The organism is Kitasatospora sp. NPDC001547 (genome assembly GCF_042894165.1).
Taxonomy (GTDB): Bacteria; Actinomycetota; Actinomycetes; order Streptomycetales; family Streptomycetaceae; genus Kitasatospora.
Genome location: NZ_JBIAVL010000019.1, coordinates 1 through 57671 on the forward strand (window position 1 = coordinate 1; position 57671 = coordinate 57671).

The 57671-nt window shown below is 72.9% G+C and carries 35 protein-coding genes and 1 pseudogene (1 of these 36 running past the window's edge); 19 read left to right on the forward strand and 17 right to left on the reverse strand.

Going from position 1 to position 57671, the window contains the following annotated elements; genetic code table 11:
- The first annotated feature begins 273 nt into the window (after nt 1-273).
- Nucleotides 274-1896, forward strand: coding sequence for a S8 family peptidase (locus ACFY0X_RS28305; protein WP_387758715.1), 1623 nt, complete (start codon nt 274-276; stop codon nt 1894-1896).
- A gap of 144 nt (nt 1897-2040) precedes the next feature.
- A complete protein-coding gene (locus tag ACFY0X_RS28310; protein ID WP_387758717.1) occupies nt 2041-3408 on the forward strand; it encodes a hypothetical protein in 1368 nt (455 codons plus the stop codon).
- Nucleotides 3409-3530: 122 nt separating this feature from the next.
- Here the strand turns inward: ACFY0X_RS28310 and ACFY0X_RS28315 are convergent, their stop codons facing one another.
- The gene (locus ACFY0X_RS28315; RefSeq protein WP_387758718.1) at nt 3531-4829 is read right to left on the reverse strand and encodes a M20 family metallopeptidase; all 1299 of its coding nucleotides are present in this window, start codon (nt 4827-4829) and stop codon (nt 3531-3533) included.
- A gap of 274 nt (nt 4830-5103) precedes the next feature.
- On the opposite strand from ACFY0X_RS28315, the pseudogene ACFY0X_RS28320 reads away from it, so the two are divergent.
- Nucleotides 5104-5718, forward strand: a pseudogene (locus ACFY0X_RS28320) (carbohydrate binding domain-containing protein); the annotation flags it as partial.
- Between the two features lie 42 nt (nt 5719-5760).
- Entirely contained in the window at nt 5761-6861 is a 1101-nt protein-coding gene (locus tag ACFY0X_RS28325; protein ID WP_387758821.1) for a chitinase, read from the forward strand.
- 88 nt (nt 6862-6949) lie between these two features.
- Here the strand turns inward: ACFY0X_RS28325 and ACFY0X_RS28330 are convergent, their stop codons facing one another.
- The gene (locus tag ACFY0X_RS28330) at nt 6950-7399 is read right to left on the reverse strand and encodes an Lrp/AsnC family transcriptional regulator (RefSeq protein ID WP_387758720.1); all 450 of its coding nucleotides are present in this window, start codon (nt 7397-7399) and stop codon (nt 6950-6952) included.
- Nucleotides 7400-7474: 75 nt separating this feature from the next.
- Between ACFY0X_RS28330 and ACFY0X_RS28335 the strand changes: the two genes are divergently transcribed.
- Complete coding sequence (locus tag ACFY0X_RS28335) at nt 7475-8392, forward strand: SMP-30/gluconolactonase/LRE family protein (RefSeq protein ID WP_387758722.1); 918 nt, start codon at nt 7475-7477, stop codon at nt 8390-8392.
- A 144-nt stretch (nt 8393-8536) separates the two neighbouring features.
- Nucleotides 8537-10882 (forward strand): zinc-binding dehydrogenase, encoded by a 2346-nt coding sequence (locus ACFY0X_RS28340; protein WP_387758723.1) that lies wholly within the window; start codon nt 8537-8539, stop codon nt 10880-10882.
- Between the two features lie 89 nt (nt 10883-10971).
- On the opposite strand, the gene ACFY0X_RS28345 is transcribed toward ACFY0X_RS28340, so the two are convergent.
- Genes ACFY0X_RS28345 through ACFY0X_RS28355 form a run of 3 tightly spaced genes read right to left on the reverse strand, consistent with a single transcriptional unit; the run spans nt 10972 to nt 13685 of the window.
- Complete coding sequence (locus ACFY0X_RS28345) at nt 10972-11502, reverse strand: MaoC family dehydratase (RefSeq protein WP_387758725.1); 531 nt, start codon at nt 11500-11502, stop codon at nt 10972-10974.
- Nucleotides 11503-11520: 18 nt separating this feature from the next.
- Nucleotides 11521-12756, reverse strand: coding sequence for an aminotransferase class I/II-fold pyridoxal phosphate-dependent enzyme (locus ACFY0X_RS28350; RefSeq protein ID WP_387758726.1), 1236 nt, complete (start codon nt 12754-12756; stop codon nt 11521-11523).
- Between the two features lie 2 nt (nt 12757-12758).
- Nucleotides 12759-13685 carry an HpcH/HpaI aldolase/citrate lyase family protein gene (locus ACFY0X_RS28355; protein ID WP_387758727.1) on the reverse strand — a complete coding sequence of 309 codons (927 nt, stop codon included), beginning with the start codon at nt 13683-13685 and terminating at the stop codon, nt 12759-12761.
- A 257-nt stretch (nt 13686-13942) separates the two neighbouring features.
- Between ACFY0X_RS28355 and ACFY0X_RS28360 the strand changes: the two genes are divergently transcribed.
- Nucleotides 13943-15739, forward strand: coding sequence for a hypothetical protein (locus tag ACFY0X_RS28360; RefSeq protein ID WP_387758729.1), 1797 nt, complete (start codon nt 13943-13945; stop codon nt 15737-15739).
- Nucleotides 15740-16079: 340 nt separating this feature from the next.
- Nucleotides 16080-17159 (forward strand): inosamine-phosphate amidinotransferase 1, encoded by a 1080-nt coding sequence (locus ACFY0X_RS28365; protein ID WP_387758730.1) that lies wholly within the window; start codon nt 16080-16082, stop codon nt 17157-17159.
- A gap of 105 nt (nt 17160-17264) precedes the next feature.
- Here ACFY0X_RS28365 and ACFY0X_RS28370 read toward each other — a convergent pair whose 3' ends face one another.
- From ACFY0X_RS28370 to ACFY0X_RS28425, 12 genes are all read right to left on the reverse strand, one after another.
- On the reverse strand, nt 17265-17861 hold the full coding sequence (locus ACFY0X_RS28370) for a hypothetical protein (RefSeq protein ID WP_387758731.1): 597 nt from the start codon (nt 17859-17861) through the stop codon (nt 17265-17267).
- 288 nt (nt 17862-18149) lie between these two features.
- On the reverse strand, nt 18150-20831 hold the full coding sequence (locus tag ACFY0X_RS28375; RefSeq protein WP_387758732.1) for a condensation domain-containing protein: 2682 nt from the start codon (nt 20829-20831) through the stop codon (nt 18150-18152).
- Nucleotides 20828-22039: a hypothetical protein gene (locus tag ACFY0X_RS28380; protein WP_387758734.1), complete on the reverse strand. Its 1212-nt coding sequence runs from the start codon at nt 22037-22039 to the stop codon at nt 20828-20830. The genes ACFY0X_RS28375 and ACFY0X_RS28380 overlap by 4 nt, the downstream gene beginning before the upstream one ends.
- 100 nt (nt 22040-22139) lie before the next feature.
- Complete coding sequence (locus tag ACFY0X_RS28385; RefSeq protein WP_387694289.1) at nt 22140-22391, reverse strand: acyl carrier protein; 252 nt, start codon at nt 22389-22391, stop codon at nt 22140-22142.
- A gap of 29 nt (nt 22392-22420) precedes the next feature.
- Nucleotides 22421-23272, reverse strand: a complete 852-nt coding sequence (locus tag ACFY0X_RS28390) for a 3-hydroxyacyl-CoA dehydrogenase family protein (RefSeq protein WP_387758735.1) — start codon at nt 23270-23272, stop codon at nt 22421-22423.
- Nucleotides 23273-23316: 44 nt separating this feature from the next.
- On the reverse strand, nt 23317-28716 hold the full coding sequence (locus ACFY0X_RS28395; RefSeq protein ID WP_387758737.1) for an SDR family NAD(P)-dependent oxidoreductase: 5400 nt from the start codon (nt 28714-28716) through the stop codon (nt 23317-23319).
- On the reverse strand, nt 28716-33266 hold the full coding sequence (locus ACFY0X_RS28400; RefSeq protein WP_387758739.1) for an SDR family NAD(P)-dependent oxidoreductase: 4551 nt from the start codon (nt 33264-33266) through the stop codon (nt 28716-28718). The genes ACFY0X_RS28395 and ACFY0X_RS28400 overlap by 1 nt, the downstream gene beginning before the upstream one ends.
- Nucleotides 33263-37879 (reverse strand): SDR family NAD(P)-dependent oxidoreductase, encoded by a 4617-nt coding sequence (locus tag ACFY0X_RS28405; protein WP_387758740.1) that lies wholly within the window; start codon nt 37877-37879, stop codon nt 33263-33265. The genes ACFY0X_RS28400 and ACFY0X_RS28405 overlap by 4 nt, the downstream gene beginning before the upstream one ends.
- Nucleotides 37872-40412 carry an amino acid adenylation domain-containing protein gene (locus tag ACFY0X_RS28410; RefSeq protein ID WP_387758742.1) on the reverse strand — a complete coding sequence of 847 codons (2541 nt, stop codon included), beginning with the start codon at nt 40410-40412 and terminating at the stop codon, nt 37872-37874. Before ACFY0X_RS28410 ends, ACFY0X_RS28405 begins: the two co-directional genes overlap by 8 nt.
- A 65-nt stretch (nt 40413-40477) precedes the next feature.
- Entirely contained in the window at nt 40478-41086 is a 609-nt protein-coding gene (locus tag ACFY0X_RS28415; RefSeq protein ID WP_387758744.1) for a class I SAM-dependent methyltransferase, read from the reverse strand.
- A gap of 159 nt (nt 41087-41245) precedes the next feature.
- On the reverse strand, nt 41246-43237 hold the full coding sequence (locus tag ACFY0X_RS28420; protein WP_387758745.1) for a carbamoyltransferase C-terminal domain-containing protein: 1992 nt from the start codon (nt 43235-43237) through the stop codon (nt 41246-41248).
- 329 nt (nt 43238-43566) lie between these two features.
- Complete coding sequence (locus ACFY0X_RS28425) at nt 43567-43806, reverse strand: acyl carrier protein (protein ID WP_380419433.1); 240 nt, start codon at nt 43804-43806, stop codon at nt 43567-43569.
- 276 nt (nt 43807-44082) lie between these two features.
- On the opposite strand from ACFY0X_RS28425, the gene ACFY0X_RS28430 reads away from it, so the two are divergent.
- The 11 genes from ACFY0X_RS28430 to ACFY0X_RS28480 form a co-directional block, all read left to right on the forward strand.
- Nucleotides 44083-45015 carry a TauD/TfdA dioxygenase family protein gene (locus ACFY0X_RS28430; RefSeq protein ID WP_387758747.1) on the forward strand — a complete coding sequence of 311 codons (933 nt, stop codon included), beginning with the start codon at nt 44083-44085 and terminating at the stop codon, nt 45013-45015.
- A 240-nt stretch (nt 45016-45255) separates the two neighbouring features.
- Complete coding sequence (locus ACFY0X_RS28435) at nt 45256-46329, forward strand: pyridoxal-phosphate dependent enzyme (RefSeq protein WP_387758749.1); 1074 nt, start codon at nt 45256-45258, stop codon at nt 46327-46329.
- A gap of 74 nt (nt 46330-46403) precedes the next feature.
- Nucleotides 46404-47546, forward strand: a complete 1143-nt coding sequence (locus ACFY0X_RS28440) for an acyl-CoA dehydrogenase family protein (protein ID WP_387758751.1) — start codon at nt 46404-46406, stop codon at nt 47544-47546.
- Nucleotides 47543-48832: a condensation domain-containing protein gene (locus ACFY0X_RS28445; protein ID WP_387758752.1), complete on the forward strand. Its 1290-nt coding sequence runs from the start codon at nt 47543-47545 to the stop codon at nt 48830-48832. Before ACFY0X_RS28440 ends, ACFY0X_RS28445 begins: the two co-directional genes overlap by 4 nt.
- A gap of 210 nt (nt 48833-49042) precedes the next feature.
- Nucleotides 49043-50779: an ABC transporter transmembrane domain-containing protein gene (locus ACFY0X_RS28450; protein ID WP_387758754.1), complete on the forward strand. Its 1737-nt coding sequence runs from the start codon at nt 49043-49045 to the stop codon at nt 50777-50779.
- A complete protein-coding gene (locus tag ACFY0X_RS28455) occupies nt 50776-52533 on the forward strand; it encodes an ABC transporter ATP-binding protein (RefSeq protein ID WP_387758756.1) in 1758 nt (585 codons plus the stop codon). The genes ACFY0X_RS28450 and ACFY0X_RS28455 overlap by 4 nt, the downstream gene beginning before the upstream one ends.
- A gap of 43 nt (nt 52534-52576) precedes the next feature.
- The gene (locus tag ACFY0X_RS28460) at nt 52577-53350 is read left to right on the forward strand and encodes a thioesterase II family protein (protein ID WP_387758757.1); all 774 of its coding nucleotides are present in this window, start codon (nt 52577-52579) and stop codon (nt 53348-53350) included.
- A 32-nt stretch (nt 53351-53382) separates the two neighbouring features.
- Nucleotides 53383-55050: a non-ribosomal peptide synthetase gene (locus tag ACFY0X_RS28465; RefSeq protein ID WP_387758759.1), complete on the forward strand. Its 1668-nt coding sequence runs from the start codon at nt 53383-53385 to the stop codon at nt 55048-55050.
- Nucleotides 55047-55742: a thioesterase II family protein gene (locus ACFY0X_RS28470; RefSeq protein WP_387758760.1), complete on the forward strand. Its 696-nt coding sequence runs from the start codon at nt 55047-55049 to the stop codon at nt 55740-55742. The genes ACFY0X_RS28465 and ACFY0X_RS28470 overlap by 4 nt, the downstream gene beginning before the upstream one ends.
- A 49-nt stretch (nt 55743-55791) precedes the next feature.
- On the forward strand, nt 55792-56988 hold the full coding sequence (locus ACFY0X_RS28475) for a cytochrome P450 (RefSeq protein WP_387758761.1): 1197 nt from the start codon (nt 55792-55794) through the stop codon (nt 56986-56988).
- Between the two features lie 34 nt (nt 56989-57022).
- Nucleotides 57023-57671, forward strand: partial view of an amino acid adenylation domain-containing protein gene (locus ACFY0X_RS28480; RefSeq protein WP_387758762.1) — the start only. 1082 nt of this gene lie beyond the right edge of the window; only the first 649 of its 1731 coding nucleotides appear in the window; the start codon lies at nt 57023-57025; its stop codon lies beyond the right edge, outside the window.

Consider the following 57671-nt stretch of genomic DNA (forward strand, 5'->3'; position numbering starts at 1 on the left):
CCGCAACGCCGTCGTCATCACCCGCACCGACGGCCCCACCGGCCCCACCCTCGTCGCCTACGTCACCCCCCCCCCCCCCCCCCACCCCCCCCCCCCCCCCCCCCCGCGCCCCCCCCCCCCCCCCCCCCCCCCCCCCCCCCCCCGCCCCCCCCCCCCCGGCCCCGTCCGCGGCGAGTTGCAGCGGGTGGGGGAGCGGCCGACACTCGCAGGTGGGAGCGGTCGTGCCGACCGGGGGTCGGCCCCCGCCCGCCGCCGGGGGAGATGGGAACGGTCATGGCGTACGAGCCCGAGAGCCCCTTCCGGTCGCCGATCGTGGGCGACCTCAACCTGGCCCCGCCCGGGATCGCGTTCCGGGCGGCGGGGCAGGACGACGCGGAGCAGCAGGTGCCGATGCTGATCGAGCTGAACCTGCGCTACCCCGGCGGGCTGCAGGTGGTCCGGGACGAGTTCTACGCGCTCTGGGGGCACTACGCGGGACGGTCCCACGGGTGGTGGCCCGAGGAGGTCAGCTCGGGGAGCCATGTGCAGCCCGAGGTGCCGCAGGGGCTCGCCCTGGTCGCACCGAAGCTGTACCAGACGGTCCTCTCCCGTGCGGACCTCGGCGAGCTGGTGGAGGACGACCGGCAGACCGCGATCCTGACCGGGCGGCCGCCGGTCATCTTCCGGGTCTGGCCGGACTACCCGCTGTATCCGCAGATCGACCGCTCGGCGCCCACCGTGAAGGCCAACGCCGCCTGGCGCGCCTACGACGCGCGCGGCAGCGGGATCGTGTGGGCGGTCATCGACAGCGGCATCGACGCGACCCACCCGCACTTCTCCCGGCTGGAGCTCGCGGCCGAGGGGCGGGGCGAGGACCTGCCGCACGGGCGGACCAGTCGGCTGCACCGCGACTTCAGCTTCCTGGTGAACCCGGACGACCCCGCGGCGCGGCCGGCCGGCGGGGCGGCGGACGACGACCCGGCGTCGCCGCGCAACCCCGCGTCGCCGCTGGTGGACGACAGCGGGCACGGCACCCACGTCGCCGGGATCATCGCGGGCTGCACCCCGGACGGCATGACGCCGCGGGTGGCCACGCCGGACGAGCCCCGGGACAGCGGATACGTGGCGCGGGCCGGCGCGGACCGGCTGTCCGGGATGGCGCCGGCCTGTGAACTGGTCAGCATCAAGGTGATGAGGCGCAGCCGCCAGGGCACCTTCGTCACCTCCTCCAGCGCGGTCATCCGCGCGCTGACCTACCTTCGGACCGAGGTCAACGTGGACCCGGCGGTGCTGCGCGTGCACGGCGTCAACATGAGCCTCGGCTGCGAGTGGCGGCCGGACCAGTACGCCGCGGGCCAGTCCCCGCTGTGCCAGGCCCTGGGCCAGGTGGTCGCCTCCGGCGTGGTCGTGGTGGTCTCCACCGGCAACTACGGTGCCCGGCGGGAGGCCGCCAACACCTCGGCGGTGATGGGGTCGATCACCGAGCCGGCCCACGCCGAGGACTGCATCGCGGTCGGCTCCACCCACCGGGAGGCGCCGCACGCGTTCGGCGTCACCTGGACCTCGGGCAAGGGGCCGACGCTCGACGGGCGGATGAAACCCGATGTCGTGGCGCCCGGCGAGTGGATCGCCTCGGCCGCCACCGGCGACGTCCGGGCCACCGCCGGGCTGACCCCTGCGCCGGCGGACCCGGTTCCGGAGAGCCTGCTGACGTACGCCGAGCAGTCGGGCACCTCGATGGCGGCGCCGCACGTCTCCGGGGTGATCGCGGCCTTCCTGTCCGCCCGCCCGGAGTTCATCGGCCGGCCGCGGCAGGTCAAGGGCCTGCTCACCGCCTCCGCCACCGACCTCGGCCGGGAGCGGTACGCCCAGGGGGCGGGCCTGGTGGACCTGATGCGGATGCTGGCGAACGTCTGACGACCGGACGTCCGAGCAGGCGGGCAGATGAGCGGACCAATCGACAGGCGGACGAACGGAAGGACGGACGAACGGAAGGACGGACGAACGGAAGGACGGACGGATGAACGGCCACCCGGAAAGCCATCCGAAAGGTCACGATCGATGAGGCGACTGCCGACCGACGAGCCCGTGTGGGACCTCACCTTCGACGAGAAGGGGAAGCTGACCGCACCGGCGGCGGGCGACTTCCTCGACGAGGTGACGGCCGAGGGGCTGACGGACCTGTTCGTGTTCAGCCACGGGTGGGGCAACTCCGCCCAGCAGGCCCGCGAGCTCTACGACACGATGTTCCCGCTGATCCGGGAGGCCGGAAGCGGCGCCGCGAGCCTCGGCACGGTGGGGTTCGCGGGCGTCTACTGGCCCTCGCTCTGGTTCCCGCCCACCCCGGCGACCCCGCCGACGGCGGTCGCCGCGCCCCAGGCCGGGGGCGGCGCCGTGGCGGGCCCCGACGCCGGAACGGCCGCCGTCTCCGGGACGGACATCGCGCTGTCGCTGGCCGAGGGCTTCGCCGACCCGGAGCAGCGGCGGACGGTGGCGGAGATCGGCCGGCTCATCGACGAGGGGGAGGCGGCGGCCGGTACCGGGGAGAGCGACCCGGCCAAGGAGCAACGCCTGGCGCGGATCCACGAGTTGGTCCGGTCCCTGGTGCCGCCGCCCGCGCCGCACGGCGAGTTCGAGGACTCGGGCGAGACCGCGCTGCTGCTGGACGCCGATCCGAGGACGGCGTACCAGGCCGCCGCCGAGGCCTTCGGCAGCGCGCCGCCCGGCTCCTCCACCCAGGGCGTCGGCGACTGGTTCCGCAACGCCGTGAACGGGGCGAAGGACGCGCTGCGGGTGCTCTCGTACTCGATCATGAAGGCCCGGGCCGGGGACATCGGCCGGGGCGGCCTCGGGCCGCTGCTCGCCGGCCTGCACGGCCGTTCGCCCGGCCTGCGGGTGCACCTGGTCGGCCACAGCTTCGGCGCCCGGCTGGTCTCCTTCGCCCTGGCCGGCGTCGGCGCGGCCGCCGACAGCCCGGTGGCCTCGCTGCTGCTGATCCAGGGCGCGTTCTCGCACTGGTCCTTCGCCCGCGCCCAGGACAACCCCTTCGGCAGCGCGGGCGCCCTGAACACCGTCGCGGACCGGGTGCACGGCCCGCTCGTCGCCACCCACACCGTCCACGACTGGGCGGTCGGCGTCTGGTACCCGAAGGCCTCCTTCCTCGCCCGTCAGGACTCCGAGGCCGACGTCGCCGGGCGCTGGGGCGGCATGGGCGCGGACGGGTACCAGGCCGTGGCGCCGGCCGAGGACCGGCTGATGCCGGCCGACGGCGGCGGCGACTACGGCTTCGCGCCCGGGACCTTCTACCGGGTGAACGCCGCCGCCGTCATCAACGACGTGAAGGGCCAGCCGTTCGCGGGGGCGCACTCCGACATCTGCAAGCCCCAGGTGGCCGCGCTCGCGGTGGCCGCCGCGACGGCGGGCGGGTAGCAGGGGCCGTGGCGGCGGGGGAGCGAGGCGGCGGGGGGTGAGGCGCGGCTACCCGCCGAGGGCGCGCCGTCGCAGGTAGCCGAGGATCGTCCGGGTCACTGATCGGGGCCGGCCGGGCCGGTTCAGCCGGATGCGGGGGCGAGGGCGCCGGTGAGGTGGTCCAGGGCGACGTGGGCGTGCAGCCGGACGCCGGTGACCAGGGTGTCGTCGTCGGCGTAGAAGCCGGGGTTGTGGTTGAAGGCCGTGCCGCGGCCGCCGGGGGTGGGCCGGAGCCCGCCGTCGGCGGTGAACTCCAGGTCCTGGACGCCGAGGAGGACGTAGAGGCCGCCGTAGGCGTTGACGAACTCGGAGACGTCGTCGTAGCCGAGCGTGGGAGGGGTCGGTACGACGCGGTCCGGGCCGACGACGCGGCGGAAGGTGGGCAGCGCGGCGTCGAGCCACTCCTTGCGGTTGTGCACGGCGGGCACCTCCTGGAGGTAGTCGGCGGTGGCGGTGCAGTGGTAGGCGGCGGCGGTGTTCTCGGCGAGGGTCGTCAGCCGCTTCTGCAGATCGGCCATGTCGGCCTCGACCGAGCAGCGGATGGTGCCCCACAGGGTGACGGTCTCGCCGATGATGTTGAAGCGGCCGACGTCCTCGACATGGCCGATGGTGACGGTGACCGGGTCGACGGCCGGGACCTGCCGGTAGAGCTGGCCGATGCCGGTGAGCACCGCGCCCGCGGCCGGCATCGGGTCGACGCCCTCCCACGGGGTGGAACCGTGGACCTGTCGGCCGCTGATGACGATCCTGAGGAGGCAGGAGGCGCCGAACTGGTTGCCCTCCCGGTAGCCCACGTAGCCCTTGGGCAGCGGGACGACGTGTAGGCCGAAGACCATGGTGGGAGCCGGGTCGGCGAACACGCCCTGGCGCAGCATCTCCCGTGCCCCGCCCGGCTCGTCCACCGGCGGCCCCTCCTCGGCGGGCTGGAAGACGAACAGCACCGTGCCCGGCAGCTGTGCGCGGACCCCGGCCAGTACGGTGGCGGCGCCGAGCAGCATCGCCGTGTGGGCGTCGTGGCCGCAGGCGTGCGAGACCGGGAACGGGCCGCCGGGGTAGTCCGCGTCCACCAGGGCGGAGGCGAAGGGCTCCCCGCAGAGGTCCTGGACCGGCAGCGCGTCGGTGTCGGCGCGCAGCGCCACGACGCGCTCCCCGGGCGCTCCGCCGCGCAGGACGCCGACGACGCCGTGACCGGCGATGCCGGTGCGCACCTCGTCCAGGTCCAGGGAGCGCAGGTGCTCGGCGACGAGGTCGGCGGTGCGGCTCTCACGGTTGGAGAGCTCCGGGTGCTGGTGCAGGTGCCGCCGCCAGGCCACCACCTGGGCGGCTCCCCGGGCGGCGCGGCGGTCGAGCTCGGCGTGGACGGCGTGGATCGGGGCGGGCATCTGCGGCCTCCGGCGAGGGGTGGGCGGTCGACTCGACGCTAACCGAGGCCGGCGCCCCCGGCACCGCTGAACGCGGCTCGGCGCGCGGGGGCGCGGGGCACCCTCCGGATTGGTCCAGACCTCAAATGGTCCAGACCTATTGACGCGCCTTGCCGCCCCTCCTACGATCCGGACCGGCACAGCCCCACCTGTTTCCCCCACTTCACCCAGAGCCGGGCGTCACGCCCCCACGCGTCAGTCATGTCCATGACGCTCGGCGGAAAGGGAGCACAGCATGTTCCGTCGGAGGTCGCGCACTCCACGCCCGTCGGGCGGGTTCCGCCCCAGCCCGGACCCCGGCTGCCTCGACGGCGACCGGGCCGGCGGCGGGCCGCTCCCGGCCCCCGGCCTGCGGCGGGCGGCCGTGCGGCGCACAGCGCCGGTGAACCGGACAGGTCCCGCTGCGCCCGGACCGGCCGTCCTGCGGCGCTTCCTCGCCGGGGTGAGCGCCGCCGCTGTCGTCGGGGCCGGCATCGCCGTGGCCGGGACCGTCACGGCCGGGGCCGCCACCCCCAACCTGGTGGCCAACCCGGGCTTCGAGAACGGGCTCTCCGGCTGGAGCTGCACCGGTGGCTCCGGCGCGGTCGTCGGCAGCCCGGTCCACTCCGGGGCCTCGGCGCTCAAGGCCACGCCGACCGGCCAGGACACCGCCCAGTGCACCCAGACCGTCAGCGTGCAGCCCAACTCCCAGTACACGCTGAGCGCCTACGTCCAGGGCAGCTACGTCTACCTGGGCGCCACCGGTACCGGTGTCACCAACGCCTCGACCTGGACGGCGAGTAGCGCGTCGTACGGCCAGCTCAGCGTCGGCTTCACCACCGGGGCGAACACCACCTCGGTGACGGTCTACCTGCACGGCTGGTACGGGCAGCCCGCGTTCTTCGCCGACGACGTGTCGCTCGCCGGCCCCGGTGGCAGCAGCCCCTCGCCGACCGCCACGGCGACGCCGACCACCACCGCCACGCCGACCACCACGGCGACGCCGACGACGACCGCCACGCCGACCACGACGCCGACCACGACGACGCCGCCGAACGAGACCTGCCCCACGAAGCCCAAGCCGTCGGGCAAGGTCCTGCAGGGCTACTGGGAGAACTGGGACGGCGCCCTGAACGGCGTCCACCCCGGCATGGGCTGGGTCCCCATCACGGACAGCCGGATGGCCGCGCACGGCTACAACGTCATCAACGCCGCCTTCCCGGTGATCCTCTCGGACGGCACGGTCCTGTGGCAGGACGGCATGGACACCAACGTCAAGGTCTCGACCCCCGCCGAGATGTGCCAGGCCAAGGCGGCTGGGGCGACGATCCTGATGTCGATCGGCGGCGCCGCCGCGGGCATCGACCTGAGCTCCAGCACCGTCGCCGACCGGTTCGTGGCGACCGTCGTCCCGATCCTCAAGAAGTACAACTTCGACGGGATCGACATCGACATCGAGACCGGCCTGTCCGGAAGCGGCAACATCAACACGCTCTCCGCCTCCCAGGCCAACCTGATCCGCATCATCGACGGCGTGCTCGCCCAGATGCCCGCGGGCTTCGGCCTGACGATGGCCCCCGAGACCGCGTACGTCACCGGCGGCAGCGTCAACTACGGCTCGATCTGGGGCGCCTACCTGCCGATCGTCAAGAAGTACGCCGACAACGGGCAGCTGTGGTGGCTGAACATGCAGTACTACAACGGCAGCATGTACGGCTGCTCCGGCGACTCCTACCAGGCGGGCACCGTCCAGGGCTTCACCGCGCAGACCACCTGCCTGAACAACGGCCTGACCATCCAGGGCACCACGATCAGGGTGCCCTACGACAAGCAGGTGCCCGGCCTGCCGGCCCAGCCCGGCGCGGGCGGCGGCTACATGGACCCGGGCCTGGTCGGCCAGTCGTGGAACGCCTTCAGCGGCTCGCTGAAGGGGCTCATGACCTGGTCGATCAACTGGGACGGCTCGAAGGGCTGGAGCTTCGGCGACAACGTCAGGCGCCTCCAGGGCCGTTGAGGTCCCGCGGGCCGTACCCCGCCCGACCGCCGAGCCACCGCTGACACGCCTCCCGCGCCCCGGCCGCAGCCGGGGCGCGGGTTCGTGTTCAGGGCGCGGGCGGGCGCTCGAAGAAGGTCTCCAGGACGACGGTCGCCTGGGTGCCGCTCACGCCGTCGATCGCGTAGAGCCGCCGCAGGACGTCCTGGAGCTGTTCGGTGGTCGCCGTCCGCACCTTGACCAGCACCGAGGCGCTGCCCGCGATGATGTGGGCCTCCTCGATCTCGGGTATCGCGGTGAACGCCTGCGCCGATTCGCCCATCCAGGCCGTGGAATCCACCATCACGAAGGAGAGCACCCCGAGCCCGAGGCTCTTCGGGTCGACCTCCACCGTGGTGCGGCGGACCACCCCGCGCTCGCGCAGCTTGCGCACCCGCTCGTGCGCCGCCGCCGTGGAGAGCCCCACGGCCCTGCCCAGCGCCGCGTACGGCTGCCCGGCGTCGTCCTGCAGCAGGGCGAGCAACGCGCGGTCGGTGTCGTCGAGGTGATCGGAAGTCATGGTGGGACCCTACCGCGTTCTGTCATACTCCGACTGGCCGGAAGGCATCCGGCACAAGTCGATACGGGGTGAACGATGTCTGGCTCCATCGAGTTCGAGCTGTACGAGGTACTGGACGACCGGTTCCGCCGCTGCGCCAACGGCGACATCCGGCTGGAGAAGCTGTACGGCGACTGCCGGTGGGCCGAGGGCCCGGTCTACCTGCCCGCCTGGCGCCAGGTGGTCTGGAGCGACATCCCCAACGACCGGCTGCTGCGCTGGGACGAGGCCACCGGCACGGTCGGCGTCTTCCGCTCACCGGCCGGGCACCCCAACGGCAACACCCTCGACCGCGAGGGCCGGCTGATCAGCTGCGAGCAGGGCAACCGCCGGGTCACCCGCACCGAGCACGACGGCCGGATCACCGTCCTCGCCGAGCGCTACCGGGGCAAGCGGCTCAACTCGCCCAACGACGCGGTGGTCCGCTCGGACGGCGCGATCTGGTTCTCCGACCCGGACTTCGGCATCACCTCCGACTACGAGGGCCACCAGGCCGAGTCCGAGATCGGCGCCCGCAACCTCTACCGGATCGACCCGCAGAGCGGCGAGGTCCAGCTCGCCGCCGACGGCTTCGACGGCCCCAACGGGCTGGTCCTCTCGCTCGACGAGCGGCGGCTCTACGTCAACGACAGCCGGGCCGGGCACATCCGGCTCTTCGACATCGAGGAGGACGGCACCCTCACCGGCGACCGGATCTTCGTCAAGGGCGTCGGCTGCCGCTTCGACAACATCCGCTTCGACCGCGACGGGCGGCTCTGGGCGGCGGCCTTCGGCGACGGCGTCCACTGCTACGCCCCGGACGGCACCCTCATCGGCCGCCTCCTCGTCCCCGAGCCCGTCTCCAACCTCACCTTCGGCGGTCCGAAGAACAACCGGCTGTTCATCACCGCCACCACCTCGCTCTACTCCCTGGTGGTGTCCGTGACGGGTACCCACCGGGTCTCGTTTCGCTAGGCCTGTCCGGTGCCGGGGCCCTCGGTTGTTCGGCGTTTTGTTCAATGACCGAGGGCCGAACCAGAACAACCCCGGTGCGCTACACCAGTAGCGCGCGCCACACCCGTGTCGCGCGTCGGACACCGGCCGTGGGGATTTCACCAGATGACGACGCTCTGCATCGCGAACAACCGCACCGAGGAGATGGTCGGGGACCTCACCGGGATGACGCCGTCGGAGCAGCTGCTCGCCGGATGCGGGGCGCAGCGGATGCTCTGGTGGGCCCGGGACGGCGACGTCCTGGTGCTGCCCGGGAGCCCCGACCCGGAGTACCTGGCGTACGTCACCGGGCTGACCGGCGCGCGGGCCGACAGCCTGACCTTCGTGGTGCCGCCGCCGGGCGAGCGGGGCGACCAGGTGCTCACCGCCGACCGCCTGGCCGACCCGGGCTTCCGCGCGGAGCTGCGCCGCGTCCTGGCGGGGCGCTCCGTCGCCGAGGTGCTGGCCATCTCGCCGAACGCCGCGGTGGCCGAACTCGCGGCCGCCCTCGGCCTGGCGCACGCCATGCCCGGCCTGCCCTTCGCGGCGCAGGGCGGCAACGCCCTGGTGAACAGCAAGGCCGGGTTCCGGGCGCTGGCCGCCGGTGCCGGGGTGCCGATCCCGCCCGGTACGGTGGCCGGCTCGCCCGCCGAGGTCGAGGCCGCCGTCGAACACCTGCTGGCGCAGGGGCACAGCGTGATGGTGAAGGTCGAGTACCAGGCCGGCGGCCTGGGCAACGAGATCCTGGCCCGGGACGAGCGGGTGGAGGCGGTCGGCGCCGAGCGGGTGGTGCCGCTGCCGGACCGGGCCGCGGTGGCCGCGTACGTGGCCGAGCGGTGGACCTGGCTCACCGGCGGGCGCGGCCAACGGGTCGTGGTGGAGCGGTACTTCGCCGACTCCGCGCCGCTGTACGCCCAGTTCCTCCTGGACGACGCGGCCGTGGTGCCGGCCGGCTGCGGGGAGATGCTCATGCGGCCGGTGGTGGCCGGGGAGATCACCCCGCCGGTCACCCCGGACGCCGACGTCACGGCCGAACTCGTCCGGCAGGGCGCCCGGTTGTGCGAGGCGCTGCGGGCGATCGGCTACCGGGGCACGGTCAGCGCGGACGCCGTGCTCACCCCCAAGGGCGAGATCTACTTCCACGAGACCAACGCCCGGCTCACCGGCTCCAGCCATCTGCACGACGTCTACCTCGGGCGCCTGCTGCGCGAGGAGCACCGCGGCTCGCGCTTCCTGCTGGAGCTCGGCGGCCTCCGGGTGCCCTCCTTCGCCGAGGCCCTGGCGGCGGTCGGCGCGGCCGGGCTGGCCTTCGACCCGCGGACCGGCACCGGCGTGCTGTTCAGCAGCGACTTCGGGCCCGCCGACGGCTCGGTGATGTACTGCGCGGTCGCCGAGAGCCCGGAGGCCGCCCGGGCCCTGGAGGCCGCGCTGCTCGCGCTGTTCGCCGGGACGGAACCGGAGGCGGACGAGGCGGCGGACGAGGCAGTGGACGAGGGGGCCGCCGCGGCCGCCGGGAGCCGGATGCGCGCCCTGGTGATCCACCGCTACGGCGGGCCGGAGGAGCTGCGCATCGCGACGGTGCCCCAGCCGGTGGCCGCCCCGGGCCGGGTGCTGGTCGACGTCACCCTGGCCGGGCTCAACTACGCCGACCTGGAGATCCGCGCCGGCGAGTACCTGCAGCTCCCGCTGCCGGCGGTGCTCGGCGTCGACGTGGTGGGGCGCCGCCGCGCGGACGGGAAGCGGGTCGTCGCGCTGCTGCGCACCGGCGGCGGGTACGCCGAGGTGGCCGCGCCCGAGGCGGCGCACACGGTGGAGGTGCCGGACGGGGTGGACGACGCGCAGGCGCTCGCGCTGCTGGAGCAGGGGGCGACGGCCTACGGCGCGCTGACCCTGGCGGGGCGGCTGCGGGCGGGCGAGACCGTCGCGGTGACCGCTGCGGCGGGCGGGGTCGGCCACCTGGCGGTGCAGTTGGCCAGGGCGCTGGGCGCGGGCCGGGTGGTCGCCCTGGCCTCCACCCCGGAGAAGCGGGAGTTCCTCCGCTCGCTCGGCGCCGACCTCGTGCTCGACCCCGAGGACCCCGAGCTGGCCGGGCGGCTCGCGGAGTCGGGCGGGGTGGACCTGTTCCTCGACTCGGTCGGCGGCCCGGTGCTGCGCGCCGGGCTGGCCGGGCTGGCCCCGTTCGGGCGGCTGGTGTCGGTCGGGGCGCGGGAGGGCGTGGTGGACACCTTCACGATGACCGAGCTGACCGAGGGCTCGGCGGGGGCGCAGGGCTTCTGGCTCAAGCACGTCCTGACCGACCGGGCACTGTTCGAGGGCATCGCGGACCACCTGTTCCGGCTGGCCGTCGAGGGCCGGGTGGTGGCGCGGATCGACCGGACCGTACCGCTGTCCGGGGTGGCCGCGGCGCACCGGGCGATGGCCGCCCGGCAGACCGTGGGCAAGGTGCTGGTGGACGTCCACCGGGAGGCGTGAGCGACGCCTGAGGGAGGGCGGCCGACCGGCCGCCCTCCCTCAGGCGCGCGCCGGGCCCGACGGCGCAGACCGTCGGGCCCGGCGGTGCGTCAGTACCCGGCGACCTCGTCCAGGCCGTGCCCGCGCAGCGGCACCAGGAAGCTGCGCTCGAACACCACCACGGCCTCGCCGGTGGACTTCGTCCCGGTGGTGCGGCAGCGCACGATGCCCTGCCCGGGGCGGCTCCCGGACAGCCGCTTGGCGAGGGTCTCGGTCTCCGCGTAGAGGGTGTCGCCGGCGAAGACCGGGTGGGTCATCCGGATGTTCTCCCAGCCCAGGTTGGCGATGGTGCGCCCGCTCGTCGAGCGGGCGGTCATCCCGCCGACGATGCTGAGCGTCACCAGGCTGGAGACGATCGGCTTGCCCCAGGGGGTGTGCGCGCTGTAGGCGGCGTCGATGTGCAGGGGGGCGTCGTTCATGCTCAGCATGCTCATCAGCACGTTGTCGAGCTCGGTGACGGTCCGTCCGGGGCGGTGCTCGACCACCTCGCCGACCTCGAACTCCTCGTAGTAGCGCCCGACCACCTCGCGGTAGCGGCGCTCGCCGATCCGCCGGTAGCCGGCGGGTTCGGTGGTGTCCATCGCGGCTGCTCCCAGGTCCTAGAGGTCGGCGGTGAGTTCCTTGACGTGGCCGGCGAACTCGCGGATCAGCCGTTCGTCCATGTCGGCGCGAAGCATCAGCCGGAGCCCGGCCTCGCCCTTGGGCACGATCGGGAAGAACACCGCGGAGCTGTAGAAGCCGCGCTCGAAGAGCTGGGCGGACAGCTTGACCGCCCGCTCGCCCTCCCCGACGTCGACCCGGCGCACCGGCAGGCCGTTGCCCGCGAAGGTGGTCGGCAGCAGCTCGTCGAAGAGCTCGATGTTGCGGGCCAGCTTCGCCTGCAGCTCGCCCAGTTCGGGGGAGCGGTGGATGGCGGCGCTGGCCAGCGAGGCGCCGACCATCGGCAGCGGGATGTTCTGCGACCAGCCGATCGGGCCGGCGTGCCGGTGCAGGAACTCGAACTGCTCGCGGTTGCCGAGCATCGCGACGCCGCCGCTGGTGCCGAAGGCCTTGCCGAGGCTCGCGGTGATCACCGTCAGCGGGTTCATCTCCAGCCGGGAGCGGACGTAGCCCTCGCCGCGCTCGCCCGCGATGGACAGCGAGTGGGAGTCGTCGATGTAGAGGAACAGCCCGTAGCGGTCCTGGAGTTCGAGCAGTCCGTCGAGGGCCGCGGTGCCGCCCATCGAGTAGGCGCCGTCGGCGACGTAGGCGACCCGCGGGTACTTGCGGCAGACGTCCTCCAGGTAGTTCAGGTCGTTGTGCGGACAGGTCAGCACCAGCGACTCGTCCCCGCAGACCGGCTTCATGTACGCCATGCAGAAGTGGCAGAAGCGGTCGAAGACCATCACCCGGGGGCCGCCGCCGCCCTGACAGGTGCCGTCCAGGTGGCCGGAGGCGATCAGCGGCAGGATGCCGGCGGTGAGCGTGGTACAGGACGCCCCCGGCAGGATGTGGGCGCCGAACAGCTCGCCGAGCTCCTCCTCCAGCCGCACCAGCAGGCTGTGCCGGATCCGGGTGGTGGAGAGGACCAGCGAGGTGCCGCGGGCCTCGGTCAGCGCCTCCACCGCGCCGGCCAGGACCGCGGGGTGGTTGTTCAGGCCCAGGTACGAGCAGGAGACCATGTTGGCGAACTCGTGGCCGGTCTCGCGGACGGTCAGCCGGTTGTTGGACTCCGAGTCCGCCGTGATGCCGATCAGGCCGTGGGCGGCGGCGGCCTGCCAGACCGGGTCGGCGGCGGCCAGCATGGCCTCGGCGTTGCGGTACCGGCGCGGGCCGAGGACGGTTTCTTCGGTCATCGTCACTTCTCCGTCATGGTCGGGATGTCGGTGGGCGAGTCGCCCTGGGGGTGGTGCGAACCGAGGGGCCGGGCCGGGACGTCGGGCCGGGGCGGGTCGAACTGCTCGATCAGCCGCTGCGAGGCCTCGAAGAACGGCATGCCGACCATCACCCCGTCCACCACGGTGACCGAGCGGCCGGTCTCCAGGCCCGCCGCGACCACCCGGCGGGCGCGCTCCAGCAGGGCCTCGTCGGGGCTGAACATCTCGTTGATCAACGGCAGTTGGCGCGGGTGGACGGCGATCTTGCCGCTGAACCCGAAGTCCCGGGCGAGCCCGGCCTCCCGGCGCAGCCCGGTGAGGTCGGTGACCTCGAAGAACGGTGCGTCCATCGCCTCCACCCCCGCGGCGCGGGCGCTGTTGACCACCCGGGCGCGGGCGTGGGCCAGGGCCTCCCAGGAGAGCCGGGCGCCGACCGCGAAGGCGTAGTCCGCCGAGCCGAAGACCAGCCCGCGCAGCCGGTGCCCGGCGGCCGCGATGGCGGGCGCGTGCTCGATGCCCAGCGGGGTCTCCACGACGGCCAGGAACTCCGTCTCCGGGCAGTCGGCGGCGAGCGCGCCGGCGGCGATTTCGACGTCCCGGGGGGACTCCGCCATCGGGATCAGCACCAGGTCCGGCTTGACCCGGTACCGGGCGATGGCGATCAGGTCGCGCAGACCGTCCGGCCCGGACAGGGTGTTGATGCGCACCGCGCTGCGCGCGAGCTTGGTGGACGGGAGGGCGAAGAACTCCTCGGCGAGCCGACGGGCCTCCTCCTTCCGGGTGGGTGGGACCGAATCCTCCAGATCGACCATGGCGATGTCGGCCCCGGACTGGTGGCTCTTGGTGTACCGCTCCACCGCCATCGCGGGTGTGGACAGGAGGGAACGGCAGTACCGCGTGAACCTCATGGATATCTCCGAAGTCAGCGAGGGCTGCGGGTTCCGGTTCTATCCCACCGGCTTTGTTCGGCGCCGTGCGGCTGGACATTGAACATCAACTCGGAACAACCGACCCGCACGCACCATTGTTTGACGCCAATGGTGCTGTGCATGATGAATCAACGGGGGGGATCGACACGGGGCACGCGCGGCGCGTGTGACGTGCGGGAACCCCACGGGTTCGAGAACGGTGATTCAGAACGTCGATTCAACAGAGGGGGGCCGTCGTGCCGCGTCGGGAGAGTCCGCTGGATCCCGGGGACGGGCCGCTGCTGCGCTTCGCGGGTGATCTACGGGCCCTGCGGGCGCGCGCGGGAAGTCCGCCGTACCGTCAACTCGCCCTCCGGGCGCATTGTTCAGCGGCCAGCCTGTCGGTCGCCGCGGGCGGCCGGCGGCTGCCCAGCCTCGCCGTCACCCTGGGCTACGTGCAGGCCTGCGGCGGGGACGTGCGGGAGTGGCGGCACCGGTGGCAGCTGCTCGCCGCCGAACTGGCCGCCGACACCGCCGCCCGCCGGCGCGCCCAGGACGTCGGACGGGCTCCCTATCCGGGGGCGGCGGCGTTCGAGGCGGTCGACGCCGAGCGCTTCTTCGGCCGCGAGGTGCTGCTGGAGCGGCTGGTCGCCCTGCTGGCCGAGCGGCGGCTGGTGGTCCTCTCCGGGCCGTCCGGGGCGGGCAAGTCCTCGCTGGTCAGGGCCGGTCTGCTGGCGCGGCTCGGCGGTGCTCCGGCCGGCCGGGCCGGAGCCGGAGCCGGTGTCCCGGTGGCGCTGCTGACCCCCGGCGAGCGGCCGATGGAGGCGTACGCGCTCGCGCTGGCCCGGCTCGGGCAGCGGACCGGCGACGCGGCGCGCGGCGCGTCCGGCGCGGCGGCTGGCGACCCGGTGCTGGTGGTGGACCAGGGCGAGCAGCTGCGCACCCGCTGCCGGGACGCCGCCGAGCGGGCGCGGTTCCTGGACGCCCTGGTGGCGACGGCCGAGGGCGGTCCGGAGGAGGTGCTCACCGGGCTGCCGGTGGCGGCGCCGCCCCGCTGCCGGGTGGTGCTGGTGCTCCGCTCGGACCAGTGCGGGCCGCTGTTCGCCGAGCACCCCGGGCTGGCCGAGGCCGGCCGGCACGGGGTGCTGGCGGTGGGGCGCCCGGCGCCGGACGAGTTACGGCGGGCGATCACCGAGCCGGCGTTACGGTCCGGCTGTACCGTCGAGGGCGCCCTGCTGGCCGTGCTGATCTCGGCCGCCGCTCAGCAGCCGGGCGCGCTGCCGCTGGTGTCCACGGCCCTGCTGGAGACCTGGCGCAGGCGCAACGGCAACGCGCTGACGCTGGCCGGGTTCCAGGCCACCGGGGGCTTCGAGGGCGCGTTGGCCCGGACGGCGGAGTCGCTGTACAACGGGCTGGAGCCGTCCGACCAGGCCCGGGCGCGGGCGGTGTTCCTACGGCTGGGCGGGGAGTTGCTCGCCGCCGGTGAGGAGGCCGCCGGTGCGGTGGGCCTGGGCGACGGGCTGATGCCGGGAGCTGGACCGCTGCCGGCCCTCGACCTGCTGCCGGGCGGTGACGAGGGCTCCCGCAGGCCGGTCCGCCGGGCCGAGTTCGACGAACCCGGCGTGCCCGAGGTGCTGGAACGGCTGGTCCGGGCCCGGCTGGTGGTGGTGGACCGGGACACCGTCGAGCTGTCCCACCACGGGCTGCCGCAGGCCTGGCCCAGGCTGCGCGGATGGCTGGCGGAGGGCGGCGAGGCACTGGGGGAGCAGCGCCGGCTCAGCTCGGCCGCCCGTGGCTGGGCGGACGCCGACCAGGATCCGGAACTGCTCTACCGGGGCGTCCGGTTGGAGCAGCTGATGCGGCGGGTGGCGGCGGGCGAGCTGGCCGCGGCCGGGGTCGAGCGGGCCTTCCTGGCCGCGTCGGCCCGGGCGGCCGTCGCCGACCGGCGCCGGGCGCAGCGCCAGAACCTGGCGGTGGCCGGGGTCGCCGCGGCGGGCGGGGCGCTGCTGGCGCTGGCGGGCGGGAGCCGGATCCGTCGGGCCTGGCGCTGGTGAGCACGCGGCCCGGGTCGTCCCTCCGGCCGCCTGCCGGATCGCCTCCCGGGCGTTGATCGACCTCGTGGGCCAGGGAGTTGAACAACGCCCGAATCGTCCGGCGGCTCGTCGCGGGGGCCTGTTCGGCGTCGAACGCTGTCCTTGCGCGGCCGTCGGTCGTCCGGGTAGCTTGACCGTCGATCCCGGCCCTCGAAAGGCGAATTCGGCTGCCCCGCCGGTGATTTACCGTACGCGTGGTCGGCCCGAGCCGGCCGGCGACGAATTCCTGCGGTGCGGTTCGAGCCGTCGTGTGCCGCAGTGCTGTCTCCGTTTTTCCCTGAACTCTTGTCAAGGGAGAGTCATGTCCGATTCAGCCCGTCCGGTCCACAGCTGGGACGAATTCACCACCCTGCGCGAGATCGTGGTCGGGACCGCCGTCGGCGCCCGGCTGCCCGAGCAGACCGAGCCGTCCGCCTGGCTGTCCTGCTTCCCGAAGACCGGCGCCGCCGACCTCGCCTCGATCGAGGCCGGCCCGTACTCACGGCAGGTCGTGGAGGAGACCGAGGAGGACCTGGACGCGCTGGTCGCCACCCTGCGCGGCCTCGGCGTCACCGTCCACCGGCCCGAACCCGTCGACCACACGGCGGAGTTCGCCTCCCCGCTGTGGAAGGCCGACGGCGGCTTCCACACCTACTGCCCGCGGGACCTGACCCTGGTGGTCGGCGAGACGCTGATCGAGGTGGCGAGCCCGATGCGGCAGCGCTACTTCGAGGTCTTCGGACTGCGCGACCTCTTCCAGGACTACCTGCTCCGCGGCGCGCGCTGGCTGGCCGCACCCCGGCCGCAACTGGCCGACGAGCTCTTCGAGTCCGATGCGGACGGGCTCCCGCTGCTGGGCGAGGCCGAGCCGGTCTTCGACGCCGCCAACGTGCTGCGGCTCGGCCGGGACGTGTTCTACCAGGTCTCCCGCAGTGGGAACGAGCTCGGCCTGCGCTGGCTGGAGTCGACCCTCGGCCTGCTCGGCGACGGCGGCCTGCGGCTGCACCCGCTGCGCGACGTCTACGGCTACACCCACATCGACAGCACCATCGCGCTGCTGCGGCCGGGCCTGGTGCTGCTCAACCCGGACCGGATCAGCCCGGAGACCGTCCCGGAGCCGCTGCGGGGCTGGGACGTCCTGTGGTGCCCGCCGGCCGAGCCCTCGGGCGACGCTCCGGAGCACGCGCTCAGCGAGAGCTGGATCAGCATGAACCTGCTGATGGTCTCGCCGGACACGGCGATCGTCGAGGCCGGCCAGGAGGGCCTGATCAAGGTGCTGGAGCACGCCGGGATCACCGTCCTGCCGCACCGGCTGCGGCACTCCCGGGTGCTCGGCGGCGGCTTCCACTGCGTCACCCTGGACATCCGGCGCGACGGCGGGCTGGAGGACTACCTGTCCTGAGCGCGGCGCGCCGGTGGCACGGCCGGCGGACCGCGTCGCCGCGACGCACGGACGGGAGCAGGAAGTCGGCCGGACCGACTTCCTGCTCCCCTTGCTGCGGACCGCTCAGCCGAGCAGGAGGAACTTGGTGGCCGTGGCGCCCTGGTAGGTGCTGCAGTCGGTGTTCCGGGTGGTCTGGCTGTACGTGAAGCCCCTGGGGACGCTACAGGCCCACAGGCCGCTGACCGGCTTGCGGAGGTGGAACTGGTTGGACTGGCCGCTGCCCGTGGTGATGTTGCAGGCGGTGCCCCAGCTGATGTAGTCGTAGGTGAACTCCGGGGTGCCGACGCAGGCGGTGAGGCCGTCGACCGGCGTGCGCAGGTGGAACTGGTTGGCCTGCACGCCGCTCATCTCGCTGCAGGCGCTGCCCCAGGTGATGGCGTCGTAGACGAAGCCGGGCGCGCTCTTGCAGGCCGTCAGGCCGTCGTACGGGGTCCGCAGGTGGAACTGCGGCGAGTTCCAACTGGCGCCGCCGCTGCAGGCGGTGTTCATCGCCACCTGGTCGTAGACGTACCCGGCCGGGACGTCGCAGGCCCAGGCGCCGTCGAGGCCGGTGGTGGTGGCGCTCGCGGGAGTCGCGGCGGCCGCGCCCGAGAGCAGCAGGGCGAGGGCGGACAGTGCGGCGAGGAGCAGGCGGACGGGACGGGTGCGGGCGATGGGCATGGCTCTCCCCGGGGGTGGTGGTCGGAAGGGCGTGGCACGGAAGCGCTTCGGAACGGGCGCCGGGCGGTCGGCAACGGTGGTTGCGACCGGCCCCGAAGTTTCTAGCACGGGGTGATCGCGGCGGGCTCGTGAACCGGTCGGGTCGGGCCGCCCGCCGACATCCGTCCAGCCGCGCGACCGCGAGGGCTACGCCCGGACCGCCGGCCACCGCCCCGGGCCCCTGCCGCGACTGGCGTACGCCCCCCGGAGGCCCGGGCGGCGGCGCCGGACGGGCTCGCGCCCACCGGTCTACGGCGAGCGGGTCCGCCGGCCCGGGAAGTCCGCCTTCAGGCCGAGCTGTTCGAGGGCGTCGAGCAGCTCGATGAGGCCCGTCCGGTCGTCCGGGCCGCGGCGCATGGTGGTCAGGACGGTCGCGGCGGTGCCGGACTCCTCGACGCTCTGCCGCAGTGCCGGAGCGAGCACCGGGTGAGCGCTGATCTCGACCAGTACGTCATGGCCCGTCAGCAACTCGGCGGTGGAGTCGGCCAGCAGGACGGGCTGCCGCAGGTTCCGGGCGAAGTAGCCCGCGGTGGCCTGCCGCCAGTCCAGCGCTCGCCCCGTGACCGAGGAGATCATCGGGATCCGGCCGGGCCTGGGGGTGAGCTCACCGATGGCCCGTTCGAGGTCCGCCAGGATCGGATCGATCGCCGGGCTGTGGGCCGGCAGGTCGACCCGGACCATCGCGCACAGCACGTCCGCGGCCTGGAGCCCGGCGACGACGGCCTCCAACGCGGACCGGTCGCCGGCCAGCACCGTGGTCCGCGGGCCGTTCCGCGCGGCGACGGACACGCTCCCCTCAAGCCCTCGCAGGTGCTGTGCGAGGTCGACGGCCGAGAGCTCCACCACGGCCATGCCGCTGTGCGGGCCGGCCACGCGGCGTTGCTGGTCGCTGTAGTGGTGGACGAGCCGGACCGCGTCCGGCAGGTCGAGGATGCCGGCGATGACGCCGGCGGCGATCTCGCCGACGCTGTGGCCCGTGACCGCGGCCGGCCGGACGCCCGCCTCCTCCAGCCAGCGGGCGATGCCCACTTGGACGGCGAAGACGACGGGTTGCATGACGCCGACGTCGTCCGTCCTGGCTTCGGGTTCGTCGAGGAAGAGCTCGTGGACGAGGGACCAGCCGGTGTGCCGGGCCAGCTCGCCGTCGCACTCCTCCAGGGCCGAGCGGAAGGCGGGTTCGGTGCGGAACAGAGTCCGCCCCATGCCCACCCACTGCTGGCCGTAGGGGGAGCAGACGAAGGCGATCCGGGTGCCGTCCGCGGCGGCGGGCTCCGGCCCGGCGGACGGGCCGCCGGTCGGCTCGTGGACGGCCGCCCCGCCGAGTTCGCTCAGCCGCAGACCCGGAGCGGCGGCCACGGCGTCGAGCAGCTCGGTGAACTCCCGGACCAGCCGCTCGGCCTGCGCGGGGACGAACAGGTCGAGGGCGTAGGTGAGGCTGCCGTCGATGCCGTCCGGCCTCCGCTGTTCGGCGAAGCCCTCGAACAGCTCGAAGCGGAGGTCGAAGCGGGTGATCCCCTCCGTCACCGGCTCGGTCCGGACCTCCAGGCCGGGAAGGCGGAGCTCGGCGCTCGCGTTGTTCTGGAAGGCGAGCATCACCTGGATGAGCGGGTGCCACGCGGGCGAGCGCGGCGGGTTGACGGCCTGGACCACGTGGTCGAACGGCACCTCCTGGTGGGCGAAGGCCGCCAGGTCCGTGCTGCGCACCCGGACCAGCAGCTCCCGGAAGGTCGGGTCGCCGTCGGTCCTGGTGCGCAGCACCAGCGTGTTGACGAAGAACCCGATCAGGTCGTCGAGGCCCTCGTCGGTGCGCCCGGCGGTGGGGATGCCGATGGCGATGTCGGTGCCGGCTCCGCGCCTGGTGAGCAGGGCCGCGAGGGCGGCCTGCACGACCATGAAGACGCTGGTGCCGGTCTCCCGCGCCAGCTGGTGCAGTGCCCGGTGGGTCCCCCGCGTGACGTGGAAGGGGACCCGACCGCCCCGGTGCGAGGGGGTGTCCGGACGCGGGGCCGCCGCATCGATCCGTAGGCGGTCCGGCATTCCCGCCAACTCCCCTTTCCAGAAGGAGAGCTGGCGGTTGACCAGACTGTCGGGGTCCTCCGGGGCGCCCAGGAGGTCGTCCTGCCAGAGCGTGTAGTCGACGTACTGGACCGGCAGTTCGGGCCGGACCGGCTCCTGCCCGAGGCGGCGCGCGGCGTAGGCGAGTGCCAGATCGCGGTTCAGGGGGAGCAGCGACCACCCGTCGCAAGCGATGTGATGGACGGTCAGGAGCAGGACGTGTTCGTCCGCGGAGAGCCGGAACAGCCGGGCCCGTAGTGCCGTCTCGGCGGTGAGGTCGAAGGCGTAACCGGCCGCGGCGCTCAGCGCTTCGGGCAGGCCTGCCTCGGTGACGTCGTCGACCGGCAGCTCGACCGGAGCCTCGTCCGGGTCCAGGACGACCTGCTGGGGCCGGCCGTCCCAGTCGGGGTAGGCGGTGCGCAGGCTCTCGTGCCAGGTGACCAGGTCGTCGAGGGCGAGTCGCAGGGCGGACAGGTCGAGGTCGCCGCGCAGCCGGTAGGCCATCGGCATGTTGTAGTGCCCGGCCGCGCCGTGCAGGCGGTTCAGGAACCAGAGGCGCCGCTGGGTCTGCGAGAGCGGGATCTCCGCCGGACGGCTCCGGGGGCGCAGAGCAGGGCGCCGGCTCCCGGAGCCCTGCTCCAGGTGCTCGGCGAGGCGGGCGACGGTCGGGGCCTCGAAGATCGTCCGGACCGGGACCTCCACGTCCAGGGCGGCCCGGATGCGGCCGGCGAGCCGGGTGGCCAGCAGGGAGTGGCCGCCCAGCTCGAAGAAGGAGTCGTCGATGGTGACCCGGTCGAGGCCGAGCACCTGGGCGAACACCGCGCAGAGGATCTCCTCCCGCTGGCCTCGTGGGGCGCGGCCCGTCCTCGTGCTCATGGTCGGCTCCCGTTGACGGCGGTGCGGACCCGGGCCGGCCACGCCGCGGTGTCGAGGCCGTACTGGCAGAGGAAGGCGTAGACGAGCCGCTCCAGGCCGAATCCGACGCAGCCGCTGCGGGTCGGCCCGTTCGCACCGTGGTCGATGCCGAAGGCCTTGCCGAACAGGTCGTCGTGGAAGTTGAAGGAGCCGACGGCGATCGTCCGCCCGGGCGCGACGTGGAGCCGCAGCTCGTACTTGAGCTCCATCAGCCGCTGGGACCAGATCCGCTCGGAGGTGTCCGTGCCGCAGAAGAACGGGTCGTTGCCCACCTCGCAGAAGCCGCTCAGGCCGAGCTCCTCGACGAAGGCGAAGACCTTCCGCATGAAGCGCTCCCGGGAGTCCAGCACGTCCTCCCGGGAGCCCATGAAGACCATCTCCCGGATGGTGAAGTCCCAGAGCCGCTCCAGGCTGGTCGCGTACGCCGCCTCGAAGCGGAACGACTTGCCGCGCGAGGTGACCACGTGGAGCCGGCCCGCCTCCAGGGTGCGCCCGCCGTACTGGCTGAAGGTGTGGTAGCACATCGTGGGCGGCAGGCAGTAGTCGACGTTGCCGCAGGAGTCCAGCACCGCGGAGTCGATGCCGGTGACGGCCTGCCGCTCCTGGAAGGCGCGGTAGACGTCCAGGTCGTTGCGCAGCCTGGTGACGAACATCAGGTGCTGCGGGAAGGCCTTGAAGTAGCCCGCCGTCTCCAGCGCCTTCGTTCTGATCAGCGTCGGGTAACGGTACTCCCGGACTTCGTGGTCCTCGGCCAGGAGGTCGCAGACGGCCCGGTCGAAGTAGCCGAGGAGGGAGAGCAGCGGCTCGCCGACGGCGACCTGACCCTCACCGACCTCCGTCACCGCACCGGCCTGGGAGAGGAGTCCGAAGACGTCCTGGTGCGGGGTGCGCTGGTGCGGCGAGGTCCAGACGGCCTTGGCGGGCGTCACCCATTGCCTCCGGACGTCGTTGTCCACCAGGGAGTTGACCTTCTCGGTCAGGGCGTCGTGCGGGAGCGGTCGCTCGGAGCGGAGTGTCACGGAGCGCACTTCGTCGCCCTCCACGGGCACCTCGAAGCCGGTGATCTCGGGCGACACGAAGAAGAGCCGGCGCTCGATCTCGGCGGCCAGCGCTCCGGGGATAGGGCTGCGAAGGTCGATCCGGGTGAGGACCTCGTCGGGGTGCGTCATCGTGGTTCTTTCCTCGCCGATGGGAGAACGGTCGAACGGACCGGCGCGCGGCGGCCTGGCCGCCGCGCGTCCGCGGGTGGGGCTGGGGCGCCGTGGCCGTCTAGGCCGCCGTAGCCGTCCGCGAGGTGACCAGGCGGACAAGACCGTCGACCGTGCGGAAGTTGTCGAAGTCCATGTCCGCCGGGCCGAGGGTCAGGGCGAACTCCTTCTCCACGAAGAGCGCGAGCTGCATCGCGAAGAGGGAGTTGACGTAGCCGAGGGCGAAGAAGTCGTCGTTGTCGGCGAGCGGCTGGCCGGCCAGGTGCGGGGCGAGGAACTCGCGGACCCGGGCGCGCACGTCGTCGTTCGTCATGTCAGGTTGCTCCTTGGGTGGTTCGAGGATCAGTAGGTGTAGAAGCCCTGGCCGGTCTTGCGGCCCAGGAGCCCTGCGTCGACCATCTTCTGGAGCAGGGGGGCAGGGCGGTACTTGCTGTCCTTGTAGCTCTCGTACATGACCGTGATCGAGTTCAGGATCGTGTCGAGGCCGATCAGGTCGCCGGTCTCCAGGGGCCCCATCTTGTGGCCGAAGCAGCCGCGGAACATCTTGTCGACGTCCTCGGCCGAGGCGACCTGGTCCTGGACGCAGAAGATCGCCTCGTTGATGGTCACCATGAGGACCCGGTTGGTGACGAAGCCGGGGGCGTCCTGGACGACGATGCCCTCCTTGCCCATGCCCGACAGCAGCCCGAGCGCGGTGTTCAGCGTCTCCTCGCTGGTGAAGTGGCCGCTGACCACCTCGACGGTGTCCATCATCGGGACGGGGTTCATGAAGTGCAGCCCGAGGATCTCGGCCGGGCGCCCGGTGACCGAGCCCACCCGGGTGATCGGCACGGCCGAGGTGTTCACGCCGAAGATCACGCCGGGGCGGCAGATGGCGTCGATCCGCTCGTACACCGCCCGCTTGACGTCCCAGTTCTCGGTGACGTTCTCGACCACGAAGTCCGCGTCGGCCAGTGCGGTGAGCTCGGTGCCGGTGGTGATCCGGGCGAGGACGGTCCCGGCGTCCTCCTTCAGCGGCTTGCCGAGCAGCATCGGCTGGACGAGCAGGTCACGGCGGATCTGGGCCACCGCGCTGTCGAGTTGGGCCTGCGAGATGTCCACCAGGACCACCTCGAACCCGGACTCCGCGAAGGACTGGGCGACGCCGCGGCCGATCGTGCCGGCGCCGATCACGCCTACGGTGCGGATGCTCACGGGGATACCACCTTTGTGGGATAGAAGGGGAGTTGGGGGCCCGGTCAGCCCTGGGCGGCCCTGGTGTCCAGGTGTTCGGCGAGGTCCGCGATCGTGACGTAGCGGAACAGGTCGACCATGGAGACCCGGAGGTCCGTGATCTTCTGGATGCTCTGGGCGATCCGGAGGGCGGCCAGCGAGTCCACCCCGAGCGCGAACGAGGTGTCGTGCACGTTGAGTTCGGTGAGGCCGAGCTCGCGGGCCCAGATCCGGGCGAGTGCGCGCTCGGTGTCGGTGAACGCGCCGCTCTCCCTGCCGAAGAGCTTCGGCTCGCCGTCGCACGGCGCCTCCTCCGCCGTCGCGGCGGATCCGTCGGCGCTGCCGCGGGCGGCGTCGACGGCCTGCCGGATCGGGGTGGCCAGCACCAGCGGTGCGCGCCGCAACAGTTCCGCGAGCCTGCCGGAGGCGCTCAGCCTCGGGTAGTTGATCTCGCCGACGATCACCGGGGTGCAGGCCGAGGCGAGGATCTCCTCGAAGCTGTCGAGACCGTCCTCGACCGACACCGAACGGAAGAAGCCCTGATCCTGCTGGACGCCGTGGTCGAAGGCCATGCCGGTTTCCAGCCAGTCGCTCCAGTCGACCGACACCGTCCACCGGCCGCGTGCGGAGCGCTGCTCGGCGAAGTGGTCCAGGTAGCTGTTGGCGGCAGTGTAGTCGCCCTGCCCGGCCGCACCGAAGACCGCCACCGTGGAACCGAAGTTGACCATGCACTCCGGCGGGTCGTCCTGGGTGACGAGGTCCAGCACGGTGGCGCCGAGCACCTTCGGGTTCAGGGTACGGCGGAAGGTCTCCGCCTCCTTGCGGAAGAGGAAGCCGTCCCCGGCGACACCGGCCGCGTGGACGACGCAGCCGATCCCGCCGAGATCGGCGCGGATCTTCGCGACGACTCCCGCCATGACCGTCAGGTCGGTGACGTCACCGGAGTAGCCGCGGACCTCGGCGCCGTTGCGCTCCAGTTCACGCAGTGCCTCGATCTGCCCGCGCACCTTGGCGTCGGTGACCTCGTCCCACCGCTCGCGCGGCGGCAGCTCGGTGCGGTTGACCAGGGCGAGCCGCGCACCCGGCACCGATCGGCTCAGCCGGCGGGCGACCGCGAGTCCGAGCCCGCCCAGACCGCCGGTGATGAGGTACACCCCGTCCGGGCGCACCGGCGCGGACCTCGGCTGCTCCCGCAGCTGCACCGGTGCGAGCTCCGCGACGTAGCGGTGCCCGTCGCGCAGCGCGACGGTGGCGGGTGTCCGGGCTCCGAGCAGTTCGGCGCGGACGGCCTCGGCGCCGGTGTCGTGGGCGATGTCGAGGCAGAACACGTCGGTGTCCTCGTACTCCTGGCCGATCACCTTCGCCAGGCCGAAGAGCGTCGCGTGGACCGGGGCCGTCTCCGGCTCGGTGCCGGTGACCCGGGCCACCGAGGGGGCGACCACGCTGAGCCTGGCCGGGCCGACGCCGCGCTCGGAGAGGCTGCGGGACAGGTGGAACAGGCTGTGGACGCCGTGGTCGAGCCTGCTCTCCAGGAGTGACGGATCCTGCTGGACGTCGCCGTCGGCAGGGGCCGCGACGTGCACGACCTCGTCCGGGAGCTCCGCACCGAGTGCGTCCAGCAGCCGGCCGAAACCCTCCTGGGTGGGCGGCACTTCGTACCGGTCCGGAGCGGACCGGTGCCATCGGTCCGCGAGGGCCGCCTCCGTGACGTTGATGCCGTGCGCGCGGAGTGCGGCGCTCAACTCGGATCCGACGCTGCCCTGTTCTCCGATCACCAGGACCCGGGCGGGTGCGGCCCGGGACTCCTCGGCTGCCGGCGCCGGGACCCAGCGGAGGGTGTGGTGGCGGTTGTGCGGTCGCAGTCGGGCGACCGTGCGCTCGGCGTCGGTGACCCGCTTGACGGTGAAGCCGCGGATCTCGGCCGCGGTAACCCCCGACTCGTCGCAGATCACCACGTCGACCTTGCGGAACTCGGCGTTGTCCACGTAGCCCGGGTGCGGCTGGACGAAACTCAGGCCCCGAGCGGGCAGCGGGCCGTGCAGGAGCAGCGAGTCGTAGCCGACCGGGAGGAAGAAGTCCCGGTCACCGAGGGCGAGTCGGCGGTCCTCGGCGGTCTCCAGGAGGGCGAATCCGCTGAAGCCGGTGGCCTGGTCGAGCAGGACTGGGTGCAGGGGGTGGTCCTGGCACTCGGCCCGGTACTGCTCGGGCAGGTCGAGCACGCCGAGGGCGGTGCGGATGCCGACGTGCACGGTCGGGAGGCTGCTGCGCCAGCGGTCGCCGAACTCCATCACCTTGTGCTCGGACTGCCGCCGGGAGATGTCCACGCTCTCCAGCGAGCAGAGCGCCCGCAGCGCGGCCGGATCCTGCTTGGGCGCCGGGGCGGTGTGCGGCTTGACGCCGACCGTGCCCTGGACGTGCACCGTCCAGCGGTCGCTTGCCGGGTCGTGGCTGGCGACGGTGAACTCGGCCTGGAGGTCGTCGAGTTCGCGGACGGTCGTGTGCGCGGTGCGCGGGATTCCCTCCTGCACCAGCAGCGGCACGAGGAAGGTCACGTCGCGGAGCTCGGTGACCGGTCGGCCGAAGTGCAGCGAGGCGGCGGCGCGGGCCATCTCCAGATAGGTGGTTCCGGGGACGATCGCCTCTGAGAGCAGCTTGTGTTCGGAGAGCACCCAGTGCCGTTCCAGCGAGAACTCGGTGAGGAAGACGGACTGGCCCATCGTCCGGAGCAGGACCTGGTCCAGCAACGGGTGTGGTCCGGGGGTGTGCCGGACCGCGGCCTGCGGGACCTGGGGCTCCAGCCAGTAGCGCTTGCGCTGGAAGGGGTAGGTGGGGAGGGGAATCCGGCGGCGTTGCTGCTGGGCGAAGTAGGCGGTCCAGCCGGGCCGGGCGCCGGCGAGCCAGAGGCTGCCGAGGGTGCGCTGGATGATCTCGGTGGCGGTACGGCGGTCGCGCTTGTGGGGGAGCGAGGCGAGCGCCGTGGCCTGGATGCCCGCACTGGTGAGGATGCGCCGGGTGAGGCTGCTGAGGGTCTGGCCGGGGCCGACTTCGAGCAGGGTGACGTGCGGCTCGGTGGTGGCGGTCCGGACGCCGGTGGCGTATTCGACGGTGGCGCGGACGTGGTGGCCCCAGTAGGCCGGGTCCGTGGCCTGCTCGTCGGTGATCCAGGTGCCGGTGGTGTTCGAGACGAAGGGGACCTGCGGAGCCTGGCGGTCGACGGCGGCGACGGCGGCGACGAACTTCTCGACCATCGGTTCCATCAGGCTGGAGTGGAAGGCGTGGGAGGTGGCGACGGGTTGCGTGGCCCAGCCGCGCTCCTCGGCAAGGGCCGTGAAGGCCTGGATGACGTGGTGGGGGCCGGAGACGACGCAGTCGCGGGGGCCGTTGTGGGCGGCGAGGGAGAGGCCGTCGGGCAGCGCCGCCTCGACCTCTGGCCGTGCGGCCATGATGTTGAGCATGGCGCCGGGGGTCTGGGCCTGCATGAGGCGGCCGCGCAGTGCGACGAGCGCGAGGGTGTCGGGGAGGGTGAAGACGCCGGCGACGCAGGCGGCGGTCCACTCGCCGAGGCTGTGCCCGAGCATGGCGGTGGGGGTGATGTCCCAGGACTGCCAGAGCCGGGTGAGGGCGTACTCGATGACGAAGAGGGCGGGTTGGGCCCACTGGGTCTGGTCGAGTCGGCTGTCCTCGGTGAAGACCACCTCGCGGATGTCCTCGCCGACGTGCGGCCTGAGCAGCTCGGCGCATTCGTCGACGCTGGCGCGGAAGACGGGCTCGTGCTGGTAGAGGTCGTGGGCCATGCCGGTGTGCTGGGAGCCCTGGCCGCTGAACAGGAAGACCAGGGGCGCGGTCTCGCGGGTCGCGTGGCTGGTGGTGACGTGGGCGGGGTCGTGGGTATCCAGGGCGGTGGCGATGGCGTCGGGAGTGGTGCCGGTGACGGTGCGGCGGTGCGGGAAGGCGCGGCGGCCGGTGGCCAGGGTGTAGGCGGCGTCGGCGAGGTTGGGCTGTTCGCGGCGCAGGTGGGCGGCCAGTCGGTCGGTGGCTTCTTCGAGTGCGGCGGGGGTGCGGGCCGAGAGGACCAGCGTCTCGGTCGGGCGGGTGCCGGCCGGAGAGGCGGGGGCGACCGGAGCCTCTTCGAGGACGAGGTGGGCGTTGGTGCCGCCGAAGCCGAACGCGCTGATGCCGGCGCGGCGGACGCGGCCGTCGGTGCGGGGCCAGGGAGTCGATTCCGCCTGCACGTGGAACGGGCCGGTGGCGAAGTCGATGTCGGGGTTGCCGCGGCTGTAGTTCAGCGAGGGCGGCAGCAGTTCGTGCTTGAGTGCGAGCGTGGTCTTCAGCAGGCCGGCCATGCCGGCGGCGGCGTCGAGGTGGCCGATGTTCCCCTTGATCGAGCCGAGGGCCCAGGACCCGGTGTCGCCGAACGCCCGGGACAGCGCCTGCACCTCGATCGAGTCACCGATCACGGTGCCGCTGCCGTGCGCCTCGACGTAGTCGATGTCCTCGGGGGCGAGCTCCGCGACGGCCAGCGCCTCCGTGATCACCTCGGCCTGACCGCCGACCGTCGGTGCCGTGAAACTCGCCTTGACCCCGCCGTCGTTGTTGACGGCCGAGCCCCTGATCACGGCGTGGACGGTGTCGCCGTCGGCCAGCGCGTCCTCCAGCCGCTTCAGGGTCACCACGCCGACACCGTTGCCGAAGACCGTGCCCCGGGCGTCCGCGTCGAACGGGCGGATGTGTCCGTCCGGGGAGAGGAAGGCCCCCTCCTGGTACGGGTAGCCGGTGTTCTCCTGCACCTTGTAGGAGACCGCCCCGGAGAGGGCCATGTCGCACTCGTAGTTGAGCAGGCTCTGGCAGGCGGCGTGCAGTGCCACCAGCGAGCTGGAGCAGGCGGTCTGGACCGGGAAGCTCGGCCCCCGCAGGTCGAGCTTGTACGACACCCGGCTGGTCAGGAAGGCGAGTTCGAAGCCGAGGCCGACGTTCTCGCCCTTGATCGCCTCGCCCTGCTCCAGGTTGCCGAGGATGTTCCCCAGGTAGGCGGTGGTACTGGCGCCGCCGAAGACGCCGATGCTGCCCTCGTACCGGGCGGCGTCGTAGCCGGCGTGCTCCAGTGCCGCCCACGCCGTCTCCAGGAAGAGCCGGTGCTGCGGGTCCATGATCTTCGCTTCGCGGGCGGTGTACCCGAAGAACTCCGCGTCGAAGAGGCTGATGCCCTCGAACCTGGGCGCGGCCTTGACGTAGTGGGGCTGGCCGAAGACCTCGGGCGGCACCCCGGCCGCCGTCAGCTCCTCGTCGGTCAGGGCGACGATCGACTCGACGCCGTCGCGCAGGTTCGACCAGAACTCGGTCAGGTCCCCCGCGCCGGGGAAGCGCCCCGCCATCCCGATGATCGCGACGCCGTCCCGTTCCGGGAGATCCGTGAACTCATTGGTCATCATTCGCCCCTTGCCGTCCGACGCCGTTGCTGGTGCTGACGCCGGCGTTGCTGCATCTTTTCCCTGCGTTCCTCAAGTGCCTTGCGGTTGTCGCCCGTTGTCTGCTGCAGGGGCTGCTCGGCCAGGCCGGCCAGGTGCGCCGCCGTCAACCCCTCGTACAGGTCGCCGAGGGCGAGCTTCGTGCCCAGCCGGGTGTTGATGGTGCTCACCAGCTGGATCGCGATCAGCGAGTTGCCGCCCAGGTCGAAGAAACTGTCCTGGATGCCGACCTTCTCGATGCCCAGCAGCTCCTGCCACAGCTCGCAGATCGCGCGCTCGGTGTCGCTGCGCGGTGCCACGAACTCGGTGAGGATGTCCGGGCGTGCGTGCGCGGCGCCACGGGGCTCCGCGGTGTCGCCCTGCTCCAGCGAGAAGGCGTTCTCGAACAGCGCCGAGAGCTCGGCGGGCGACACGATGATCTGCGACTCCGAGAGGCCGGCCAGGATCGCGTCGAGGGCCCACAGCCCTTCGGCGGGCGACATGGCGCGCTCGTCCACCTGCTCGACGCCGGACGGCGCGGCGGTACCGACCGCCATGCCGATCTCCCGCCACGGACCCCAGTCGATCGAGATCACCCGCCGGGTGCGCCCCCGGTCCTGGGCGAAGGCGTCGAGGAAGCAGTTGGCGGCGCAGTAGTCGACCTGGCCGACACTGCCGATGTTCGCACCGTTCGAGCCGAACAGGACCAGGAAGTCCAGCTCCTGGTCCGCCAGCACCTCCTCCAGCACCAGGGTGCCGCGCACCTTCGGGAGCAGGACCTCGGCGGCCGCCTGGAGGTCCTTGAGCTGGATCAGGCCGCCACCGGCGACGCCCGCCGCGTGGAAGGCGCCGTGGACGGCCCCCCACTGCTGGGTGGTCCGCCGGACGGCCTCGCTCATCGCCGCCTGGTCGCTGACGTCGGCCTGGAACACCAGGAGCTCCGCACCCGCGTCCCGCAGACGGACCAACTCCCGTACGGTGTCGGCGAGCCGGCCCTTGCCCGGGTTGTCGGCGAGCCAGGAGTCCCACTCCGCGGCGTCGGGCAGCCGGGTGCGCGCGGTGAGCGCGATCCGTGCCCCCGCTGCCGCGAGGTGCCCGGCCAGGGCCAGGCCCAGGCCACCGGTGCCGCCGGTGACCAGGTAGACACCGTCCTTGCGCACCACCGGCGACTCGTCGCGCCGGGGCAGCGGCTGCGGCAGGTAGTGCTGGGACCAGCGGTGCCCCCCTCGGTGTGCCACCGTCTCCGTGCCGGGCTCCGGCGCTGCTGCCAACTCGGCCATCAGCTTCCCCAGTTGCGCCTGAGTGGGGGCTTCCTGGCAGTCGAGGTCGACGCTGCGGCAGGTGGTGCCCGGCAGCTCGCGGGGCAGCACGCGGCACGGGCCCAGCAGGGTGGCCTTCAGCGGCGAGAGCAGCTCGGCGCCGGTGACGTTGTGCATTCCGTTGCTGAGCACCCAGATCCGGCGCGGCTCGCCGTCCGGGTGCTGGACGAGGGCCTGGGTGAGGCGGATCAGACTCTCGAAACCGTGCTGGAGGCTGCCCTCCGCGCCCGGCGCGGTGACGCTCCAGCCGTGGACGATGTGGGTGGGCACACCGGCAGGGCCGTTCCGCAGGGTGCTGATCAGCCGCTCGTAGTCGGAGCTGTCGGCCGGGTCGATGGTGTAGCGGTCATCTCCCCGGTCGGACCAGGCGCCGGCCGCCGCCACCACGGTGACGGTGGCACCGGCGGCCCGCAGCTGCTCGGTCACCGCCTCGCCCACGCCCAGGCCGTCGGCGAAGACCAGCCAGTGCCGGGTGCGATCCGGCTGCTCCCCGGCGGGGAGAGGCGCCCGCTGCCAGGACGGGGCGTAGAACCACTGCGTGATGTCGTCGCGGCGCGCCGCGGAGCGACCGGCGGCCTGGGCCGTCGTGGCCTGTCGGTCGAGCCAGTAGCGCTTGCGCTGGAAGGGGTAGCTGGGGAGGGGGATCCGGCGGCGTTGCTGCTGGGCGAAGTAGGCGGACCAGTCGGGGGCGGCGCCGGTGAGCCAGAGGGTGGCGAGGGTGCGCTGGACGGCTTCGGAGGGGCTGCGGGGGTCGCGCTTGTGGGGGAGGGAGGCGAGGGTGGTGGACCGGGTGCCGGTGTCGGTGAGGATGCGCCGGGTGAGGCTGCTGAGGGTCTGGCCGGGGCCGATCTCCAGGAGGGTGGTGCCCGGCTCGGTGGTGGCGGTCCGGACGCCGGTGGCGTATTCGACGGTGGCACGGATGTGGTGGCCCCAGTAGGCCGGGTCCGTGGCCTGCTCGCCGGTGATCCAGGTGCCGGTGGTGTTGGAGACGAAGGGCGTCTGCGGGGCCTGGCGGTCGACGGCGGCGACGGCGGTGGTGAACTCCGCGATCATCGGTTCCATCAGGCTGGAGTGGAAGGCGTGGGAGGTGGCGACGGGTTGCGTGGCCCAGCCGTGTTCCTCGGCGAGGGCGGTGAAGGCCTGGATGACGTGGTGGGGGCCGGAGACGACGCAGTCGCGGGGGCCGTTGTGGGCGGCGAGGGAGAGGCCGTCGGGCAGCGCCGCCTCGACCTCTGGCCGTGCGGCCATGACGTTGAGCATGGCGCCGGGGGTCTGGGCCTGCATGAGGCGGCCGCGCAGTGCGACGAGCGCGAGGGTGTCGGGGAGGGTGAAGACGCCGGCGACGCAGGCGGCGGTCCATTCGCCGAGGCTGTGGCCGAGCATGGCGGTGGGGGTGATGTCCCAGGACTGCCAGAGTCGGGTGAGGGCGTATTCGATGACGAAGAGGGCGGGTTGGGCCCACTGGGTCTGGTCGAGTCGGCCGTCGTCGGTGAAGACCACCTCGCGGATGTCCTGGTCGAGGTGTGGTGTGAGGAGTTCGGCGCATTCGTCGACGTTGGCGCGGAAGACGGGCTCGTGCTGGTAGAGGTCGTGGGCCATGCGGGTGTGCTGGGAGCCCTGGCCGCTGAACAGGAAGACCAGGGGCGCGGTCTCGCGGGTGGTGTGGCTGGTGGTGACGTGGGCGGGGTCGCGGGTCTCCAGGAAAGCCGCGACGGCTTCGGCGGACGAGCCGGTGACGGTGCGGCGGTGGGGGAAGGCACGGCGGCCGGTGGCCAGGGTGTAGGCGGCGTCGGCGAGGTTGGGCTGTTCGCGGCGCAGGTGGGCGGCCAGTCGGTCGGTGGCTTCTTCGAGTGCGGCGGGGGTGCGGGCCGAGAGGACCAACGTCTCGGTCGGGCGGGTGCCGGCCGGAGAGGCGGGGGCGGCCGGAGCCTCTTCGAGGACGAGGTGGGCGTTGGTGCCGCCGAAGCCGAAGGCGCTGATGCCGGCGCGGCGGACGCGGCCGTCGGTGCGTGGCCATCGGCCGGGCTCGGCCTGGACCCGGAACGGGCCGGTGGCGAAGTCGATGTCGGGGTTGCCGCGGCTGTAGTTCAGCGAAGCGGGGAGGAGTTCGTGCTTGAGCGCGAGCGTGGTCTTGAGCAGGCCCGAGATCCCGGCGGCGGCGTCGAGGTGGCCGACGTTCCCCTTGACCGAGCCGAGGGCCCAGGACCCGGTGTCGCCGAACGCCCGGGACAGCGCCTGCACCTCGATCGGGTCGCCCAGCGAGGTGCCCGTGCCGTGTGCCTCGACGTAGTCGATGTCCGTGGGTGCGAGGCCCGCGTCGGCGAGCGCGGCGGAGATGACCGCGGCCTGGCCGGTGACGCTCGGGGCGGTGAAACCGACCTTCACCGCGCCGTCGTTGTTGATCGCCGAGCCCCTGATCACGGCGTGGACGGTGTCGCCGTCGGCCAGTGCGTCCTCCAGCCGCTTCAGCGCGACCAGACCGACACCCGTGCCGAAGACCGTGCCCCGGGCGTCCGCGTCGAACGGGCGGACGTGCCCGTCGGGGGACACGAAGGACCCGTCCTGGTGCAGGTAGCCGGTGCCCGGGTTCGGGTCGACGTGGACGCCACCCGCCAGGGCGAGGTCGCACTCCCCGGCGAGCAGGCTCCGGCGGGCGGTGTGGGCGGCGACCAGCGCGGTCGAGCAGGCGGCGCGCAGCGAGACCGCGGGGCCCTTCAGGTCCAGCTTGTACGACACCCGGGAGGCCAGGAAGGCGAGTTCGTTGGCCACCAGGATCTGGGTCTGGCCCAGGGTGTCCACGATCTGCTGGTGCGAGTAGACGTGCTGGACGTAGCGGTTGGCCCCCGCGCCGCCGAAGACGCCGATGCTGCCCTCGTACCGGGCGGCGTCGTAGCCGGCGTGCTCCAGCGCCTCCCAGGCCGTCTCCAGGAAGAGGCGGTGCTGCGGGTCCATCACCTCGGCCTCGCGGGCGGTGTACCCGAAGAACTCCGCATCGAACAGGTCGCTGCCGGTGAAGGCGGGCGCGGCCTTGACGTAGGTTCGTTGCCCGAACACCTCGGGCGGCACCCCGGCCGCCGTCAGCTCCTCGTCGGTCAGGGCGACGATCGACTCGACGCCGTCGCGCAGGTTCGACCAGAACTCGGTCAGGTCCCCCGCGCCGGGGAAGCGCCCCGCCATCCCGATGATCGCGACACCACCGCGCGCCGCCGTCACCGCGCCGCCCGGAGGTCGTCGACGAGCGCGCCGAGGGTGCGCACGGTGGGGCCCTCGTAGACGATGGTCAGCGGTACGGCCACCGCCAGCTCCTGACGCAGTCGGTGGACGACCTGGAGGCCGAGCAGTGAACTGCCGCCCAGTTCGAAGAAGTTGTCGTGCACGCCGACGCTCTCCACGCCGAGTAGCTCCTGCCAGATCTCCGCCACCCGGTGTTCGGTCTCGCCGTTCGGGGCGACGAACGGGTTGCGCAGGTTGGGGCGCTCGTGCCGTGCGGCCGGGGCCGGTGCCTCGGCCACCGGGTCGGCCCACAGTTCGTGACGCAACGTCAGATCGCCGGTGGAGGTGACGACCTGCGCCTGGGGCACCGCGTCGAGCAGGGTGTCGAACACCTGTCGGCCCTCGGCCGGTGTGAGTGCCAACTCGCGTACCGCCGCGCCGAGTCCGGAATCCGCCCGGTCCTCCTGGGAGAAGTGCCAGGCTTCCCAGTTGACGCTGGTCCAGGGCAGGGCCGCGCTGTGGTGCCGCTGGGCGAAGGCGTCGAGCGCGGCGTTCGCGGCGGCGTACGCACCGAAGCCGAGACCGCCGAGCAGCGAGGCGATCGAGGAGCAGATGACGGCGAAGTCCACCCGCTGGTCGGCCAGTACCTCGTGCAGCACCTGCGTGCCGTAGAGCTTGGGGCCGAAGTGCCAGGAGGCCTCCTCCGCGCCCAGGACCGTGACCTCCCGGTGGGCCGCCGTGCCGGTCGTGCCGGCACAGTGCAGCACGCCGTCGATCGGGCCGAACTCCCGCAGGACGCGCTCCTTCAGGGCGAGCATGGCCGTGCGGTCGGAGACGTCCGTGGCGGTCACCAGCACCTCGGAGCCCAGCGCCTCGATCTCCTGGACGGCGCGGACCGCGGACCGGACCGCTTCCGGGTGCTGCGGATCGCCCCAGCTCTCCCGGGGCGGCAGACCCGTCCGTCCGAGCAGCACCAGGCGCACCTTGGCGCGGTCGGCGAGGGCGCGGGCCATCAGCAGGCCGATCTTCCCGAGGCCGCCGGTGACCAGGTACACCCCGCCGGGGCGGACCGGGGACCCACCCCGCGGGCGCGGTGCGCCGGTCACGTACGTCGGCGCCCAGCGGTGCCGGCCGCGCAGCGCGATGGTGCGCTCGGCGGGCGGGGCGGCGAGCTCGGCCAGCAGCCGGTCGACCAGCCCGGGCACGGCCTGCGGGCCTTCCGGGCGGAGGTCGACGTGGACGCAGCTGAGCGAGGGGTACTCCTGCGGCAGCACCCGGCACAGGCCCTGGACGGCGGCCTTCGGCGGGCAGAGCGGCTCGTCCCCGAGGACGGCGTGCACCTCGGAGGACAGCACGTCCCAGCGCTGCCGCCCGGTCATCAGCTCGGCCTCGGTGGCCTGGACCCAGTGGACCAGGCTGTCGAAGGAGCGGTGCAGCAGGGCCCGGACGTCCTCGGGCGCCGTGGCCCGGTCGGCGTCGTCGCCGACGCTCCAGCAGTGCACCACCCGACCGGGCAGCGGGCCCTCGGCGCGCAGCGCCTCGGCGAGCCGGGCGAAGTGCTCCGGCCGGGCGGGGTCGAGGACGTACTCGCGCTCGCTACCGCGGTGCCACTCGGCTCCCCGGGAGACCGTGCGTACGGTGGCGCCGAGACCTTCGAGCCGGTCGGCGAGGTGGTGGCCGACGCCGGTCTCGTCCGCGAAGACGAGCCAGCGCTCGTCGGCCAGGCCGGCCTCGGCGGGCTGCGGTGCGCCGGCCAGCCGCTGCCAGGACGGCGTGTAGAACCACTGGGGCAGGTCGCCGCGCCGCTGCTGGGCCGAGCCGCTGCCGGGCTGGGCGGTGCCGGGTTCGAGCCAGTAGGTGCGCCGTTCGAAGGGGTAGGTGGGGAGCGGGACCCGCCGGGCACCGGCCGTGGCCGGGAAGGGGCGCTGCCGGCCGGCGAGCCAGAGGCGTCCGGCGGCCCGCAGGAGTGCGGTGCGGTCGCTCTGCCCGAGGAAGGCGCCGGGGAGGGACGGGAGGACGACCCGGTCGGTGCCGGCGGCGGCGGGGTGCTGGATGGCCCCGGGCGTCAGGGTCGGCGCGGGGCCGATCTCGACGATCGCGACGTCCGGGACGGACCACAGGGTGGCCAGGCCGTCCGCGAACCGCACGCACTCCCGTACGTGCCGGGCCCAGTACTCGGGGCTGGTGGCCTCGTCGTCGGTGATCCAGGCGCCGGTCAGGTTGGAGACGAACGGCACGGCCGGGGCGTTCAGCCGGACCGAGCGGACCAGTTCGGCGTAGCGCTCGACGACCGGGTCCATCATCGGGGAGTGGAAGGCGAAGCGGGTGGTCAGCCGGCGGGTCGCGGTGCCGGCGGCCAGCAGTTCGCCCGCCACCCGCTCGATGCCCTCGACGGTGCCGGAGAGCACGCAGGTCTGCGGGCCGTTGACCGCGGCGAGGCAGACCTCCGCGTCGGTGTACCGTGCGACGGCCTCCTCGGAGAGCGGCACGGCGAGCATCGCGCCCTCGCCCTGCTCCTCGATCAGCCGGGCGCGCTCCGCGACCAGGCGCAGGGCGTCGGGCAGCGAGAAGACCCCGGCCACACAGGCCGCGACGTACTCGCCCAGGCTGTGGCCGATCATCGCCTCGGGCTCGACCCCCCAGGCGGCCCAGAGCCTGACCAGGGCGTACTCCAGGGCGAACACCGCGGGGTAGCCGAGGCGCGGCTGGTCCAGCGGGTGCTCGCTGCGCTCCGGCTGGAGCAGCAGCCTGCTGAAGTCGAAGGGCTGTCCGGGGGCGGCGGCCGCGGACTCGTCGACGGTGAACACGAGTTCGCGGATGTCCGTGCCGAGCAGCGGCGCCAGCAGTCCGGCGCACTCGTCCAACGCGTCCCTGAACTCCGGCTCCTGGGAGTAGAGTTCGCGCGCCATACCGGGGAACTGGGAGCCGAAACCGGTGAACATGAAGGCCACCGGCCGGTGCGCGGCCTCGGACGCGGTCGCGGTGAGCAGCCGACCGTCGTCGCGGGCGTCGAGCGCCGCCAGCGCCTCCTCGGTGCCGCCGGCCACCAGCATCCGTCGGTACGGGAACGCCCGGCGGCCCCGCTGGAGGGTGAACGCGACGTCGGCCAGCGGCAGTCCGGGGTGCGCCCGGAGGTGGTCGTGCAGCTGGTCGGTGGCCGCCTCCAGGGCCTCCGGGCTCTTCGCGGAGAGCACCAGCAGCTGCTCGGCGCCGTCGGCCTGCCGGGATGCGCGCGGCAGCTCCGGGGCCTGTTCGAGGATGACGTGGGCGTTGGTGCCGCCGAGGCCGAAGGAGCTGACCCCGGCGCGGCGCGGGCCGTCGCCCTCGGGCCAGGGCAGCAGCTCGGTGTTGACGTAGAACGGGCTGCCGGCCAGGTCGATCCGCGGGTTGGGCCGCTCGAAGTGCAGGGTGGGCGGCAGCTGCCCGTGCTCCACCGCCAGCACGGCCTTGATCAGGCCGGCGACCCCGGCGGCCGAGTCGAGGTGGCCGATGTTGGTCTTGGCGGAGCCCAGGGCGCAACTGCGCTCCCCGACCCCGGAGTAGGCCGAGGCGAGTGCGGAGAACTCGATCGGGTCGCCCAGGATGGTGGCCGTCCCGTGCAGCTCGATGTAGCCGATGCTCTCGGCCGGCACGTCCGCGTTCGCCAGCGCGGTGGAGATGACGGCGGACTGGGTGGCGGCGCTGGGCGCGCTGAAGCCGGCCCGGCGGGAGCCGTCGTTGTTCAGCGCGGAGCCCTTGATGACCGCGTGGATGTGGTCGTTGTCGGTGATCGCGTCCTTGAGGCGCTTGAGCACCACCATCCCGACGCCGTCGCCGCCCACCGTCCCCTGGGCGCGGGCGTCGAAGGTGCGGCAGTAGCCGTCCGGCGAGAAGATGCCGTCCGGGCGGTAGACGTAGCCCTTGCTCCTGGTCCCGTCGACGGCGACGCCGCCGGCCAGTGCGGTGTCGCACTGGTAGGCCAGCAGCGCCTGGCACGCCTGGACGACGGCGACCAGTGACGTGGAGCAGGCGGACTGGACGGTGAGGGCGGGGCCCTCCAGGCCGAGCTTGTAGGAGACCCTGCTGGCGAGGAAGTCCGGCCGGTTGCCGATCACCGTCTGCTTGTCGCCGAGGATCCGCGCGGCGCCGGGCTGGGAGGCGATGTTGAAGAGCAGGTAGGTGTTGTTGCCCGCGCCCGCGTAGACGCCGACCAGGCCGTCCTGTCGATCGGTGTCGTACCCGGAGCTCTCCAGGGCGGCCCAGGCGCATTCGAGCAGGACCCGGTGCTGCGGGTCCATGAGTTCGGCCTCGCGCGGGGAGTAGCCGAAGAAGGCGGCGTCGAACTTCTCGCTGTCCGCCAGCGGGTAGCCCGCGCCGACGAAGTCCGGGTCGGCCAGGGTGGCGGCGTCCACGCCCCGGGCGGCGAGCTCCTCGTCCTCGAAGCGGGTGACGGAGCAGACGCCCGCCTTGAGGTTGCTCCAGTACTCCTCGACCGTCCGGGCACCGGGGAAGCGGCCGGCCATGCCGACGACGGCGATGTCCAGGCTGTCGTCGAACTCGGAGAAGCCGTCGGCCGGTTCGGAGTCCAGCTCGGCGTCCGCGGTGGGGTCGGGCTCGGGGGAGTGCTCACTCATGGCGACCTCGCTTCGCTTGCAGCTGCTGTTGGCGGCGCTTCAGCAGGGCGTTCTGCTGAGTGCTCCTGCCGCGGGTGGCGGCCGGTGCCACCCCCTGCCCCTGCTGCGAGAGCAGCTCGGCCTGGGCCCGGACGGTGGTGTGCTGGAACAGGTCGAGAAGGTCGACCTCCCGGCCGGTAGCCGCCCGGAGCCGGTGGTGCAGCCCGACCATGAGCAGGGAGTGCCCGCCGATGTCGAAGAAGTTCTGGTCGGTGCCGACCACCTCGGTGTGGAGGACCTCCTGCCACACCTGCGCCACCAGCCGCTCCAGTTCGTTGCGCGGTGGAAGCGGCGCGGTGGCGGGCTCGGCGGGCCGGGGCAGCCTGCCGCGGTCGACCTTGCCGTGCCCGGAGAGCGGCAGCCGGTCCAGCGTCACCAGCGCCTGCGGCACCATGTGCGGGGAGAGCCGCTCCCGCAGGTGGCGCTCCAGCCCGGCGGTGCTGAACCCGGGGCCGTGCGGCTCGACGTAGGCGACCACCCGCCGGTCGCCGGGGACGTCCTCGCGGACGACGGCGATGGCGTGGCGCACCTCGGGGTGGCTCTTCAGCGCGGCCTCGATCTCCCCCAGGGCGACCCGGAACCCGCGGACCTTGATCTGGTCGTCGCGCCGGCCGAGGAAGGCGATCGTCCCGTCGGCCAGGCGGCGGACGATGTCGCCGGTCCGGTAGAGGCGGGAGCCCGGCCCGCCGCCGAGGGTGTCCGGGACGAAGGCCGCCGCGGTGAGATCCGCCCGGCGGTGGTAGCCGCGGGCGAGGTTGTCGCCGCCGATCAGCAGCTCTCCGGCGACGCCGACGGGCGTGGGACGGCCCGCGGGGTCCACCACGTGGGCCTGGGTGCCCGGGAGCGGAACGCCGATCGGCGCGGTCTCCCACTCCGCCTCCGGGTGGTCGGCCACGGCGAGGGTCAGCACCCCGACGGTGGTCTCGGTCGGACCGTAGTGGTTGAAGACCCGGCAGTGCGGGACGAGGCGTTGGAGGGCGCGCAGCCAGCGCCAGTCGGAGGCCTCGCCGCCGATGACCAGCAGGCGGCGCGGCAGGAGTTCGGCGAAGCGCGGCGAGGTCTGCAGGGCCCGGAGGTGGGAGGGCGCGATCTTCAGGCAGTCGACCCCCCGGGTCTGCACCCAGTCGGCCAGCCTCTGCGCGTCCAGCGCGACGTCACGGGGGATCAGCTGCACCTCGCCGCCCGTGCACAGCGGCGGGGCGAAGGCCGTGACGCTGGAGTCCACCGTCAGCGGCTGCACCATCGCGTAGCTGAGCGGTCCGTCGATGCCGAGCCGCCGGATGACGGCGCGGGTGTAGCCGACGAGCTGGCGGTGCTCGATCACCACGCCCTTGGGCTTGCCGGTGGAGCCGGAGGTGTAGAGCAGGTACGCGGCATCGCCGGAGGTCTCGTGCTCCGGCGGGCGGTCCTCCGTCGGGCGGCCCGCCAACACGGCCAGCCCGGCGTCGAGTTCGATCACCTGGTGGGCGGTGCCGAGCGGGGCCGTCGCCACCACGATCCGCACGGCCGCGTCCGCGAGGATGCCGTCCCGCCGCTCGACCGGGTCGTTCGGATCCACCGGTACGTACGCGCCGCCGGCCTTGAGGATGCCCAGCACGGCCACCATCAGCCGCACGTCGCGATCGGCGCAGAGGCCCACCGTCACCTCGGGGCCGACCCCGGTCTCACGCAGCAGGTGGGCCAACTGGTTGGCCCGGGCGTTCAGTTCGCGGTAGCTGAGGGCGGCGTCCGCGGCCCGGACCGCGATCGCCTCGGGGGTGCGGGCGGCCTGCTCCTCGAAGAGCCGGTGGAAGCCCACGTCCGTCGGCTCACCCGGGACGCCGTTCAGCCGGGCGACGGTCCGCTCCTCCTCGGCGGTGAGCAGGGGCAGCCCGGCCACCGGTCGGTCCGGATCGGCCGTCGCGCCGTCGAGCAGCCTCAGCAGGTGGTCCACCGCGCGGCGGGCGGTGGCGGGGTCCAGGACGTCGGTGGCGAACACCAGTCGGCCGGTCAGCTCGCCGTCGGTGCAACAGAGTTGGAGATCCAGGTCGCAGGAGGTGGTCTCGGGGGCGACGCGCGGTGCCGGCCGGCAGGAGAAGCCCGGCCAGAGGTGCACGGCCTTGGCGGTACGGGCCTGCTCGGCCTCCGCCAGCCCGGTGCCCGCCAGCCGGACCAGGTCCCGGAAGCTCCCGTCGGTCCGGACGCGGACCGGCGTGGTCACCCCGGCGCCGTTGGTCACCCCGACCGCGAGCTCGGACTGTCCGCCGTACCGGTGCAGCAGTGCCAGGTAGAGGGCGAAGGCCGCCGCCGGGAGCCCTCCGCCGCAGGCGTCACCCAGCTGCCGCAGGGCGGCGGTCGCCCCGGCGGGGACGACGAGGGGGACCGAGCCGGCCCGGTGGTCGCGCCGGGCCGGAGGCGTCCGGTCCAACGGCAGCTCCGGGGCGGCGGGCAGCTCGGCGGGGCGCCCTTCGGCATCGGGGCCGGGCACGGGAGGTGCGGGGTGGCGCAGTGTCATGAGGGTTGCCTTGAGGGGTCTGGGGGCAGGACGTACGTCACCCGTCTCGCCGGAACGGGCCACGGCTACGCGGATCGCTTGGTGCAGAGATAGACCTGGTTGCGGCGGTGGTCGGCGGGGACGTCGATGATCTCGACCGACTCCGAGAGCGAGTGCAGCAGCGCCTCGAACGGGCCGGCGGCGTAGCGGTTGAGCCAGATGTAGCCGTCGGCCGTCTCCCGCCGCAGCAGCACCTCGGTCTCCCGTGGCACCTGGAACATGCAGATCACCACGGTGCGGCGGGAGACCCGGAACAGTTCGCGGACGGCGGTCTCGTAGTACGGCAGGCTCTCCAGCACGTGCCGGCAGTTCACCACGTCGAACGAGCCTTCGGGGTAGGTGAGGTCGGTGACGCTCATCCGCTCCCACCGCGCACCGGGGTGGAGCGCGCGGCAGTCCTCGATGGCGGCCTCGTTGATGTCGATGCCGGTGTAGTCGACCGACAGGCCCGCCGTCAGCAGGTGTCGGTAGGTGACCCCGGAGATGACACCGCAGTCGAGCAGTTCGAACGGTTCCTCGCCGTGCAGTGCCGCGATCCGCTCGGTCACGACCGCGTGCGAGGGGTGCCCGGCCCGGGACTTCTCGCCCATGTGAGCCAGGTCAGAGGTGTGCGCCCAGAGCGATCTCGTGTTCACTGCGTTGATCCTCCGTACTGCTGAAGCGGAGCCGGACATGGCGGCACGGTCACCGATCGGACCGTTCCGTGCTGGAGGCCGGGCGACGACCTGCTTCGGAGCGCCCCGTCGCGGCGGTCCCCGGGGCGGCCCGGCCGCCGTCAGCGCACCGGCCGACGGTCAGAAAGCCGCACCTTCCGCGGACTCGGGGTCGTAGACGGAGTCCGGCCCGAACATCCGGGCGTGCTTCGCCGCGGCGAGGGCCAGCGTGCCGCTCGCGTCGCGGGCGCTCGCGACCTCGGCCAGCTTGTTGACCATGGCGGGCGTCGCCAGCCCCTGATCGCGCAGCTCGGGGGAGCGGGACATCAGGACCATGGCCGCGGTGGAGTAGCCCGCGTCGACCCAGGACTGCCAGATCGCGTCGCGGTCCTGCTCCTGGCCCGCGAAGAGCTCCTCGCGACGGGGGTGCCGACCGGAGGGGACCGGGCTCCGGTCGCGAGCCTCCGTGCGCAGGCGGACCCGGCGGCCCGCGAGGTAGGCGACGGCGGCGCCCTTGCGGATGGCGAAGTTCAGGGCCTGTGCCGCGGTGTCCACCACCGGCTCGCCCTTGTCGTTCAGGGAGGTGTTGCACACCATCGGCACCCCCGTGGCCTGCCGGAACGCCTCGATCGCCCGGTAGAGCAGGGGGTTGGTCGCGGCGGACAGGGTCTGCCGCCGGGCCGAGTCGTCGAGGTGGAGGACGGCCGGGACCAGATGGCGCTTCGACTCGGCGACGTACGCGGTTTCGAGCATGTAGGGCGAGGGCCAGGGGTCCTCGAACCACTCGCCGCTGTACTCCTCCAGGACGATCGGGGCGACCGGACGCCACCACTGCCGGCCCTTCCAGTCGTTCAGCAGCTCCTTCGACCGGGGTGAACGGGGGTCGGCGAGGATGCTCCGGTGGCCCAGCGCGCGCGGGCCGATCTCGGCCGCCCCGTCCGCCCACACCAGCGGTCCGGCGGAGAGGTCCTCGACGAACTGGGCCTCGGTGAAGTCCTGGACGTCCTCGATGAAGTCCTCGAAGTGCCGCAGGGCGTCCTCGACGTCGGTCAGTTCGGAGCCGTGGTAGGCGGACTCGAGCTTGAAGCCACCGCCCGGGAGCAGGCCCTCGCCGAGGAGGCCGAGGAGGCCGATCCCGAGGGCCTGGCCGGAGTCGTTGGCGCTCGGCGGGGTGAGCAGGCCCTTGAACCCGTAGCGGCGCAGCAGGAAGGAGTTGGTCGGACAGTTGAGGGCGAAGCCGCCGCTCAGCGAGAGGTACGCCTGGCGCGGGTCCACCCCCGCCGACTCGAGCAGCCGGTCGACGTTGCGCACCATGACGAGCTCGCAGGCCGTCTGGACGATCTTCATGACCGCGGACTGCAGGTGCTCCTGGCGGGTGAAGCGGCTGTCCAACTCCATGGACGGCAACTGGGACTCGGCGGCACGGATCGCGGCCTGGACGAAGGGAAGCGTGTCGACCAGCGGTACCCGTCGGCCTCCGAACAGCTCCAGCTCCCGCACCGCCGCCTCGGTGTCGTAGGCGATTTCGGTGGGGCAGGCCGACGCCAGGGCCATCAGGGTGCCCGGCTCCCGGCCGAACTCCGAGGACGCGGCGTCGTAGATCGGGGCCGGGGATTCGACCGGAGCGAAATCGACGTCGCCCTTGGCCGACACGCAGCCGGTGTACCAGTACTTCTTGCCCGTCCGGTCGAGGCCGAAGTCGGGTCGGCCGTCCAGGGCCATTCCGACGATGGTCTCGCTGCGGAACACTTCGGAGTCGAGGAGCAGTCCGCTGTAGAGGTGGGCGAGGCTGTGGACCGGGAAGTCCTCGGTGCCCGCCGGCAGCTTGATGTCGGCGTGGCGCGGCAGGCCGGGCGTTCCCCAGGACAGGCTCACGTCCTCCGGGGAGAGCCCCTCGGCCGCGAGGAGTTCGGTCAGCACCTTGGTGTAGCGGTCGACGGTGAAGAGCGGCCAGAAGTGGTGCTTCTGCCCGCTGACCCGCTCGAGCTCCCACACTCTGACGAGTTCGACCCGCGAGTCGTGACTGCGCCAGAGCGCGATGTTCTGGTCGTGGCGCGGTGCGATGACGGATAAGTCGCCGGGCGGGGAGATGTAGCTCGACAGGAAGTACTGCGCGGCTGGGTACGCGGTCACGATGTCCCTTTCGGCGGTCGGACAGTGGCTGCATGGCTCTTCGGGCCGGGCGGTCCTGGTGAACGGCCCGCGTGGGCGGTCGCGGCGCTGCCAGGGCCGGCTCGGCCGGGCGTCGGTGTCCACCGGCGACGTCAGGTGCGACAGACTGTCCCGGTCGGGCGCGGTCGGGCCTCGGGCCGGAACACCGGCGGGGGGCCTGCGCGGGGACTTCGACCTGCTACGGGGCCTCGGGACGGGGACGGCGGGGACGGGGTCCGACCCGCGTCCTCCTGTGGATGCGCCGGCCCCGGGGCGGGCGACGGGATCGCTCGGGCCGTCCGCGGCGGGGACTACTTCGAAGCGGGGGCCCGCTCCTCGACGAGCTGGACCAGTTCACCGACGTTGGCCACGGTGAACATGTCGACGACGTCCAGATCGACGTCGAACGTGCTCTGGATCGAGACCATCAGGCGGAGCAGCGACACGGAGGTGGCTCCGAGGTCGTCGAAAGTGCTGTCCAGTGAGACTTCGAGGGGGGCGAATACTTCGGAAATCACCGACATCAAGGCGTCGGACTGTGCGTTCGACATTTTGTGTTCCAGATCTCTTGCATTCAAGGCCTATCCAGGTAATTGACCCTATGATGTTGCTGGGACATCGTCAAGTCCCTTTTTTCGCTTGGGAGATGCCCGATGTCCAGATTGTGTCGCATTGGGTCAGGTGGGTGGGATTGGTGCGAAACGGACGTAGGGGGGCAACGGCTTGTCATGGCGGCGCGCTTTCCCTGGTCGAAGGCTCGACAGGACGTGGGTACCGTGGGGTAGGGTGGCCGACGTTTCATCGCAGGCACACCACTTGGGGGTTCTGTGTTAGAAATAACTTTTCGGCCTCTCACACCAATCACCGGCGCGGAGGTGGAAGGCCTCGATCTCGCGGCGGAGCTGTCGCCGGCCGTAGTGGCCCGACTACGTGAAGCCCTGGTGCGGCACAAGGTTCTCGTTTTCCGGAATCAGCCGATGAACGACGCGCAACAGGTCGCCCTCACCAATGCTCTCGGTGGCGCCACCGCGGCACATCCCATCGTGAACGGTCTGCGTGAAGCCCCCGCCGTGTTGCGGAGCGCGCTGTCGGAGGAGCGAAGGGCACTGGTCGAGGCCGAGGCCGCCCTCAGTCATCCGTTGAAGGGTTCGGCACCGCGGCGTCTGCGAACCGAGTGGCACGTCGACAGCACCTTCGTGGTCAATCCGAACGCCATCACCATTCTGCGCGGTGTCGAGATTCCACCGGTCGGCGGCGACACTCTCTTCGCCGATCTGGAAGCGCTCTACGAAGGTTTGTCGCCTTCCCTCCGGGGGTATCTCGACACTTTGCAGGCGATACACTCCCGACACGCCCCGACGGCGGAACCCCGCTTCGACGGCACGTCGGCCGGCCCCTTCGCGGCCGTGCACCCGCTGGTGCGGGTGCACCCCGAGACCGGTGCGCGCAGCCTGCTCGTCAGCGCCGTCTTCCTCCAGGCCATCCGGGGTCTCAAGCCCCGCGAGAGCGCGGCCCTGCTGGACTTCCTGCTCGACGAGCTCGCCGGGCGGGACGAGATCCACGCCCGGGTCCGCTGGGAGCAGGACACCCTCGTCATGTGGGACAACCGCTCCGTGGCTCATGCCGGTCCGGTGGACGGCCTGATGTTCCAGGACGAGCGGATCGTGCACCGCACCACCGTCGTCGGCGACGTGCCCCGCGGGCCCGACGGCTTCGTGTCGCGTGCCCTCATGGGCGGCCGGTTCGAAGCGCTGGCCTGAGAGGGGCCGCGCCGTGACGCCGCGGCGATCAGGCGGGCTCCGGGCCCGGTGTCGAGTACGGGTCGGATTTCCGTGCAGGAGGTTCGGAAGAGTGGGGGAAGAAGAATGCCGGTTGTCGACCACTGTGCCAAGACCGAAGCGCCACCCAAGTACCGTCTGTTATGCGTCGACTGCGGCTGGGAATCCGACCCGGAATTCCGGCTTCGATGTCCCCGGTGTTCGGGTGCGCTCGATCCCAGGATGAACCTGGAGAACATCACCGAGCGCGACGGTGACCGGCCCGAGCTGACCTACCTGGACTTCCTGCCGGTCGAATCGGAGCACCTGCCCGACGCCGGCATCAGCGTGCGGACCCCCTGCCGCCCGGCCCCGCGCCTGGGAGCGGCCATCGGTCTGCCCCGACTCTGGGTCAAGGACGAGTCCCAGCAGCCGACCGGGACCACCAAGGACCGGCTGGCCTCCGTGGTCCTGGCCGTGTTCCGGCAGTTCGGGATCCACGAGTTCGTCGCCTCCAGCACCGGGAACAGCTCCACCGCCCTGGCCCGCGCCGTGCGCAGGGACCCCTCGATGCGGGCACACTTCTTCTGCGGCCGTGACTTCACCGGCGACCACGACATCGAGACCGGCGACCGGGTGTCCCTCACCGTGGTGGACGGCAACTACGCCCAAGCCACCCTGGCGGCCCAGGAGTTCGCGGCCCGCGAGGGCCTGGTCTGGGAGGGCGGGTTCTTCAACTGGGCCCGTCGCGAGGGCCTGAAGCTCACCTACCTGGAAGCCTTCGACGCCATGGACGACGAGCCCGACGTCGTCGTCCAGGCCATCAGCAGCGGCATGGGGATGATGGCCGCACGCAAGGGCGTGGCGGAGTACCTCGCCTGCGGTCGGCTCACCTCCTCGCCGCGCTTCGTGATGGTCCAGCAGGACACCTGCGCGCCGATGGCCGTGGCCTGGCGGGAGGGACGGGCCGAGCTCACCGAGGACGACGTCGTCGAGCACCCGGCAGGCCTCGCCCGGGCCATCCTGCTCGGCGACGGCCGGGCCACCTATCCCTACATGCGGGACATCGCCACCGAGAGCGGGGGCTCCATCGTCTCGGTGAGCCAGGACGAACTGGTCCACGCCCGTACGATGCTCCGCGAGCTGGAGGGGCTGGACGTCTGCCACTCCTCGGCCGCGACCGTCGCCGCGCTGCGCAACGAGGCCGCGGCCCGGCGGATCACCCCGGACCAGGTCGTCCTGGTCAACCTGACCGGCCGTGAGCGGTACACCGCCGCCGCCGCCGGACCGGCCCTCGCCGCCGCCACCGCCGGCTGAGCCCCCCGCTCCGAACCGGATGCCACCACTCCCACCCGAGTGATGTGCCCGCCCTCACGTTCGCAAGGAATGCGTTGATACTCAGTCACCTCACCCCGCAGCAGGCCGAGCGCCACGCCGAGTTCCGTGCCTTCGCCGACCGCGTCCTGGTCCCGCAGGCGGACCGCTGCGACCGCGAGCAAGCGCTCTCCCGGGAGGTCGTCGCCGGCCTGGCCGGGCAGGGCTACCTCGGCGCGCCCGTCCCGAAGGAGTTCGGCGGCCTCGGCATGGACTGGGTCGAATACGGACTGCTCACCGAGGAACTGGGCCGGGGCTGCCAGTCGGTCCGCAACTTCGTGGCCGTGGAGGACATGGTCGCCCACTCGATCCACAGGTGGGGGACGGAGGAGCAGAAGCAGCGGTGGCTCCCCCGGATCACCTCGGGCCGAACGCTGGCGGCCTTCGCCCTGACCGAGCCGGACGTCGGCAGTGACGCCGCCGCCGTCGAGACCACGGCGACGGCCGACGGCGCCGACGTCGTCCTGCGCGGCACCAAGAAGTGGATCAGCTTCGCGCAGATCGCGGACCTCTTCCTGGTCTTCGCCACGTTCGACGGGCAGCACACCGCGTTCCTGGTGGAACGGGACACCCCCGGCCTGTCGGTGGAGCCGATCGAGGGCCTGCTCGGCCTGCGCGGCTCGATGCTCGGCCGGATCACCTTCGACGACTGCCGGATCCCGGCCGCCAACCTGGTCGGGCGCCCCGGCCTCGGCCTCACCTTCGTCGCCTCCAGCGCCCTCGACCTCGGCCGCTACAGCACCGCCTGGGGCTCGGTCGGCCTGGCTCAGGCCTGCCTGGAGGCCTCGACGGAGTACGCCGGCCGCCGCATCCAGTACGGCACCGAGATCCGCAACCACCAGCTGGTCCAGCAGCTGCTGGCCGACATGCTCACCGACACCGTCACGGCCCGGCTGCTCTGCCACCACGCCGGGGTGAGCAAGCAACGGGGGGAGACGGAGTCCGTCAACCACACCCTGCTGGCGAAGTACCGGACCTCGACGATCGCCGTCAAGGCGGCCGCCGACGCGGTGCAGATCCACGGTGCCCAGGGCATCGGGGCGGAGGCCTCCGTTCAGCGTCACCACCGGGACGCCAAGGTGATGGAGATCATCGAGGGCACCACGCAGATCCAGCAGGGCATGCTCGGCCAGTTCGCCGTCCGGGCGGCCCGGCTGTGAGCGAGCTCCGGACGGGGGCGGTGACCTACGGCCAGCTCTCGGTCCTGCGGTCGCTGGAGACGCACGGCCCCGACCACCGGGCGGTCGCCAACCTGGTCAGTGTCTGGGAGGTGCCGTTCGGTCTCGGTGCGGCCCAGGTGATGGACGCCTGGCTCCAGCTGGTGGAGAGGCACGAGTCGCTGCGGACCACCTACGACCTGAGCGGCCCGACGCCGGCCCAGACGGTCCACCCGTACCGCCCGTCCCGGGTGACCGCGGTGGAGCTGGCCGAGGACAGCTTCGCGGCGGCCCTCCGGCTGGGTGCCGAGGCGGCCGTCGAGCCGATCGACATCGAGACCGAACTGCCGTGGCGCGCGTTCGTCACCACCCACCAGGGGGACGCGCTCCACCTGGTCACCGTGATCCACCACGTGGCGGCCGACAACGGCGCGCTGCGGGTGCTGGAGGAGCAGTTCGGCGTCCTTCTGGAGGGCGGGGCGCTCGGGCCGGTGGTGCAGCCGCTGGAGATGGCGCGGGAGCAGCAGGAGGAACCGGACACCCGGAGCCTCCGGCACTGGACCGAGGCCTGGGGCCGGCTCGTCCCGGCGGACCGGGACCCCCGGGACGCCAGTGATCGACGCCGGGCGTCGCTCTACAGCCTGGACGGGCTGACCGCCGCGCAGGAGCTCTCCGACCGGCTGAAGATCTCGGTCCAGTCGGTGGTGCTCGGCGTCGGCGCGCTCGCGCTGTCCCGGCTCACGCGCACCGAGCGGATGACCTTCGCGCTGATGGCCGCCAACCGGCTCACCACCCGGTGGATGCCGGTGGTCGGCTCGCTCAACCAGTTCGCCCCGGTGACCGTCACGGTCGACGAGCAGGCCCACCCGCTGGAGTACCTGCGGGCCTGCTACCTCCAGTCCATGACGGCGTACATGAACGGCTGCTACGACGTCGACGCGCTGAAGGAGAGCCTCCGGGAGGCCGGACGGCCGGATCCGGACCCCACCGCCTTCGCCAAGCACTACAACTTCCTCGGCGACGTGGACGCCGAGCCGGCCGCCGGATCCCCCCTGCGCACCGGGATCGAGTGGCGTCCGTCCACCCAGCGGTCAGGGCCGAACTTCCACCTGGCGGTGGCCACGGGGAAGGGGATCCTCATCGGAGTGGGCGCGAGCCGCGACTGTCTCGACGGAAATCTCCCAGCCGTTCTCGCGGCATCGATCGAGGCCGGCCTGATCAATATGTCGAAGGGGGTGGAGAAGTCCCTGGCGGACGTCTCGCTGGCCAATCCTTGGCGCATTCTCTGAAGGGCAGCAGAATGCGGGGGGAAACGCTTCTCCCCCCGCACTCCGGCATCCCGCGGCTCGGTCGAGCCGGTTCTAGAAACCTGCGCAGATTCCGCGAAGCTGCTTCTTCATGATGACCACCTCCTGTCCGTGGCGACTATAGCCAGCGGCGGTCGGGCGGTGGAAGGAAATTCTGGATAAGGACCAGGAAAGACGGTTAGGGTCTCACTCATGACGGATTCGAACGCCGACCCGGGAACCCCGGACCACCGAAGTGCCGCGCGTTACCTGTGGTGGCTGACCATGAGTCAGCGCCGACGGGTGACCGGCGGTGCGGTGATCGGCACCCTCTGGATGGTCTGCCTGCTGCTGCCGCCGTACCTCATGCAGCGCGCGATCGACGACGGGCTGCAGCGGGGGAGGACCGGCGTCCTGGTCGGCTGGGTGGCCGCATTGGTCGGCACCGCGCTGCTCAACGCCTGGCTCGGCATCATGCGCCACCGCATCATGACGCGGGTCCGGATGGACGCCACCTTCCGGACCATCAAGGTCGTGGTCGCGCACTCCACCCGGCTGGGTGCCGAACTGCCCCGCAGGGTGACGGCCGGCGAGGTGGCCAGCATCGGTGTGGGCGACGTCGCGCAGATGAGCCAGACACTGACGATCACCGGCCCGGGCGTCGGAGCCGTCGTCGCGTACCTGGTGGCGGCCGCGCTGCTGCTGTCGGTCTCCGTCCCGCTCGCCCTGGTGGTCCTGCTGGGGGTGCCGTTGCTCGCGGTCGTGGTCGGCCCGCTGCTGGAACGCCTCCAGGGCGCGGAGTCCAAGTACCGCGCGCAGCAAGGGGCGTTGACGGCCCGGCTTGCGGACATCGTCGGCGGCATGCGCGTCCTCAACGGCATCGGCGGCAAGGAGATGATGGCCGGCCGCTACCTGCGCGGATCGCGGGACCTGCAGGCCGAGGGCTACCGGGTCGGCGCCGTGACCAGCTGGATCCAGGCGCTCTCGGTCGGCCTGCCCGCCCTCTTCCTCGCGTTGGTGACCTGGCTGGCCGCCCGGATGGCAGCCGAGGGCACCATCACGATCGGCACGCTGGTCGCCGTCTACGGCTACGTCGCCGTCCTGGTGGTACCGGTCTCCAACTTCATCGAGGGCGGGTACGACCTCACCAGGGGTCTGGTCGCCGCTCGACGGGTGGTCCGGATGCTCGACCTGAAGCCCGCCGTCGAAGACGTCGCGACCCTCCGGCCCGCCCCTGACGTGCCGTCGAACCTGCACGACGCCGACACCGGTGTGGAACTGCTCCCGGGCCGGCTGACCGCGATCGTGAGCGCCCGCCCGGCCGATTCCGCGGCCGTGGTCGACCGGCTCGGCCGGTACAGCGCGTCCGCCGCGACCTGGGGCGGTGTGCCGCTCGCCGAGATAGCCCTGGCCGAGGTCCGCAGCCGGATCGTGGTGGCGGACAACGACGCCGACTTCTTCTCCGGCCCGCTGCGCACCGTGGTCGAGGGCCGGTCCGAGCACTCCGACCCGTCCATCGCCCAGGCCGTCGCGGACGCCGCGGCGCAGGACATCGTGCAGGCACTGCCCGACGGCCTGGACACCAGGATCCAGGCCCAGGGCAGCAACCTCTCCGGCGGTCAGCGCCAGCGGCTGCGGCTGGTCCGCGCCCTGCTGGCGGACCCGGAGGTGCTCCTGCTGGTCGAGCCCACCTCCGCCGTGGACGCCCACACCGAGGCCGCCATGGCCGCCGGGCTGCGCCGGGCACGGACCGGGCGCACCACCGCCCTCACCTCGACCTCGCCCGCCCTCCTGGAGCAGGCCGACACCGTCTGCTACCTCGTCGACGGCCGGCTGGCGGCGGCCGGCCCGCACCGGGAACTGCTCGCCACCGAGCCCGGCTACCGCGCGCTGGTGGCTCGCGGCGAAACCGCCACCGAGTCCACGCCCGCCGAGGAGGCCGTCCGATGACCGCTCAGACCGAGACCGACCCCGGACGGCTCCCGATCGCGGGGCCCGCCGAGGTCCGCCGGGCCGCCGTGCGGCTGATGGGCCAGGACCGCGGTGCGGTCGCCGCGATGCTGATCCTCAACGGACTGGCCGCGGCGGCCGGCCTGGGTGGCCCCTGGCTGCTGGGCCGGATCATCGACGACGTCCGGGGCGGCGCCGGGACCGGACACGTCGACCGACTCGCCCTCGGCATCCTCTGCTTCGCGCTCGCGCAGCTGCTCCTCGGCCGCTTCGCCCGCTACGCCGCCCACCGCTTCGGCGAGCGGACCCTGGCGCGGATCCGGGAGCGGTTCGTCGACCGCTCCCTCGCCCTGCCCGCTTCGGTGGTCGAACGCGCCGGCACCGGTGACCTGCTGACGCGCGGCACCGCCGACGTCACCACCGTCGGCGCCACCCTGCGCGACGCGGGGCCGGAGGTCTCGGTGGCGCTCGTCCAGATCCTCCTGATCCTGGTCGCCATGCTCGCGGTCAACCCGCTGCTCGGCGTCTGCGGGCTGCTCTGCCTCTCCGGGATCTGGTTCGCCACCCGCTGGTACCTGCGCCGCGCCCACGCGGGCTACCTCGCCGAAGGCGCCGCCAACTCCGCGCTGATCGAGATCCTCACCTCCACCGCGGCGGGGGCCCGCACCGTCGAGGCCCTGGGCCTCCAGGACCGCCGGATCGCCGCCACGGCCGAGGCGGTGGAGCACTGCCGGACCACCCGTACCCGCACCCTCAACCTGCGCACCGTCCTCTTCCCCGTGGTCGAGTTCTCGTACATCGCCCCGGTCGCCGGCATCCTGCTGCTCGGCGCCGCCCTGCGCGACAGCGGCGCGGTCACCACCGGCGCGGTGGTCTCCTGCGCCCTCTACTTCTGGAAGCTCTCCGAGCCGATGGACAAGGTCCTGCTCTGGCTCGACCAACTCCAGCGCAGCAACGCCTCCTTCGCCCGGGTCGAGGGCGTCGGCCAGGTGGACGCCCCGGCCGTGACCGGCGGCGGCCGCCCCGAGGACGACCGGATCGACGTGGTCGACGTCCGGTACGCCTACCAGGGTGGGCGGGACGTCCTGCACGGCGTCGACCTCACCGTCCGCCCGGGCGAGCGGCTGGCCATCGTCGGCCCGTCCGGAGCCGGCAAGTCCACCCTGGGCCGGCTGCTGGCCGGGGCGGAGCGGCCCCGCACCGGACGGGTGACGGTGGGGCAGGTGCCCGTCGCCGAACTCGACCCGGCCCAGTTGCGCCGGCACGTCGTCCTGGTCTCCCAGGAGCACCACGTCTTCCTCGGCACCGTCCGGGACAACCTGCTGATCGCCGCGCCCGGCGCGACCGACCAGGAGCTGCACGCGGTGCTGGCCGCCGTCGACATCGACTGGGTGGACGAGCTGTCGGACGGGCTGGACACCGAACTCGGTGCCGGCGGGCTCCGGCTGGACGCCCAGCAGGCCCAGCAACTCGCCCTGGCCCGGGTGGTCCTGGCCGATCCGCACACGCTGATCCTGGACGAGGCCACCTCCCTGCTCGACCCGGCCATGGCCCGGCACACCGAGCGCTCGCTGGCGGCGGTGCTCGAAGAACGCACCGTGATCGCCATCGCCCACCGCCTGCACACCGCCCACGACGCGGACCGGGTCGCGGTCATGGACGGCGGCCGGGTGACCGAACTGGGCAGCCACGACGAGCTGTTGGCGGCCGGCGGCGGATACGCCGCGCTGTGGAAGTCCTGGCACGGCGCCTGAGCGCACCCCAGCCCCCTCTATCGACCAGTAGGAGCGGAACCCCATGCACTCGGCAGCACCGCAGACGGCCCAGAGCTGGGTCCGGCCGATTCCCGGCCGGACCGAGCCCGGCGCCCTCCGGCTCTTCTGCTTCCCGTACGCCGGGGCGGGCGCCTCGGTCTTCCGGGGGTGGGGCGCCGGACTCCCGGAAGGAGTGGAGGCCTTCGCCGTGCAGCTGCCGGGTCGGGAGGACCGGTTCTTCGACCAGCCGATCGCGGACCTGGACGAGCTGCTGGACGTCCTCCTCCCCGCCCTGCTCCCGTACCTGGACCGGCCGTTCGCCTTCTTCGGGCACAGCATGGGCGCCATCGTCAGCTGGGAGCTCGCCCGCAGGCTGCAGCGTGAGCAGGGGCTGGAGCCGGTCCGCATGATGGTGTCCGGCTGCCGGGCGCTGCCGGCCCACGAGTCCAGGAAGCTGAGCGAAGCCGACCTCTCCGACGAGGGGCTGATCGACGAGCTCCGCCGTCTCAACGGCACGCCGGAGACCTTGCTGCGCAACCCGGACTTCGCCGCCTTCATCCTGCCGACCTTCCGGGCCGACCTCTCGCTGTTCGCCGGCTACGTCTACCGGCCGGGCGCGTCGCTCACCTGCCCGGTCTCGGCCTTCGGCGGTGACGCGGACCCCAGGGTCGCCGAGGAGCACCTCGCGGGCTGGGCCGAGCTGACCACGGGCCGGACCGAGGTGGAGATCTTCCCCGGCGGCCACCTCTTCCTCAACGACGAACGGGAGGCCGTGCTCCGGAGCGTGTCCCGGGCGCTCCCGGCCGTCGGCCACTGACCAGTGCTTCTCTTCGAACCCAGGGGGCTCGCGTGGAGACCGTGTGGAACGTCGTCCAGGCTCAGGTGGAGCGGACGCCCGAGGCCGTGGCCGCGCGGACGGCACGCACCTACACCTACCGTGACGTCGCCGCGCTGGCCGGAGACCTCGGCGCGCGGATAGCGGCGGAGGTCCGGCCGGGCTCCGTCGTGGCGCTCGACGCGTCCAGCCGGTTCAGCGGGGCCGTCGGCATCCTCGGCGCGAACGCCGCGGGCTGCGCCGTGCTGCCGCTCGACCGGCAGAGCCCGCCGGCCAGGCGGGCCCGGGTCCTCGACGACGCCCGCCCCGCCCTGCTGCTGCGCGAGCTGGCCGAGGGCGAGTTCGCCCTGGAGCGGGACGGACTTCCGTCGCCGCCGAGGGAACCGGACCTGGGCGGGATCGCCTACATCCTGTACACCTCCGGCTCGACCGGGCAGCCCAAGGGCGTGATGGTGGGCCACGAGGCCCTGATCGACCGGCTCGCCGCCCTGGCCGAGCGGCCGGGGCTGGCGGCCGGCGAGAGCGTGCTGGCGATGGCCGCGCTGTCCTTCGACATCGCGCTGGTGGAGCTGATCCTGCCGCTGACCGTGGGGGCCTCCTTCACCGTCGTCCCGGAGGAGGTCCGGGCGGATCCGCTCGCCTTCGCGGAGCTGGTGGCGGCGGCCGCACCGGACGTCGTCCAGGCCACCCCCAGCTTCTGGCGGATGCTGACGGCCTCCGGCTGGACGGGTGCGCCCGGCAGCCGACTGTGGACCGGCGGGGAGACCCTCACCCCGAGCCTCGCCCGGGAGCTGCTGCCCCGGTGCGGTGAACTCTGGAACGTGTACGGCCCGACCGAGGGAGTCCTCTGGTCCACGGCGGCGCGGGTGGAGTCCGCCGAGCGGATCTCGCTCGGCGAGCCGGTGGCCGGGGTGCGCCTCCTCGCCGACGAGAGCGGCGAACTCCTCCTCTACGGGGAGGGGCTGGCGCACGGCTACCTCAACCTGGAGGAGCTGACGGCCGAGCGTTTCGCGCCGGGCGACACCCCCGACGGCCGCCGCCGCGTCTACCGCACCGGGGACCGGGTCAGAAGGGCGCCGGACGGCGCACTGGAGTTCCTCGGCCGCCTGGACAGCCAGGTCAAGCTGCGCGGACACCGGATCGAGCTGGGCGAGGTGGAGGCCGTCCTGGAGGAGCACCCGGAGGTCTCGCAGGCCGTCGTGCTGGTCCAGGACGCCGACCGGCCCGACACCGCGGCGCTGGTGGCCTTCGTGGTCCAGCGCGCCGAGGCGGACCTCCAGGGCTGGTTGAAGGACCGCCTGCCGCCGAGCCACCACCCCGCCAGGATCACCGCCCTGCCCGTGCTGCCCCGCACCACCACGGGAAAGGTGGACCGGGTCGGGCTGGCGGCCGGCCTGGCCGCCGGCGAGCGGGCGGAGCAGGCTGCCGCGGCGCCCGCCGCGGCACCCCCGGGGGACGTCCGGGCAGTCGTGGCCGAGGCGTGGCGGCAGACGCTCGCCGCGGACTCCGTCGACGAGGACGCCAACTTCTTCGACGCCGGCGGGAACTCGGTCCTCCTGACGGTGCTCCAGAAGCGGCTCACCGACGGCCTCGGCACCCGGGTGCCGATCAAGGAGATCTTCCGGAACCCGACCGTCGCCTCGCTGACCGACCACCTCCTCCGTACGGAGACGCCCAAGTGAACCTCTACTGCATTCCCTACGCCGGGTGCTCGGCACGCGTCTACGACCCGTGGCAGCGGCACCTGCCGGACGGCGTCACCGTCGTGCCGCTGGAGCTCCCCGGCCGGGGCTCACGCTGCGTGGAGAAGCCGGTCGACGAGCTGGCGGCCCTGCTCGACGACCTGTACCGGCAGGTCGACCCGGCCTCGCCGTACGTGCTGTTCGGCCACAGCTACGGGGCGGTGATCGCCTTCGAGCTGACCAAGCTGCTCCGCGCCGAGGGCGCTCCGGAGCCGTCCGCGCTGCTGGTCTCGGCCAGCCGCGCGCCCCGGCTGCCGGCCGCCGACGCGGACAGCCACCTCCTCTCCGACGCCGAACTCGTCGAGCGCCTGGCCGCGTTGGGCGGGACTCCGCAGGAGCTGCTGGAGAACGAGGAGCTGATGGAGATCTACCTCCCCGTCCTCCGCGCCGACTACCGGATCCTCGGCGAGTACGGCACCGGCACCCCGGGTACGGTCGGCTGCCCGGTGGTGGCGTTCTACGGGGACGCGGACGACGAGGCGGACCTGGCCTCGGTCGAGGTGTGGGCGGAGTACACGGACGGTCCCTTCCGCGTGGAGAGGATCCGCGGCGACCACTTCTTCCTGCACTCCGCCGAGCACGAGCTCGTGGCCGCCGTCGCGGCGGTCTGCACGAAGGGGGAGCCGTGGTGAGCCCGGCCGCCGCACCGGTGGCCCCCGACCAGAACCCGGAGGGTACTCGGTGACCGTGACCCAGGCCGCACGCTGCCCCTACCGCGATAGCGGCCGTCCGACGGCCGACCCCTGCGCGGACTACCTCCCGCTGCGGGAGGAGGAGCCGGTCCGCTGGGACGAGGACCTGGGGGTGTGGATCGTCTCCGGGTTCCGCGAGACGACGGCCCTGCTGCGGCACCCCGCCCTGTCGGCCGCCTGGCCGCAGCGGGGCACCACCACCCTGCACCGGGAGGGGGACGGCGAGGGGCGGGCCGCGGAGGTCGTGCGCAGGTGGTTCATGTTCAACGACGACCCCGAGCACGCGGCGGCCCGCCGGGTCGTCGCGCCGCTCTTCGCGGCCGACCGGCTCGCCGCGATGCGGCCCGCCGTCGAAGAGCTGGTCGACGAGCTCCTGGCGGGGCGGACGGACCGGCTGGAGGTGATGGCGGAACTCGCCGTCCCGCTCTCCAGCCGGGTCATCTGCCGGATCCTGGGTCTGCCCGGGGAGGTCGCGCCCCGGCTGCACGACTGGTCCCCCGACATCGCGGCGCTGCTGACGGCGGACTACCTGCCGGAGGTCAGGACCAGGGGAAGCCGCGCCCTGCGGGAGATCGCGGACGTGGTGGACGAGGCCCTGCGCTCGGAGGTCCGCGAGGGCACTGGGCTCTGGCTGCTGCGCAACGCCCGCCGGGAGGGCGTCATCGAGACCGCCGACATCGCGGCCACCGCGAGCCTGCTGATCTACGCCGGGTTCGAGACCACCTCGACCTTCATCGGCAAGGCCGTCCGGGCCGCCCTGCACGCCGATGCCTGGGCGGACCTGCGGAGCGGCGAACCGGGCTCGGCGGTCGACGAGCTGCTCCGGTTCGACACCTCCGTCCAGCAGGTGGCCCGGGTGGCCACCGCGCCGGTGGAGGCGGCCGGTCACCTGATCGCGGAGGGGGACCTCGTCCTGCTGATGCTCGGCGTGGCCAACCGCGACCCGGCCGTCTTCGCCGACCCGGACCTCCTGGACCACGACCGCGAGATCAGGCGACACCTCGCCTTCGGCCACGGCGCGCACTACTGCCTGGGGGCGGGGCTGGCGCGGATGGAGTCCGAGATCGTCCTGGAGCGCCTCGCCGGCAGGTGGGCGGACCTCACCCTCGACGGGCCGCCGGTGACGAGGCAGCACTTCGGCTTCACCGTCCTGGAACGCCTGGCCGTGCGCGGCACGGCCTCGTGACGGCCGACCGCACGTCCCTGGAAGGAGAGTTGGGATGACACGAGAGACGAGCGGCTCCCCGGAGTCGATCGTGAACGAACGGACCGTGGTCCGGATGCTCGGCGCGATCGTCGACGCGCATCCGGACGTGGTCGCCGTCGAGTGCGGCGAACAGCGGCTCACCTACCGCCAGTTCTGGGACGCGGCCGCCGCGGTGGCCGGACGCGTCCGGCAGGCCGAGGGCCACCGGAGCGGCTGCCTCGTCGGCCTGCTCTTCGAGCGCGGCATCGAGGGCATCGTGGCGCAGCTCGGAAGCTGGCTCGCGGGTGCCGCGTACCTGCCGCTCGACCCGGCACTGCCGGACGGCCGGGTGGAGGCGATCCTGCGCGACGCCCGGCCGGTGGCCGTGCTCGCGCAGGAGGGGCTCGCCGGACGGGTGCCCGCGGGCGTTCCGGTGCTCGGCAGCGCCGGGGCGGCCCCGGCGCCGGGGCCGCCCGCCCCGCTGGCCTACGTCGTCTACACCTCCGGTTCGACCGGTACGCCCAAGGGCGTCGAGGTCGGCCACGCGGGCCTGGCGAACCTGGTGTCCTGGCACCGGGAGACCTACGGCACCCGGCCCGGGGTACGGGTCGGGGCCTTCGCCGGGCTGGGGTTCGACGCCACGGTCTGGGAGGTGTGGGCGGCTCTCGCGAGCGGGGCGACGC

Coding starts and splice junctions, on each gene's coding strand:
- ACFY0X_RS28305 (WP_387758715.1), top strand. CDS start 274: ATGGCGTACGAGCCCGAGAGCCCCTTCCGGTCGCCGATCGTGGGCGAC.
- ACFY0X_RS28310 (WP_387758717.1), top strand. CDS start 2,041: ATGAGGCGACTGCCGACCGACGAGCCCGTGTGGGACCTCACCTTCGAC.
- ACFY0X_RS28315 (WP_387758718.1), bottom strand. CDS start 4,829: ATGCCCGCCCCGATCCACGCCGTCCACGCCGAGCTCGACCGCCGCGCC.
- ACFY0X_RS28330 (WP_387758720.1), bottom strand. CDS start 7,399: ATGACTTCCGATCACCTCGACGACACCGACCGCGCGTTGCTCGCCCTG.
- ACFY0X_RS28335 (WP_387758722.1), top strand. CDS start 7,475: ATGTCTGGCTCCATCGAGTTCGAGCTGTACGAGGTACTGGACGACCGG.
- ACFY0X_RS28340 (WP_387758723.1), top strand. CDS start 8,537: ATGACGACGCTCTGCATCGCGAACAACCGCACCGAGGAGATGGTCGGG.
- ACFY0X_RS28345 (WP_387758725.1), bottom strand. CDS start 11,502: ATGGACACCACCGAACCCGCCGGCTACCGGCGGATCGGCGAGCGCCGC.
- ACFY0X_RS28350 (WP_387758726.1), bottom strand. CDS start 12,756: ATGACCGAAGAAACCGTCCTCGGCCCGCGCCGGTACCGCAACGCCGAG.
- ACFY0X_RS28355 (WP_387758727.1), bottom strand. CDS start 13,685: ATGAGGTTCACGCGGTACTGCCGTTCCCTCCTGTCCACACCCGCGATG.
- ACFY0X_RS28365 (WP_387758730.1), top strand. CDS start 16,080: ATGTCCGATTCAGCCCGTCCGGTCCACAGCTGGGACGAATTCACCACC.
- ACFY0X_RS28370 (WP_387758731.1), bottom strand. CDS start 17,861: ATGCCCATCGCCCGCACCCGTCCCGTCCGCCTGCTCCTCGCCGCACTG.
- ACFY0X_RS28375 (WP_387758732.1), bottom strand. CDS start 20,831: ATGAGCACGAGGACGGGCCGCGCCCCACGAGGCCAGCGGGAGGAGATC.
- ACFY0X_RS28380 (WP_387758734.1), bottom strand. CDS start 22,039: ATGACGCACCCCGACGAGGTCCTCACCCGGATCGACCTTCGCAGCCCT.
- ACFY0X_RS28385 (WP_387694289.1), bottom strand. CDS start 22,391: ATGACGAACGACGACGTGCGCGCCCGGGTCCGCGAGTTCCTCGCCCCG.
- ACFY0X_RS28395 (WP_387758737.1), bottom strand. CDS start 28,716: ATGACCAATGAGTTCACGGATCTCCCGGAACGGGACGGCGTCGCGATC.
- ACFY0X_RS28405 (WP_387758740.1), bottom strand. CDS start 37,879: ATGAGTGAGCACTCCCCCGAGCCCGACCCCACCGCGGACGCCGAGCTG.
- ACFY0X_RS28410 (WP_387758742.1), bottom strand. CDS start 40,412: ATGACACTGCGCCACCCCGCACCTCCCGTGCCCGGCCCCGATGCCGAA.
- ACFY0X_RS28425 (WP_380419433.1), bottom strand. CDS start 43,806: ATGTCGAACGCACAGTCCGACGCCTTGATGTCGGTGATTTCCGAAGTA.
- ACFY0X_RS28435 (WP_387758749.1), top strand. CDS start 45,256: ATGAACCTGGAGAACATCACCGAGCGCGACGGTGACCGGCCCGAGCTG.
- ACFY0X_RS28450 (WP_387758754.1), top strand. CDS start 49,043: ATGACGGATTCGAACGCCGACCCGGGAACCCCGGACCACCGAAGTGCC.
- ACFY0X_RS28455 (WP_387758756.1), top strand. CDS start 50,776: ATGACCGCTCAGACCGAGACCGACCCCGGACGGCTCCCGATCGCGGGG.
- ACFY0X_RS28460 (WP_387758757.1), top strand. CDS start 52,577: ATGCACTCGGCAGCACCGCAGACGGCCCAGAGCTGGGTCCGGCCGATT.